The organism is Cupriavidus sp. CuC1, from assembly GCF_044627735.1.
Taxonomy (GTDB): Bacteria; Pseudomonadota; Gammaproteobacteria; order Burkholderiales; family Burkholderiaceae; genus Cupriavidus; species Cupriavidus ulmosensis.
Window position 1 is genome coordinate 1 of sequence record NZ_JBIUHC010000061.1, and the last position, 56,978, is coordinate 56,978.

Sequence of the window (56,978 nt, forward strand, 5' to 3'; positions counted from 1 at the left end):
CCCCGCGCCCCCCGCGCCCGCAGCGGGCGCCAAGCCTGGAAGCCCTGACTAGGCGCACGGTGGGCGCTTCATCCGGCAGACCGATGGCAGGTTCAGGTCTCCCCCAGCCGTGGTGCTGTCGAGGCGGAAGCCGTATTGCGTGCCTTCCACGCCAACCTTGACCGTCTTGCCGTCCACCGGCGCGATGGTCGAGACCACCTGCGGCAGCAGCAACTGGTGATCGCTCTTGCGCATCAGCACGTCGCCCACGGGCGAGCGGTACTGCATGCCCTCGAGGGCAAACGCGATGCTGGTCGGATCGTCGGAGTTGGCGCGGCGGATCGCCTCGCTGAGCATCTGCACGGCGATCAGCACGCGCGGGGCGAAGTACTCGCCCGCCGGGGTTTGCCTGACCCGCGCCGCCAGCGCAGCCAGCACCGGATCGTCGCCGTTGGGCAGGTACTCGGCCACCCAGGTCAGGTGCGCGTTCTTGGCCTGCGACACGGCCAGCACCGTGCCGGGCGCGCCGCCGCCGCTATGGTTCAGGTAGTTCAGCTCATAGCCGGCCTCGCCGCCGGCCTTGATCAGCAGGCTGAGGTCCTGGCCCCAGTTGCCCGTGACCACGGTATCGGCGCCGCTCTCCTTGATCCGGCTCATGTAAGGCGCGAAGTCCTTGACCCTTGCCAGCGGGTGCAGCGCCTCGCCGACGAACTGCACGTCGGGCCGCGCTCCCGCGATCATCTGCCGGCCCAATGCTGCCCAGATGCGGCCCTGGGTGTAATCCTGGTTGAGCAGGTAGACCTTGTGCATGCCCTTTTGCTGGCGCGCGAAGTTGGCCAGCGCGCGCATCTTCATTGCCGTGTTCGCCTCGGTGGCGAAGTGCCAGAAGCTGCAGCGCGCGCCCGTCAGGTCTGGGTCGAGCGAGGCGTAGTTCATGATCAGGACGCGCTGCCCGGGGTTGCGCTCGTTGTGGCGGTTGACGGCCTCCACCAGCGCCGTGACCACCGGCGAGCCAGATGCGCCGGTGAACACCACGCGCACACCCGCGTCGATCGCGCTTTGCAGCGCCGTCAGGCTTTCCTGCGCAGAGAGCTTGTTGTCGTAGCTCACCAGGGCGTAGTCGCGCCCGAGCACGCCACCCTGGGCGTTGGCGTCATCGAGCGCGAACTTCAGGTTGGCCTGGAAGATCTGGCCGACGTTGGCCAGCGGCCCGGACAACTGGTCGATGAATGCCACCTTGATCGGCGCGGCGGCGCTGTCCTGCGTTTTTTCCTGTGCCTGCAGCGGCAGCGCGCTGACCAGCGCAAACGCGGCAACGGCGACGCTGCGCACGAACACGCCACGCGCCAGCGCGGCGATCCTGGCGGCGGCGCGTGGCGCGCGCCTCAAGTCATGGGACATCGATCCTCTCCTTATTCTCGTCACCACGTGTCGATGAAACGGCGCGATCCGGCCGCAGGCATATCGCGCGCGCCCGGTGCCGAGAGCGCCGAGGCCAGGCCGCGCAGCAGCCAGTGGCGTGTGTCGGCCGGGTCGATGACGGCGTCGATTTCCAGGTGGCTAGCCATATTAAGCGCTCGGCCGCGCTGGTAGGCCGCCTCGATCATGCGCGCAAACAAGGCTTCGCGCTCGTCCGGGTCGGCCACGGCTTCCAGCTCCTTGCGAAAGCCTAGCCGGATCGAGCCCTCGATGCCCATCGCGCCGAACTCGCCGCTGGGCCACGCTACCGTAAAGAACGGCGCGCTAAAGCTGCCGCCCGCCATGGCTTGCGCGCCCAGGCCATAGCCCTTGCGCAACACCACGGTGAAGAAGGGCACGCGCAGCGCGCCGGCGGTGACGAACAGGCGCGAGACGTGGCGCACGGTGGCGGTCTTCTCGGCCTGCGGTCCTACCATGAAGCCGGGCGTGTCGCACAGCGAGACGATGGGCAATCCGTGCGCATCGCACAGCTGCATGAAGCGCGCGGCCTTGTCGGCGGCCGCGGCATCGATGGCGCCGCCCAGGTGCCGCGGGTTGTTGGCGATGCAGCCGAAGGCACGGCCTTCGATGCGGATCAGCGCGGTGATGATGCCTGCCCCAAAGGCGGCGCGCAGCTCCAGCACCGAATCGTGATCGGCCAGCGCCGCGAGCACGCCGCGCATGTCATAGCTGCGCAGCCGGTTCTCCGGGATCAGGTGGCGCAGCGCGCGGGCGTCGCCGGCCTGCCAGAGGGCCAGGTCGCCCTGGAAGTAGGACAGGTAGCGGCGCGCGGTTTCCACCGCGGCGATCTCGTCGTCGACCAGCACGTCGATCACGCCGTTGGGTGCCTGCACGCTCACCGGGCCGACCTCCTCCGGGGCGAACACGCCGAGCCCGCCGCCTTCGATCATGGCCGGGCCGCCCATGCCGATGGTGGCGTTGCGCGTGGCGATGATCACGTCGGCGCAGCCCAGCAGCGCGGCATTGCCGGCAAAGCAGCGCCCGGAGACGATCCCCACCAGCGGGACCTGGCCGGACAGCCGTGCGAACTGGATGAAGGAGGTGCAATCCAGCCCGGCCACCACCGGGGTGTCGGTGTCTCCGGGCCGCCCGCCGCCACCTTCGGCGAACAGCACCACCGGCAGGCTCCACTGGCGCGCCAGCGCCAGCATGCGGTCCAGCTTCTTGTGGCCGTAGAAGCCCTGGGTGCCGGCGAGCACCGTGTAGTCGTATGCCAGCACCATGCAGCGCGCATCCGTTGCCGGGAAGCGTTCGGCGTTCACGGTGCCGATGCCGGTGACGATGCCGTCGGCCGGTGTCGCGCGTTCCAGGTCCTCCACGCTGCGGCGCTGGCGTTGCGCGGCGATGGCCAGCGCGCCGTACTCGATGAACGAGTTGGCATCGCACAGCTGGGCGATGTTCTCGCGCGCGGTGCGCCCGCCCCGGGCATGATGCTTGTCCACCGCTTGCGCTCGGGCCGCGTCCAGCGTGAGTGCGTGGCGGGCCAGGGCGTCACGCAGGTCCGCGCGGATATGGGCGGGATCCACGGCGGCGCCGGCCTGCGCCGCATGGTGGCCGCCTGCATCCATCGACAGCACGATCACCGGCGCGCCCGCGCGCAGCACGTCGCCGGGCGCGGCCAGCACGCGCAGGACTTCGCCCGCGCCCGGCGCTTCCAGCGGGTGCTCCATCTTCATGGCTTCGATGATGGCCAGCGGCTGCCCGCGCCGCACGCGGTCGCCGGGTCGCACCTGCACTGCCGCCAGCGCGCCGTCCATGGGCGCGCAGAGCAGCTCGGCATCGTCCGGCAGATCGTCGGGCAGCGTGGATGCGAGCGCTTGCGGGCTGCTGGCCGCGCCCACCGCATGCAGCGCCGGATGGTCTGGCCCGCTATCCTGGGCTTGCGCCGCGAGCGCCGGCAGCGCGGCGTCCAGGTACTGGGTGTGGACCGCGTTGCGCCGTACGTCGTCGCGCAGCAGCAGGTCCTGCAGCAGCCTGCGGTTGGTGTCGATGCCCTCGATGCGGAACTCGCACAGCGCGCGATAGGCCTGGGCCAGCGCGCGCTCGTAGTTGCCGCCGGGCTCGTGCACGATCAGCTTGGCCAGCAGCGAATCGAAGCGCGGGTTGACGGTCATGCCGGCATGACCCGCGCCGTCGACGCGCACGCCGGGGCCGCTGGGCGGCTCGTAGGCGTCGATGCGGCCGCTGGCGGGGCGCAACTGGCCCTGCGCGTCGAGGTGCTCCGCGTTGATGCGCAACTGCACCGCGATGCCGCGCGGCGCTGGTGCTTGCGCCAGCCCGAGGTGGTCGAGATCCTGGCCGCCGGCGATGGCCAGCTGCACCTGGACCAGGTCCACGCCGGTCACCATTTCCGTGACGGTGTGCTCCACCTGCAGGCGCGGGTTGGCCTCCATGAACCAGAACTCGCCATCGGCGCCCAGCAGGAATTCAAAGGTGCCAATGCCGCGATAGGCGCTGGCGCGTGCCAGCGTGATCGCGGCCTGCGCCAAGCGCGCGCGCGTGCCGGCATCAAGCGAAGGGCTGGGCGCCACTTCCACCAGCTTCTGGTGCCTGCGCTGCAGGCTGCATTCGCGCTCGCCCAGGGCGATCACGCCACCGGCCGCATCCGCCACCACCTGGATCTCGATATGGCGCGGCGCGTGGACGATGCGCTCCACGTAGACGGCGCCGTTGCCGAACGCAGCCGTGGCTTCGGAGACGCAGCGGGCATAAGCCTCGTCGATGTCCGCTGCCGCGTGCACCGCGCGCATGCCGCGCCCGCCGCCGCCCGCCAGCGCCTTGATCATCATGCCGGCCGGCTTGCCCGGCGCCTGCAGCGCGGCAAAGAACGCGTGCGTGGCAGCCAGCGTCGTCGGCCCGGTCGAGCCCGGCACCACCGGCACGTTGCACTCGCGCGCCAGTGCGCGCGCCCTCGCCTTGTCGCCGAACAGGCGCAGCACATCGGGCGCGGGGCCGACGAAGGCCAGGCCGGCATCCAGGCAGGCCTGGGCAAACTCGGCGTTCTCGGACAGCAGGCCGTAGCCCGGGTGGACCACGTCGCAGCTACTGCGGCGCGCGGCGTCTACCACCTGCGCGATGTCGAGGTATGCGCGTGGTCCGGTGCCGGGCAGCGCCACCGCGCCATCGGCCTTGCGCACATGGAGGGCGTCGCGATCGTCCTCGCTGTACAGGGCCACGCTTTCCAGGCCCGTGGCCGCGGCGGCGCGGGCGATGCGGATGGCGATTTCACCGCGATTGGCGATCAGTAGCTTGCGCAACGTCATGATGTGGAGGAGGTGAATAGGGCGGAGGTGAGGGAGAGAGGCATCGCGGGTTCAGCCAAGCTGTTCGGCAAGCGGCGCCAGGTCCTGCTTGCGCACCTTGCCCGTGGCGGTCAGCGGCAGGGCGTCGACGATCTGCACCAGCGGCACCTTGTAGACCGCCATATTGGCGCGGCACCATTGCACCAGCACGGCGTTGTCCACCGTGCCGATGGCCTCGGGCTTGAGCATGACAAAGGCCACCGGCAACTGGCCGCGGTCTTCATCCGCGCGGCCCAGCACCGCCGAGCCTAGAATGGCCGGATGCTGGCCCAGCAGCGCCTCGATCTCGGCCGGGAAGACGCTCATGCCGTTGACCTTGAGCATCTCCTTGCGCCGGCCCAGGTAGTGCAGGTAGCCGTGCTCGTCGATCAGGCCGATGTCGCCGGTGTGGAACCAGCCGTTGCGCAGCGATTCGCGCGTGGCGTCGGGTTTGTTCCAGTAGCCTTTGAGCAGGGTCGGCGTGCGCACGCACAGCTCGCCCTCGGCGCCCGGCGGCAGCAGTTCGCCGTCTTCGAAGTCGCAGATCTTGAATTCGGTGCCGGGCACGGGCAGGCCGACAAAGATGGGTTGGGCGCGCAGGTCCAGGTCATCGGCCTGCATGCCGTAGGCAAAGGTGTTGCAGGTCTGGGTCTCGGTCATGCCCCAGGCGGTCTCGGCGATGACCGAGCCGGTCAGCGCCTGCCATGCGCGGCGATAAGGCAGGTTGAGCTTCTTGACGAAGGACGATACGCCCACGTAGCGCAGCGAGCGCAATGCGTATTGCGCCGCGCGCGGGTGCTCCATCACCTCCACCGCGTTGTCCACCAGCATCGAGGCGTTGGTGACGCGGTAGCGCTGCACCGCCGCCATGAAGGTCTCGGGATCCCAACGCGCCAGCAGCACCAGCGGGATGCCGAAGAAGGCGGGGAAGATCAGGCAGAGGTTTTCGCCGGCGATCCAGAACTCGGGGAAGAAGCCCAGCATGACGCTGTCGTTGGCGATATCCAGCGAGACCGCGCCGAACGCGGCCGCCATGTCCACCATATCGCCCTGGGTATGGATGCAGCCCTTGGGCAGGCCGGTGGTGCCGCCGGTGTAGTTGAGCGCGGCCACGGCATCTAGCGATGCCGGCGTGGCGGGCGCCGGGTGCGTGCACGCGGCCATGGCCGGCAGCAGGTCGATGGCGTGGTCCTGCGCTTCGCCGTGGTAGCGCGGTGCCTGCACCATGGGCGGCAGCGGCAGCGTGGGCTCGGCGGGAATCACATCGGCAAAGCTGGTTGTGAACAGCAGCGCTAGCGGATCCTGCGTGCCCAGCGCGGCGCGCGTGTCGCGCACCAGCGGCACCAGCTGGTCGAGCGCGATCAGCGCGCGCGGCGTGCTGTCGGCGAGCGCGTGCTGCAACTCGGCGCGCTGCGACAGCGGGCTGATCGGCACGTACACGGCGCCCAGCTTGAGGATGCCGAAGAACACGATGTGGAATTGCGGGCAATTGGGCGTCAGTACTGCCACGCGGTCGCCGGCGCCGATGCCGTGCGCTGCCAGCAGCGCGGCGCAGCGGTCGCTCTGCGCGTCGAGCCCGGCATAGGTGGTTTGGTGGCCGTAGAAGATCACTGCTGGGCGGTCCGGCCGGGTGCGGCCCCAATGGCGCAGCATGTCCGTGAGCGGCTGGCGCCCCAACGGATATTGCGGCGTGCGCGGGGCGTGCTCGGGCCATGCGCGCTGCCAGCGCGCATGCATGTCGGCCAGGTAGGTCGTCTCGTCCATTGGCGGTGTCTCCTTGCTGGTGGGCCGCCAAGCCGGCTTGGGTTGGCGAAATTTACTCTTTGGTATATTTACTTACCCTTGGGTATGATCGTATTGGCATTGCCGTCATGCGTCAAGCCAGGCGCCGGCTGCGTGAATCAGTGGCAGCCAGGGGTAGCGGGTCAACGCCAAAACGGACTGCCGGGCCTTCCAGGCGCGGCGCCATGCGAGAATCGCGTCATGCCGACTGCACAGAAAACCGCTCCTGCTCCCGCCGCCGAGGCCGCCCCGGAGATCGCTCTGGACGCCGTACCCGCCCGCTCGCATATCGCCGAGCGGCAGGAAGCGCGCCGCCGCCAGATTCTCGATACCGCTGCCCAGCTGTTCTATACCAAGGGCTATCCCGGCATGACGATGAACGACCTGTGCCGCGCGCTGGGCGTGACCAAGCCGGCGGTGTACTACTACTTCACCGACAAGTACGAGATCTTCGACATCCTGTGCCGCGAGTCCGCGCAGACCTGCCTGCCGGTCATCCGCGAGACCGCCGACCCGGCCCTGCCGGTGCGCGAGCGCCTGCATGCCTGCCTGCTGGAAATGGCGCGGCGTTGCATCGCCTGCTACGTGCCCGCCACGCTCAGCTTCCGCGACAACCAGTACCTGCGGCCGGAAACGGTGACTTGGCTGGGCAATATGGCGCGTGCCTTCTACCGCGACCTCTATGCGCTGCTGGAGGAAGGCAAGCGCGCGGGCGTGTTCAGCTATGGCGACGCGCGCGTGACCGCTCATGCGATCGGCAGCGTGGTTGGCTTCATGTACACCTGGCACCAGCCCGAGCGCATGGAGGCGCAGGCGCTGGCGGAAGAACTGGCCACCAACATGATGAAGATGGTGTTGCCGGTGAACGCCTGACTTCGGCAAGGCTTTTCGTGGCGGCCTGGCGAGAAGCCGCTAGGGGAATTCCCGAGGCAGGGTTGAACTGTGCGCTAAACTTCACGTCAGAAGGTGGGGAGAGTCCAGAGGACTTCATCTAACGTGTTGTCTTAACCGGGTCGCGCGTTTAGCATCTGTCGAAAATCGAACGACCATTCAGAAAATCAGGAGACGGTGCATGGAAAGACTGTGGCTGAAGCATTACCCGGCCGGCGTGCCTGCCGAGATCGATAGCAGCCAGTTCCGCTCGCTGGCCGAATTGCTCGAGGCATCCTTCCGCACCTATGCTGATCGCCGTGCCTTTGTGTGCATGGACAAGTCGATCACCTACGGCGAGCTCGACCGCATGTCGCGGCAGTTCGCGGCGTGGCTGCAGTCGCGCGGGCTCAAGGCCGGCGCGCGCGTGGCCATCATGATGCCCAACGTGCTGCAGTACCCGGTGGTGCTGGCCGCCGTGCTGCGTGCCGGCTTTGTCGTGGTCAACGTCAATCCGCTCTACACCCCGCGCGAACTCGAGCACCAGCTCAAGGACAGCGGCGCCGAGGCCATCGTCATCCTCGAGAACTTCGCCACCACGTTGGAGCAAGTGCTGCCCGCCACGCCGGTCAAGCACGTGGTGGTGGCCAGCATGGGCGACCTGCTGGGCGGCCTCAAGGGCGCGATCGTCAATTTCGTGGTGCGCAACGTCAAGAAGATGGTGCCGGCCTGGGAGCTGCCCAACTGCGTGCGCTTCAACGCGGTGCTGGAGGAGGGCCGCGGCATGCAGTTGCAGCCCGCCACCACGGGCCCGGACGACGTTGCCTTCCTGCAATACACCGGTGGCACCACCGGCGTGTCCAAGGGCGCCGTGCTGCTGCACCGGAACATCGTCTCCAACGTGCTGCAGTCTGAAGCCTGGATGCAGCCGGCGCTGGCCAAGGGCGCGCCGATCGACCAGGTGGTCACCATCACGGCGCTGCCGCTGTACCACATCTTCGCGCTGACGGTCTGCTGCCTGCTGGGCATGCGCAGCGGCGGCCTGAGCGTGCTGATCCCCAACCCGCGCGATATCCCCGGCTTCATCAAGGAGCTGCAGAAGTACAAGTTCAACATGTTCCCGGCGGTCAATACGCTGTACAACGCGCTGATCAACAGCCCGGAGTTCGACAAGGTCGACTTCTCCGGCTTGCGCGTGGCCAACGGCGGGGGCATGGCGGTGCAGGAAGCGGTGGCCAAGAAGTGGCTGGCCAGGACGGGCTGCCCGATCATCGAGGGCTACGGCCTGTCGGAGACCTCGCCTTCGGCTACCTGCAACCCGACCGATTCCGACGCGTTCTCCGGCACCATCGGCCTGCCGCTGCCGTCGACCGACATCGCCATTCGCGACGACGACGGCGCGGACGTGCCGCTTGGCCAGCCCGGCGAGATCTGCATCCGCGGCCCGCAGGTGATGGCAGGCTACTGGAACCGCCCGGACGAGACCGCCAAGGTCATGACGGCCGACGGCTTCTTCAAGTCCGGCGACATCGGCGTGATGGACGCGCGCGGCTATACGAAGATCGTCGATCGCAAGAAGGACATGATCCTGGTGTCCGGCTTCAACGTGTATCCGAACGAGGTCGAGGGCGTGGCCGCCGAGTGCCCGGGCGTGCTGGAGGTGGCAGCGGTCGGCGTGCCCGACGAGCATTCGGGCGAAGTGGTCAAGCTGTACGTGGTCCGCAAGGATCCCGCGCTGACCGAGGCCGAGCTGATTGCCTTCTGCAAGGAACGCCTGACCGGCTACAAGCGGCCCAAGTTCGTGGAGTTCCGCAGCGAGTTGCCCAAGACCAATGTGGGCAAGATCCTGCGCCGCGAACTGCGCGACAGCCGCAAGGCGGCCTGAACGAAGCGCGAAATCCAGCTGCGCGCGCCGCAGTAAGAACGGCCTCCCGCAAGGGAGGCTTTTTTCATGCGGGGCGCGTCAGCATTCCCGGGAGGGCACGAGCAGCGGCTCGGGCGCGCCGTCGGGATAGACCATCCGCACGCAGGCGCCGGGTTCCAGGCCCGGCGCCGCGGGGCCGTTGACGATGACGTTGCCGCCGCTGCCATCCAGTGGCGTCACCGTGTATTGGAACAGGTCCATGCGCGGCCGCGGTTGCGGGCGTAACAACTGGTTCAGGTCGACGGAAAAACCAACGCCTCCACCGCTCCAGCCACCACCGTTCCATGCACCGCCGCCAACGCCCACGGCGGTGCCTACCGCGCCGTTGTCCGGCACGTCGACCTGGCCCACCAGCGTCTTCGCGCCGATGCGCCCAAGCTTGATCGTGACGTTCAGCGGCGAGATTTCCGGCCCCGGTGGTGCGCTCTGGCAGGCCGCGAGGAGCAGCACCGGCAGCGTCAGCAGCAATGCGCAGCGCGTGCCCGGTCCGGGGCGGGCCGCGCTCATGCGCTCACCAGCCCGGTCTTGAGCCGGCCCAGCAAGCGAAACAGGGCGCGCCGGTCAGTCTGGGGCAGGCCGCCGAACAACTGCTCGATCCAGTCTTCATGCGCGCGCGCCATCTTGGAAAATGCGGTGCGCCCGGCCGGCGTGAGCCGGATCAGGTAAGCGCGGCGATCGCTGGGCAAGGCCTCGCGCGAGACCAGGCCTTCCTGCTGGAGCTGGTCCGTAATGCCGGTGACGTTGCCGCCGGTGACCATCATGCGGCGCGACAGCTCGCCCATCTTCAGGCCTTCCGGATGGCGGTCGAGCTGGGACATCAGGTCGAAGCGCGGCAGGGTGCAGGCGAAATCCTGGCGCAGCCGCGAGCGGATGTCGGCCTCGACCAGGTTGGTGCAGGTCAAGAGGCGCAGCCACAGGCGCAGGGCATCATGGGCATTATCGTCGGCGCTGGTTTCGAGATCGACCGGCGCTTCTTCGGCGCCGGCCTTGGTGGCGGCCTCGGCGGCAGGTGGGATGGGCATCGCGACACGCTGGTTGTTTGATGCCTCAAGTATATGCGCTCGCACGCCGCCACGGGCCGGCGCACGCCTCAATCCACCTTGGCGCCCGAGTCCTTGACCACCTTGGCCCACTTGGTGAGCTCGGCGCGGATAAAGGCGGCGAACTGCTCCGGCGTGTTGCCGACCGGATCGGCGCCCTGGGCCAGCAGCTTCTCCCGCACGGCCGGCGTGGCCAGCGAGCGCGCGACTTCCTGCTGGACGCGCGCGACGATGTCGTGCGGCGTGCCGGCGGGCGCCAGCAAGCCGAACCAGGAGCTGGCCTCGAAGCCCGGCAGGCGGGCCGCTTCGGCCACCGTCGGCACGCCCGGCAGCGCCGGCGAGGGCTTGGCGCTGGTGACCGCCAGCGCCTTGAGCTTGCCGCCCTTGATCAGCGCCATCGACGAGGGCAGGTTGTCGAACATGAGCTGCATGGTGCCGCCGGCCAGGTCGGTCAGCGCCGGGCCGCTGCCCTTGTAAGGGAAGTGCACCATGAAGGTACGGGTCTGGGTCTTGAACAGCTCGCCTGCCAGGTGGATCGAGGTGCCATTGCCGCTCGAGGCCATATTGAGCTTGCCGGGATTGGCACGTGCATAGGCGATCAGGTCCGTCACGCTGTTGATCCGGTTCTGCTGCGCAAAGGCGGGGTTGACCACCAGCACATTGGGCACCGACGCGACCTCAGTGATGGGTGAGAAGTCCTTGATCGGGTCGAACGGCAGCTTGCCGTACAGCGACTGGTTGATGCCATGCGTGCCCACCGTGCCCATCAACAGCGTGTAGCCATCCGGCGCGGCCTTGGCGACCATGTCGGCGCCGATGTTGCCGCCCGCGCCCGGCCGGTTGTCGACGACTACGTTCCAGCCCTGCAGCTTCGACAGCTCCGCAGCCACCGCGCGCGCCAGGATGTCCGTCGTGCCGCCGGCGGGGAACGGCACCACCAGGCGGATCGGCTTGTTGGGGTAGGGGTCCGCGGCTTGCGCGGGTGCTTGCCAGGCGAGGGTGCCAAGGCAAGCGCTGGCGATGGTGGCAAGCAGCCTTTGGGCCGCGCGGCGGCGGGTGCGGTGCATGGGGTCTCCTTGTGGGTGCCTGCGTTTTGCTGGAGGGCGCGACGACGCGGTGCGTTCGTCGATGCATCCGCAAGGCTGCTGCATTGTAGTGTCGGGATAACAATGTGCCGATGAGGTGATGCCCTAGGACCGGCGCGAGTCCGCCATGAAAAAAGGCACCCGAAGGTGCCTTTGCAGTGCCGCGCGGATGCGCTTAGAACTTGTGGCGGATACCCACGCCGACGCCCAGCATGTTGTCGTTGTTGGAGCCGAGGAAGTAGCCGTTGGCGAAGCTGATTGCCGACGTGTCGAAGTTCAGGCCGGCGTTCTTCGCGTATGCGGCCGTCAGGTAGACGTCGGTACGCTTGGACAGGCTGTAGTCGGCGATGAACGAAACCTGCCAGGGATTGGCGAGGTGGGTGTTGCCGCCGAAGTTCTTGACGTCGTCGTAGTTGTACTGCAGCGTCAGGCCCAGCGGTGCGGTGACCTGGTAGTTGGCGCCGATCCAGTAGTAGTTGTCGCGCAGAATGGGTGCGCCGTTCTGTGCCTTGGCCTGGCCCCAGCGATAGCCGCCCATGATCTTGGCCGGGCCGAAGGCATAGCTGCCCGCCACTGCCGCCTTCTTGAACGTGCCGGTGTCGCCGGTCGCGCTCAGGGTCGGGTTGTACTGGTCGTAGGCGACGGTCGCGCCGAACGGACCGGCGGCGTACGCCACGCCGGCGCCGTAGCCGGTGTCGCGGCGGAACTGGCCCGGGACTTCGCCGTTGCCTGCCACGCCGTTACCGAAGGACCAGTGCGCAATCGCGGTCACCGGGCCGAACACGCCGGTGTACTTGGCGGTGTTGTCGGAGCGGAAGTTCAGGCCGAGCTGGGCGACCACCGGCTCATACTGGGTGGCGTAGCCGCTGGGCGAGAAGTTGGCGAGCAGGTCGAACAGCGTGGTGTACTGGCGACCGAAGGTGAAGCGGCCAGCCTGGGCGCTTTCGATACCCACGTACGCCTGACGACCGAACAGGCGGCCGCCTTGCTGCAGAGAGCCGGTGTCTAGGGCGAAGCCACTTTCGAGCACGAACAGCGCCTTCAAGCCGCCGCCCAGGTCTTCCACGCCGCGCAGGCCCCAACGCGAGCCGGACAGGCCGCCGGAGGACATGCGATAGACGGAGTTGCCGCGGCCGGTACTGAGGCCGTTGGCGGCTGACGGCGCAACGCCGAGGTGATTGACGTATTCGAGGTTCATATCCGCAACGCCGTACAGCGTCACGCTGGACTGGGCCTGAGCGGCACCTGCGAATGCACCCAACGCAGCCAGCGCGAGAAGCGATTTTTTCATGCTCGATGATCTCCGTATAAGAATTATTGGTGGCTAGCGGAGAAACCTCCTGAGTCTCCATTTTCCGCTTACCCAACTTCGTCAGAAGCTGCCAACTACTGTAACAAACCGCCCTCGATTCACAATCGGGTTCACTGCCCTTGTCAGCTTTTCACAACTCAGGGTTTTGGAGTATCCGGCGCTTGCCAGTGCGCGCGCGGCGGGAGAAACCCGGCAACTCGGCCACGGTACAATGCGGGAAATCCCGAGGGCGTATTCACCGGGCCGTCTCCCCCCTTCAGCCAGGGAGTAGGACGCGGAATCGCCCCGAGTAACCATCAGTGCATGCATCCATGGATACCTTGATTCGCGAATTCGATGTGGCCTTGCGCGCGATCGCAGGCGTCACCCGCGCCAGCCGCGCCAATCCTGCCGAGGCGCTTGCGCCCGATGCGCAGGGCCTCGACGAGACGCAACGCCGCCACGTGGCCGGGCTCATGCGCATCAACCACGTGGGCGAGGTCTGCGCGCAGGCCCTTTACCAGGCCCAGAAGCTGAGCGCGCGCACGCCGCAGGTTCGCGCCCAGATGGATGAGGCGGCGCGCGAGGAAGAAGACCACCTTGGCTGGTGCGCCGAACGGCTGCGCGAGCTCGGCTCGCGTCCCAGCCTGCTCAACCCGCTCTGGTACGCGGGCGCGTTTGCCATCGGCTGGGCGGCGGGGCGCGCGGGCGACCGGATCAGCCTGGGCTTCGTCTCCGAGACCGAGTACCAGGTCGAGCAGCACCTGAATGGCCATCTGGAACAGATCCCCATTGCCGACGACCGGTCGCGCGCGATCCTGGAGCAGATGCGCGACGACGAGGCGAGGCACGGCGCTGCCGCGCGCGAGGCGGGCGGCATGCCGCTGCCGTCGCCGGTGCGTGCGATGATGCGGGCGGCCTCCAAGGTGATGACCACCGCCGCTTATCGGATCTGAGGGACGGCGCCGGCGCGCGATGCCCCCGCCAGCGTCGGCGCAGGCCCGCCCCGTGGCACCGTGCCCCGGCAGGCCTGGTACCCTTCGCACGCGGGGTAGACGCCAAAACGTTGTATCCTTCCATCGGTCCGGCTCGGCCGTTTTTCCTGCTGCAGGCAGTTCCTTCCTCAGTTGTTCTCAGGTGGTTTCTCTGCTTTCTTCCATAAGACCTTCATTTCATTGGGAATTCACTTTTTCGGTGCGCGAGGTGTGCGCGCTAAGTCATTGTTCTAATTAAAAAAATCCGGATTGTTGCACTACAACGAGCCTTGACCCGTCAAATCGCTTCCTCTAAAGTGGGAAATAGTGTGAGGAAGTGTGATTTTGTGTGAAAACGCAGTCTGGCTATGGGATCATCGCCCAACGTCGGATTCAAAGGATTCACGCGCCAGCCGGCGGTAAGCATGCCGGCGCGGACCGGGAGCTAGCTTGTTTCAGGGAGCATCGGCGCTGTCACTGGATGCCAAGGGCCGGATGTCGATTCCGGCGCGGCACCGTGAGGCGCTACAACAGCAGGCCGAGGGCCGGGTTACGCTGACCAAGCACCCGGATGGCTGCCTGCTGCTGTTTCCGCGCCCTGAATGGGAAAACTTCCGTAGCCGCATTGCGGCTTTGCCGATGGACGCGCACTGGTGGAAGCGCATCTTCCTGGGCAATGCCGCAGACGTCGACATGGATGGCGCGGGCCGGGTGCTGATCGCACCTGAGCTGCGTGGTGCCGCCTTGCTCGACAAGGAAGTCATGCTGCTCGGTATGGGCAGCCATTTCGAAGTCTGGGATGCCGCAACCTACGCCGCCAAGGAACAGCAGGCGATGGCGCAGGGCATGCCGGAAGCATTGAAGAATTTCTCTTTCTGACGAGGTCATGAGCTCAACCCAAACGCCGGGGACCACCGCCCTGCGCCATCGCACCGTGTTGCTGGACGAGGCTGTCGAAGCCCTGGTCTGGCGGCCCGATGGCGTCTACGTGGACGGCACCTTCGGCAGAGGGGGGCACAGCCGGGCAATTCTGGCCCGGCTGGGCCCGGCCGGGGCACTGGTGGCCTTCGACAAGGATCCGGCAGCAATCGCAGAGGCGGGCACCATCATGGATGCCCGCTTCTCCATTGAGCACACCAGCTTCGCCGAGATGCCGGCGGCGCTGGCGGGCCGGGGGAAGGTCGCCGGGATATTGCTCGACCTGGGCATCAGCTCGCCCCAGATCGACGACGCGGAGCGGGGTTTCTCCTTTCGCTTCGAGGGGCCGCTGGACATGCGCATGGACACGACGCGCGGCATTACCGCCGCGCAGTGGCTGGCGCAAGCGGATGAGCAAGACATCGCAAGGGTGATACGGGACTATGGGGAAGAACGGTTTGCTGTACAGATTGCAAAGGCGGTTGTTGCTCGCCGGAGCGAACCCGGCCATGGCGGACCGCTTACCACTACTGCCGAGCTTGCCGCGCTCGTGGCGAAAGCCGTCAAAACACGCGAGAAGGGTCAGGACCCTGCGACCCGCACCTTTCAGGCTCTACGGATTCACGTCAATCAAGAGCTTGCGGACCTCGAAAGCGGCCTGAGCGCGGCTTACGACCTGTTGCAGGAAGGCGGGCGGCTGGTGGTCATCAGCTTTCATTCGCTTGAGGACCGCATCGTCAAGCGGTTCATGCAGGCGCACGCCCGTCCGCAGCAGAATGCCGATCCCGCCATGCGCCGCGCGCCCCTGCGCGCGGACCAGCTGCCCCAGCCCACGCTGAAGCTGCTCGGCCGGGTCAAGCCGGGCGCCGAAGAGGTTGCCGCCAACCCGCGTGCCCGCTCCGCGGTGATGCGCGTGGCCGAGAAGCTGCCGTCCCTGGCATCCCTTTCGTCCGCCTCCACCCAGAAGGCGGGCCGCCCATGAACCGCCTGACTTTCTTCCTGCTGGCTGCCCTGATGCTGTGCGCGCTCTCGCTGGTGAGCGCGCAGCACCAGGCCCGCACCCTGTTCGTCGCCCACGAGCGCGCGCAGGCGGAAGAAAAGCAGCTCGACATCGACTGGTCCCGCTTGCAGTACCAGCAGAGCTCGCTTGGCAAGAGCGCGCGCATTGCGGACGCGGCGCGGGCACAGCTGAAGATGACGCCGGTGCTTCCCGGCAGGACCCAATACCTGGCCGGCGTAGTGCTGGACGCGCCGCCCGCCAGCGCGCCTGCGGCTGCAGCGCCCGAGGGGAGTAAGCCATGACCATCGCACGGCCCTCGCATAACGCCCAGCGCGGCAACCCTTCGCGTCCGCGCACCGGCCAGTTCGCCGCCAGCCCCGTGCTTGGCCTGCGCTTGCCGATGTGGCGCTCCAAGCTGGTGGTGTTCATGATGTTCGCCGCCTTCGTCGCCCTGGCGGGGCGCGCGCTCTGGATCCAGGGCCCGGGCAACCAGTTCTACGAGGCCGAAGGCAAGAAGCGCTTCCAGCGCACGCTCGAGCTGCCGGCAACGCGCGGCAAGATTCTCGACCGCAATGGCCTGGTGCTGGCGACCAGCCTGCCCGTCAAGGCCATCTGGGCGGTCCCGGAGGACGTGCCCGACGAGATCGACGCGGACAAGATTCGCCAGTTGAGCAAGCTGCTCGACATGAGCGACAAGGAACTGCGCCGCAAGTTTACGGAAGACAAGAGCTTCGTCTACCTGAAGCGCCAGGTGCTGCCGGATGCCGCGGACAAGATCGCCGCGCTCAAGATCGAAGGCATCCACCAGACCCGCGAATACAAGCGCTTCTACCCGGAAGGCGAAGCGATGGCGCACATCGTCGGCTTTACCAATGTGGAAGACCGCGGCCAGGAAGGCGTGGAGCTGGCGCGCGAGGCCGTGCTGGCCGGCAAGTCCGGCGCGCGCCAGGTGATCAAGGACCGCCTTGGCCGCGTGGTGGAGGATGTGGGCATCCTCAAGACCCCGCGCGATGGCGAGGACCAGCAGCTCTCCATCGACGCCAAGATCCAGTACCTGGCCTACAACGAGGTCAAGGCCATCGTCGAGCGCAGCAAGGCCAAGGCGGCCAGCGCCGTGGTGCTTGACGCGCAGACCGGCGAGGTGCTGGCGCTGGCCAACTGGCCGACCTACAACCCGAATGACCGCACCCGGCTGTCTGGCGAGCAACTGCGCAACCGGGTCCTGACCGACACCTTCGAGCCGGGCTCGATGATGAAGCCGATCACGATCGGCCTGGCGCTGCAGCTCAAGCGCGTCACGCCCTCGACGGTATTTGCCACGACCGGCAAGTTCAACTACGAAGGCGCCACCATCAGCGACACCCACAACTACGGGGCGCTGACCGTGGCCGGCATCATCCAGAAGTCCAGCAACATCGGCACGACCAAGATCTCGATGCTGCTCAAGCCGCAGGAAATGTGGGATATGTATATGAGCGTGGGCCTGGGTCAGGCGCCCAAGATCGGTTTCCCCGGCGCCGTGGCCGGACGGGTGCGCCCGTACAAGAGCTGGCGGCCCATCGAGCAGGCGACCATGTCCTATGGCTACGGCCTGTCGGTGTCGCTGTTCCAGATCGCCCACGCCTACACCATCTTCGCCCATGACGGCGAGCTGATTCCGGTCACCATGTTCCGCAACCAGGGCCCGGTCACCGGCGAGCGCGTGCTGTCTCCCGAAGTGGCGCGCCAGGTGCGGGCCATGCTGGAGACGGTGACGGCGCCGGGCGGCACCGCGCCCGAGGCCCAGGTGATGGGCTACCGGGTTGGCGGCAAGACGGGCACGGCGTACAAGCACGTGGGCCGCGGCTACGACCGCAGCAAGTACCGGGCTTCCTTCATCGGCCTGGCGCCGATGTCGAACCCGCGCGTGATCGTGGCCGTGAGCGTGGATGAGCCTACCTCCGGCAGCCACTACGGCGGCGCCGCGGCGGGCCCGGCCTTCTCCGCGATTACCGGCGGCGCGCTGCGCGCGCTCAATGTGCAACCGGATTCGCCGATTCGCCAATTGGTGGTCAGCGACAAGGTGCAGGAAAGCGAACCGTGGAGCGCGACGCAATGAGCCGGACGCTGCTCCCACTCGAAGTGGCCGCGCAGGCCGCCGACGCGCTGGCCTGGCTGCGCCAGCACGCCCCCGCCGGCGCCAAGCTGACCGGCGACACGCGCCGGCTGGCCCAGGGCGACGTGTTCGTTGCTTATGTGCTGGGCAATGCGCGCCTGTCGACCGATGCGCGCCCGCATATCGCCCAGGCCATCGCCCGCGGCGCCAGCGCCGTGGTCTTTGAGGCCGATGGCTTCACCTGGCCGCACGGCGAAGGCGTGCCGCATCTTGGCGTGTCCGGCCTGCATCAGCTCGCCGGGCCGATCGCCGCCGGCTGGTATGAGAACGGCGCGCGCGATCTCGCCGTGACCGGCATCACCGGCACCAATGGCAAGACGTCGTGCAGCCAGTGGCTGGCGCGCGTGCTGCAGGCCGCGGGCAAGCGCTGTGCCACCATCGGCACGCTTGGCACCGGTTTTCCCGATGCGCTCGCGGCGACCGGCTTCACCACGCCCGACGCCGTCCAGCTGCAGGACAGCCTGGCCGCGCTGCATGGCGCCGGCGCGCGCGCGGTGGCGATGGAAGTGTCCTCGCACGGCCTGGAGCAAGGCCGCGTGGCCGGCACGCACTTCGCGGTGGCGGTGCTGACCAACCTGACCCAGGACCATCTCGATTACCACGGCACCATGGCCGAGTACGAGGCGGCCAAGGCCCTGCTGTTCCAATGGCCCGGCCTGCGTGCCGCCGTGATCAATCGTGACGACGCCATGGGCGCGCGCCTGCTGGCCAATCCCGCGCTCGCCTCGCAAGTGATTGAATACGGCATTGACGGCGCGGCCGGCCCGACCCGCAAGGCAGGCCAGTGGCTGCGCGCCACCAACGTGCGCGCCACCGCCGCTGGCACCGCCTTCCATGTGGATGGCAGCTTCGGCAGCGCTGATGTCAGCACGCCGATGATCGGCGCGTTCAATGTCAGCAACCTGCTCGCCGTGCTGGGCGCCACGCTGGCCAACGGCATTGCCTGGGACGCCGCCATCGACGCGCTGCGCACACTCAAGCCGGTCGACGGCCGCATGGAGTTGTTCGGCGGCAGCCACGGCGGCCAGGACGGCCCGCTGGCGGTGGTCGATTACGCCCACACGCCGGACGCGCTGGAAAAGACCCTGGAAGCGCTGCGCCCCGTGGCGCAGGCCCGCAAAGGCCGGCTGTGGTGCGTGTTCGGCTGCGGCGGCGACCGCGACCCGATCAAGCGCCCCCTGATGGGCAAAGTCGCCGAGCGGCTTGCCGACGAGGTCGTGCTGACCAGCGACAACCCGCGCAGCGAAGACCCGCAAGACATCCTGAACGCCATTGCCGACGGCATGGCCGACCGTAGCCGCGCGCACCTGATCGAGGACCGCGCCGCCGCCATCCTGTATGCCATCAAGCACGCCACCGCAGCCGACGTGGTGCTGGTGGCCGGCAAGGGGCACGAAGCCACCCAGGAGGTGCATGGCCGCAAGCGGCCGTTCTCCGACCGCGAGCATGTCCGGCTGACGCTGGGCACGCGTGGGGTGTCCGCATGACGCAATACACCATGACCGATTTGCAGCAAGCCGCCGGCTGGATCGCCGGCGCGCGTATTTCCGGGCCCGACGGCGCCGCCAGCCGGCGTTTCTCGCGCGTGCTGACCGACAGCCGCACGGTCCAGCCGGGCGACCTGTTCGTCGCGCTCAAGGGCGAGCGCTTCGACGCGCACGATTTCCTGGCCGACGTGGTGGCGCGCGGCGCCGCCGCGGTGCTGGTGGAGCGCGAGCCTGACGCCGCGCTTGGCATTCCCGCCATCGTGGTGCCGGGTACCCGCCTGGGGCTGGGCCAGCTGGCCGCCGGCTGGCGCCGCCGTTTCAGCCTGCCCGCGGTCGCGGTGACGGGCAGCAACGGCAAGACCACGGTCAAGGAAATGATCGCCGCGATCTTCGCGGCGGCGGTAGGGGAGGGCGCTCGCCTGGCAACGGGCGGCAACCTGAACAACGATATCGGCCTGCCGCTGACCGTGCTGCGGCTGTCCGCGGCGCACCGGCTCGCCGTGCTCGAGCTTGGCATGAACCACCCGGGCGAGACCGTCTACCTGGCCGGCATCGCCCAGCCCACTGTGGCGGTGGTGACCAATGCGCAGCGCGAGCACCAGGAGTTCATGGTGAACGTCGAGGCCGTGGCGCATGAACACGCGGCGGCGATCGCGGCATTGCCCGCCGACGGCGTGGCCGTGTTCCCGCTCGACGCCGAAGGCGGCGGCGAGCATGCCGGCATCTGGCGCCAGGCAGCCGGCGCGCGCCGCGTGCTGTCGTTCGGCCTGGATGCCCGTGCCGATGTCCGCGCCGACGTGGCGCTCGACGACGGCGTGCAAGTGATGCAGGTCCGCGCGCCTGACGCCGCGTTCGAGGTGCGGCTGTCGGTGCTCGGCACCCACAACGTGCGCAACGCGCTGGCGGCGATCGCCTGCGCGCTGGGCGCGGGCGTTGGCATCGAGGCGATCCAGGCGGGGCTGGCCGGGTTTGCCGCGGTCAAGGGCCGGTTGCAGGTCAAGCACACCACCGGCGGCACGCTGGTGATCGACGACAGCTACAACGCCAACCCTGACTCGGTCCGCGCGGCCATCGACGTGCTGGCCGGGTTTGCCGCGCCACGCCTGCTGGTGCTCGGCGACATGGGGGAAGTGGGCGACCAGGGGCCGGCTTTCCATACGGAAATCGGGGCCTATGCGCACGCGCGCGGCATCGAGGCGCTGTGGGCGACCGGCGAGGCCATGGTGCACACCGTGCAAGCGTTTGGCACGGGAGCCCGGCATTTCGAGCGTGCCGAAGACCTCGCCCAGGCCCTGGTGGAAGACAAGGACGGTACCGTGGCAGGCGCAAGCGCGGTACTGATTAAGGGATCGCGGTTCATGCGGATGGAACGGATGGTGGATGCGCTGGTCGCAGACACGTCCGCGCATTAATTGTCATCGACGGTTAGTTAATCAATCAGATAGCCCGGCACCGCCGGGCGGTTGTCGAAAGGAATACGGAAACACGATGTTATTGGCTCTGGCCCAGTGGCTGCAAAACGACTACAGCTTCCTGCGGGTCTTCAACTACCTGACCTTCCGCGCGGTGATGGCCAACCTCACCGCGCTTTTGATCGGGCTCGGCCTTGGGCCGTGGGTGATCCGCAAGCTGACCGAACTGAAGATCGGCCAGGCGGTGCGCACCATCGGCCCGCAGTCGCACCTGGTCAAGGCCGGCACGCCCACCATGGGCGGCGTGCTGGTGCTGGTGTCGATCGCCATCTCCACGTTGCTCTGGTGCGACTGGGGCAACCGCTTTATCTGGGTCGTGATGCTGGTGACCCTGGGCTACGGCGCGATCGGCTGGGTGGATGACTACCGCAAGGTGGTCTATCGCGATCCGCGCGGCATGTCGAGCCGCGAGAAGTTTTTCTGGCAGACCCTGATCGGCCTGGTGGCCGCGGTCTACCTGGCGTTTTCGGTGTCGGAAAGCAGCAATGTGCGGGTGTGGGACCTGTTCCTGGGCTGGGTCGAAGGCGGTTTGTCGCTCGATATGCCTTACAAGTCCAACCTGATCGTGCCCTTCTTCAAGGAAGTGAGCTATCCGCTGGGCGTGGCCGGCTTCATCGTGCTGACCTACCTGGTGATCGTGGGCTCGAGCAACGCGGTGAACCTGACCGATGGCCTGGACGGCCTGGTGATCATGCCGGTGGTGCTGGTCGGCAGCGGCCTGGGCGTGTTTGCCTACGTGATGGGGAGTTCGGTCTACAGCAAGTACCTGCTGTTCCCGCATATTCCCGGGGCCGGCGAGTTGCTGATCTTCTGTTCGGCGCTGGCGGGGGCGGGCCTGGCCTTCCTCTGGTTCAACGCCCACCCGGCCCAGGTGTTCATGGGCGACGTCGGTGCGCTGGCGCTGGGCGGCGCGCTGGGCACGGTGGCGGTGATCGTGCGCCAGGAGATCGTGCTGTTCGTGATGGGCGGCATCTTCGTGGTGGAAACGCTGTCGGTGATGCTGCAGGTGGGCTGGTTCAAGATCACCAAGCGGCGCTACGGCGAGGGCAGGCGGTTGTTCAAGATGGCGCCGCTGCATCACCACTTTGAATTGTCGGGCTGGAAGGAAACGCAGGTGACGGTGCGCTTCTGGATCATCACCATGCTGCTGGTGCTGATCGGGCTGTCGTCGCTCAAGTTGCGCTGAACCGGCGCATATCTATCAACGCAGTAACGAGAAAGGCGGGAATCGAAGTGTTTGGCGAGTTGCAAAAACCTCATGTGCTGGTGCTGGGCCTCGGTGAATCGGGGCTGGCGATGGCGCGCTGGTGCGGCCTGTATGGTGCCCCCGTGCGCGTTGCCGACACGCGCGAGGCTCCTGCCAACCTGGTCTTCCTGCAAGCCGAGCTGCCTTCGGCAGAATTTCATGGCGGTGTCCTGACTGAAGCACTGCTGGACGGCATCGAACTGGTGACGATCAGCCCCGGCCTGTCGCCGCTGGAGAGCGATACCGCCGCGTTGCTGGCTGCGGCGCGCGAGCGTGGGATTCCAGTATGGGGCGAGATCGAGCTGTTCGCGCGTGCGCTGGCGCACATGCAGGCAGAGTCGGGCTACGCGCCGAAGCTGCTGGCCATCACCGGCACCAACGGCAAGACCACCACCACCGCGCTGACCGGCCGCCTTGTTGAGCGCGCCGGCAAGAGCGTGGCGGTGGCGGGCAATATCAGCCCGTCGGCGCTGGACAAGCTGTCCGCCTGCATCGCCTCGGCCACGCTGCCCGAGGTCTGGGTGCTGGAGCTGTCGAGCTTCCAGCTGGAGACCACGCACACGCTGGCGCCGCATGCCGCCACGGTGCTCAATATCACCCAGGACCACCTGGACTGGCACGGCAGCATGGAAGCCTATGCCGCCGCCAAGGCACGGATCTTCGGCCCGGCGCCGGCGCCCGGCGAAACCGGCTGCGTGCAGATCCTGAACCGCAACGATCGCACGAGCCTTGACATGGCACGGCCGGCCAGCGCGCCGGTGACCTTCGGCACCGATCTGCCCGAGTTCCCGGGCAGCTTCGGCATCCAGCGCGAGGGCGGCATGCCCTGGCTGGTGGTGGCCGAGCCCGATGGCGAAGCCGAGGGCGAGAACAAGCCGCGTCGCCGCAAGGCCGCGGCCTCCGACAGCGTGGAAGCCATGCCGGTACGCCACAAGCGCCTGATGCCGGCCGACGCACTACATATCCGCGGCATGCACAACGCTACCAACGCCATGGCCGCGCTGGCGCTGTGCCGTGCCATCGACCTGCCGCTGAACGCGTTGCTGCACGGCCTGCGCGAGTACCGCGGCGAGCCGCACCGCGTGGAGTGGGTCGCCACGGTGGATGACGTCGAGTTCTTCGATGACAGCAAGGGCACCAATGTGGGCGCCACCGTCGCTGCCTTGTCGGGCCTGGACAAGCGTGTCGTGCTGATTGCCGGCGGGGAAGGCAAGGGCCAGGATTTCTCGCCGCTGGCCGCGCCGGTGGCGCAGTATGCGCGCGCCGTGGTGCTGATCGGCAAGGATGCGGGCGAGCTGCGCCGTGCGTTGCAGGACACCGGCGTCACGCTGGCTGATGCCGCCACGCTGGAGCAGGCCGTGACGCTGGCCGCCAGTGCGGCGCAGGGCGGCGACGCCGTGCTGCTGTCGCCGGCTTGCGCCAGCCTCGACATGTTCCGTAACTATGTGCACCGCGCCGAAGTCTTTTGCGCCGCGGTGGAAGAACTGGCGATGTCCAGGGGGATCGTGCCATGAGCGACGCACAGGTCAAGCGCAGCGGCTTTATCGGGGCCACCATCGGCAACGCCTGGGGCGGCTTGCGCGATGCGGTGTCCGGCGTCAAGCCAACGCGCTCGCGCATGATGGAGTACGACCAGCCGCTGCTGTGGGTGGCGATCGTGCTGCTCGCGCTTGGCCTGGTGATGGTCTATTCGGCCTCGATCGCGCTGCCTGACTCGCCGCGCTACGCCAACTACCGCGAGAGCCACTTCCTCGCGCGGCACGCATTCGCGCTGTTCATCGGGCTGTCCATGGGCCTGCTGGCCTTCCAGATCCCGGTCAAGTTCTGGGACAAGTACGCGCCCAAGCTGTTCGTGATCGCGCTGGTGATGCTGATCATCGTGCTGGTGCCGTTCGTGGGCAAGGGCGTGAATGGCGCGCGGCGCTGGATTCCGCTGGGCATCATGAACTTCCAGCCGTCCGAGTTCATGAAGCTGGCGGTGGTGCTGTACACCGCCAACTACACCGTGCGCAAGCAGGAGTGGATGCAGAACGTGGGCAAGGGCTTCCTGCCGATGGGCGTGGCGGTGGTGGTGGTGGGCATGCTGCTGCTGCTGGAGCCCGACATGGGCGCCTTCCTGGTGGTGGCCACTGTCGCCATGGGCATCCTCTTCCTCGGCGGCATCAACGGCAAGCTGTTCGCCGGCCTGGTCGGCGTGGCGGTGGGCGCCTTCGCGCTGCTGATCACGGCGTCGCCCTGGCGGCGCGAGCGGATCTTCGCGTATCTCAACCCGTGGGAAGAAGCCAACGCGCTCGGCAAGGCCTACCAGCTCACCCACTCGCTGATCGCCTTCGGTCGCGGCGAGTGGACCGGGGTGGGGCTGGGCGGCAGCATCGAGAAGCTGCACTACCTGCCGGAGGCGCACACCGACTTCATCCTCGCCGTGATTGGCGAGGAATTCGGCTTTGTGGGCGTACTGGTGGTGATCGTCCTGTTCTACTGGATGGTGCGCCGCGCCTTTGGCATCGGCCGCACCGCGCTGCAGCTCGACCGTACCTTTGCCGGCTTGGTGGCCAAGGGCATCGGCATCTGGGTAGGCTGGCAGACCTTTATCAATATGGGCGTGAACCTGGGCCTGCTGCCCACCAAGGGGCTGACCTTGCCGCTGGTGAGCTACGGCGGCTCGGGCATCCTGATGAACTGCGTGGCGCTGGCGATCCTGCTGCGGATTGACTATGAGAACCGGGTGATGATGCGCGGAGGGAAGGTATGACCGTAGCGCAGCATCACCTGGTTCCGGCGGAGGCTAACTTCCTGCGTAAGCAGGAAGTTAAGCGCAGCGGCCGTAGCCAGAACCATCCAATGATGCGCGGAGGGAAGGTATGACCGCACCGCGCACCTTGCTCGTGATGGCTGGCGGCACCGGGGGGCATGTCTTCCCCGGGCTGGCGGTCGCGCGTGCGCTGCGTGAGCAGGGCTGGCGGGTGGTATGGCTGGGCAACCGCACCGGCATGGAAGCCACGCTGGTGCCCAAGTACGACATCCCGATGGAGTTCATCCAGTTTGGCGGACTGCGTGGCAAAGGCCCGCTGACCATGCTGCTGCTGCCGCTGAACCTGCTGCGCGCCTTCTGGCAAAGCCTGCAGGCGCTGCGCCGGGTGCGGCCTGACGTGGTGCTGGGCATGGGCGGCTATATTACGTTCCCCGCCGGCATGATGGCCTCGCTGCTGGGGCGGCCGCTGGTGCTGCACGAGCAGAATTCGATTGCCGGGCTGGCCAACAAGGTGCTGGCCAAGGTCGCGGACCGGGTGCTGTGCGCCTTCCCCAATGCCCTGCCGGACAGTGAGTGGACCGGCAACCCGGTGCGCGACGAAGTGGCGCACATGCCGGCGCCCGAGGCGCGCTACGACAGCCGCACCGGCCCGTTGCGGCTGCTGGTGGTGGGCGGCAGCCTGGGCGCGGCGGCGCTCAATGAAGTCGTGCCGAAGGCGCTGGCGCTGCTGCCGCAAGACGAGCGCCCGCTGGTCAAGCACCAGGCCGGCGCGAAGCAGATCGACGCGCTGCGCGCCAACTACCAGGCCGCCGGCGTGGCGGCGGAAACATTGCCTTTTATCGACGACATGGCGGCGGCATACGCGCAGGCGGATCTGGTGATCTGCCGCGCGGGCGCAATGACCGTGTCGGAGGTGGCGGCGGCAGGCGTGGCGGCACTATTCGTGCCGTTCCCGCATGCGGTCGATGACCACCAGACCACCAATGCGCAATTCCTCTCGGCCCAGGATGCCGCCTTGCTGGTCCAACAGAACGAACTGACCGCGAGCGGGCTGGCGCAGACGCTGGCCTCGCTGTCGCGGCCCCGACTCAGAGAGATGGCGCATCAGGCGCGCGGTCTTGCCAAGCCGGATGCGACCCGGCGCGTGGCGGAGATCTGCAGCCAGATGGCCAGGGATTGAACCAACGGATTCATGAAGCACATCGTCAAGAACATCCATTTCGTAGGCATCGGCGGCGCCGGCATGAGCGGCATCGCGGAGGTCCTGTTGAACCTGGGATACAAGGTCTCGGGTTCCGACGTGGGCAGCAATGCCGCCACGCGGCGCCTCGCGTCGCTGGGCGCGACCGTGATGCACGGGCATGATGCTGCCAATGTCAACGGCGCCAATGCCGTGGTGGTGTCCACTGCCGTCACCAACGACAACCCCGAGGTGCTGACCGCGCGCGCCAAGCGCATCCCGGTGGTGCCGCGCGCGGTGATGCTGGCCGAGTTGATGCGCCTGAAGCAGGGCGTGGCCATCGCCGGCACGCACGGCAAGACCACCACCACCAGCCTGGTGGCCTCGGTGCTGGCCGAAGGCGGGCTCGATCCCACCTTCGTGATCGGCGGCCGGCTCAACTCGGCGGGCGCCAACGCGCGCCTCGGCACGGGCGACTTCATCGTGGCCGAGGCCGACGAGTCGGATGCCTCGTTCCTGAACCTGTTCCCGGTGATCGAGGTCATCACCAACATCGACGCCGACCACATGGACACCTACGGGCATGACTTTGCCCGGCTCAAGCAGGCGTTCGTGGAGTTCACCCAGCGCCTGCCGTTCTACGGCATCGCCGTGCTGTGCGTGGACGACCCCAATGTGCGCGAGATCATGCCGTTCGTGTCCAAGCCGATCGTGCGCTACGGCTTTGCTGAGGATGCACAGATTCGCGCGGTCAATGCGCGCGCCGTTGACGGCCAGATGCATTTCACCGTGCTGCGCCAGTTGAACGGCCATGCCGAGGCACCGCTGGACGTGGTGCTGAACCTGCCGGGCATGCACAACATCCAGAACGCGCTGGCGGCGATTGCCATCGCCACCGAGCTGGAAGTACCGGACGCCGCCATCGTCAAGGCGCTGCGCGAGTTCCACGGGGTGGGACGCCGCTTCCAGCGCTATGGCGAAGTGGCATGCGTTGGCACCGACGCGCGGGGCGAGGCCAAGAGCGAAGGCACGTTCACGCTGGTGGACGACTACGGCCACCATCCGGTCGAGATGGCCGCGACGCTGGCCGCCGCGCGCGGTGCGTTCCCGGGGCGCCGGCTGGTGCTGGCGTTCCAGCCGCACCGCTATACCCGCACGCGCGATTGCTTCGAGGACTTCGTCAAGGTGCTGGGCACCGTGGATGCGCTGCTGCTGGCCGAGGTCTATGCCGCCGGCGAAGCGCCGATTGTGGCCGCCGACGGCCGCGCGCTGACGCGCGCGTTGCGCGTGGCAGGCAAGGTTGAACCCGTTTTTGTGGAGCAGATCGACGAAATGCCGCAGGCTATCCTGAACGCCGTGCGTCCCGGCGATGTGGTGGTGACGATGGGCGCGGGCACGATCGGTACCGTGCCCGGACAACTGGTTTCGCAGCAAGCTGGGGGGCAGGCATGAGCTTCGTCGCCCATCCCAATATCGATCCCAAAGCGCTGGGCAAGGTTGGCGTGCTGCTCGGCGGCCGCTCGGCCGAACGCGAGATCTCGCTGCTCTCGGGCAACGGCGTGCTGGCCGCGCTGCGCTCGGGCGGCGTCGATGCCCATGCCTTCGATCCCGGCCTGCAGTCGGTGGCCGAGCTGGCCACGGCTGGCTTCGATCGCGTCTTCATTGCCCTGCATGGCCGCTACGGCGAGGATGGCACCATCCAGGGCCTGCTCGAGCAACTCGGCGTGCCCTATACCGGCAGCGGCGTGCTGGCCTCGGCGCTGGCCATGGACAAGCAGGCCACCAAGCGCCTGTGGACCACGCACGGGCTGCCCACGCCGCGCTTCGCCATGCTGCACGCCGATACCGATTTCGACGCCGTGGTGGCCGACCTGGGCCTGCCGCTGATCGTCAAGCCGGCGCGCGAGGGCTCGTCCATCGGCCTGACCAAGGTGACCGAAGCCGGCCAGATGCGCGCCGCCTTCGAAAAGGCCGCGGCGCTGGACAACGACGTGATCGCCGAAACCTTCATCGACGGCGCGGAGCTGACCTGCCCGATCGTAGGGGAGGGCGCCACCGCCGAAGCACTGCCGGTGATCCGCATCGTCGCGCCCGGCGCGAACTACGACTATCAAAATAAGTACTTTACTGACGATACCCAGTATCTGTGCCCGTCGGGCCTGCCGGACGACGTGGAAGCCGAAGTCCGGCGCCTGGCGGTGCAATCCTTCCGCGTGCTCGGTTGCCGCGGCTGGGCGCGCGCCGATGTGATGCTCGGCGCCGACAACAAGCCTTACCTGCTCGAGATGAATACCTCGCCCGGCATGACCGGCCATTCGCTGGTGCCGATGGCGGCGCGCGCGGTGGGCATCAGCTACGAGGACTTCGTCATGCAGGTGATTGCCGCGGCCACGCTGGACCTGCATCCCAGCGCGGCCTGGAAGCCCGACTGAGCATAGACCGAGCCAACACTGAACCCTGACTGACCGGAACCGGAACAACCCAAAGCCATGTGGCACAACACTCGCCTGCTTAACCTGATCGCCTCCACGCTCTACGCGCTGGTGGCGGTGATGGCGTTCGCGGCCGGCCTGCTATGGCTGGCGCAGCGGCCGGTGTTTGCCATTACCCACGTCGAGCTGGCGTCGATGGAAGGCGGCTCCCTGCGCCATGTCAATGCGCCGAGCGTGCGTGCCAACGCGCTGGGCAAGCTGTCCGGGAGCTTTTTCACGCTCGACCTGAACGAGGCGCGCCAGATCTTCGAGTCGGTGCCTTGGGTACGCCGTGCCAGCGTGCGGCGCGAATGGCCCAACGGGTTGGCGGTCGAAGTCGAGGAGCACGAAGCCCTCGGTACGTGGGGCAATGCCGACAGTGGGCGCCTGATCAACACTTATGGCGAAGTTTTCGTCGCCAATCCGGCTGAAGCCGAGGAAGATGCCCAGTTGCTCGCGCTCGATGGCCCGCCGGACAGCGAGGGCGACGTGGTGGGCAAGCTCGAAGTCATGCGCGAGTGGTTCAAGCCGCTGAAGGTGGAGCCGCTGGCGGTCACGCTGTCGTCCCGCTATGCCTGGCGCGCCAAGCTTTCCAACGGCATGGTGGTGGAGCTTGGCCGTGAACAGAATGACGAGGAGCGCGACGCCATGGACCAGCGCGTCAAGCGATTCGTGGTGGCCTGGCCCCAGGTCACGGAGCAGTGGGGCAAGCAGATCGAGTATGCGGACCTGCGATACTCCAACGGGTTCGCGATTCGCGCGGCTAACGTGCGATTCCTGACCGATGCCCAGGCAACGGCGGCAGCCAAGGCGAAAGCCGCTGGCTCCAGCACAAGCACGAGCACCAACGCGAGTACGAACGCCCGCACCAATCCGAACAACAACCCGACGCGACTCAAGAGCAAGAACGCGGAGAAAAACCGATGAGCAAGGAATACAAGGACCTACTGGTCGGTCTCGATATCGGCACTTCCAAAGTGGCCGCGGTGGTGGCGGAGTTGCGCCCCGACGGCAGCTACGAAGTGATCGGGATGGGCCAGTCTGAGTCCAAGGGTCTGAAAAAAGGGGTCGTGGTCAATATCGAGGCCACCGTGCAGTCCATCCAGCGTGCGCTGGAGGAGGCTGAGCTGATGGCCGACTGCAAGATCTCCGAGGTGTTCACCGGCATTGCCGGCAGCCATATCCGCAGCTTCAATTCCAGCGGCATGGTGGCGATCAAGGACAAGGAGGTCACCCAGACCGACGTGGCCCGGGTGATCGAGACCGCCAAGGCGGTCAATATCCCGACCGATCAGCAAATCCTGCACATCCTGACGCAGGAATTCATCATCGACGGCCAGGAAGACGTGCGCGAGCCGATCGGCATGAGCGGCATCCGCCTGGAAGTGAAGGTGCATATCGTCACCGGCGCGGTCAGCGCGGCGCAGAACATCGTCAAATGCGTGCGCCGCTGCGGCCTGGAAGTGCACGACCTGATCCTGCAGCCGCTGGCTTCCAGCCTGGCAGTGCTGACCGAGGACGAGAAGGAACTCGGCGTGGTGCTGGTCGACATTGGCGGCGGCACTACCGATATCGCCATCTTCAGCGAAGGCGCGATCCGGCATACGGCCGTGATCCCCATCGCCGGCGACCAGATCACCAACGACATCGCCATGGCGCTGCGCACGCCCACGCCCGATGCCGAGGACGTCAAGATCCAGTACGGCATCGCCAAGCAGGCCATCGCCGATCCGGAAGACATGATCGAGGTCCCCGGCGTTGGCGACCGCGGCACGCGCTCGCTGTCGCGCCAGGCGCTGGCGGCGGTGATCGAGCCGCGTATCGAGGAGTTGTACTCGCTGGTGCACCAGGTGGTGCGCGAATCGGGCTATGAGGAACTGCTGTCGTCGGGGGTGGTGATCACCGGCGGCACGGCGATGATGCCGGGCATGGTGGAACTGGGCGAGGACATATTCCTCAAACCGGTTCGGGTCGGCGTGCCTGAATATCGCGGAAATTTGCACGAAGTCGTTAAGAGTCCGCGCTATTCGACCGTAATGGGACTACTGCTCGAAGGCCGCGTGCAGCGCATGCGTGGCCGCAAGGTGGCGGTGCAGAGCGGCTCGGTCAAGCAGGTGTGGACCCGCATGAAGGAATGGTTCGTCGGCAACTTCTGAACGTTGCAGGCGATCGGATTGCACTGGATTGAATGGCGGGCCTGTCCACCGAATGGCGGGCAGGCCGTTGAACACGCAGTTTTTTGATGGTTTCTTGTTCAGTAACCAAGGGTTGCGGCGGGGAGGCTGCAGCGTTTGGCGGCTGATTCTTCTTGGAGGCAGTGATGGACTTTGACATGATCGAAACGGAATTGCAGGACGGCACCATCATCAAGGTGATTGGCGTGGGCGGCGCGGGCGGCAACGCTGTGCAGCACATGATCAGCCGTGGCGTGCAAGGCGTCGAATTTATCTGCATGAACACCGATGCGCAGGCGCTCAAGCGCTCCAGCGCTTCGCGCGTGCTGCAGCTCGGCAACACCGGCCTGGGGGCCGGCGCCAAGCCGGAGGTCGGCCGCAACTGCGCAGATCAGGCGCGCGAGCAGATCGCCGACTCGCTGCGCGGCGCGCACATGGTCTTCATCACTGCCGGCATGGGCGGCGGCACCGGTACCGGCGCTGCCCCGGTCGTGGCCCAGGTTGCCAAGGAAATGGGCATCCTGACCGTGGGCGTGGTCAGCAAGCCCTTCGAGTTCGAAGGCGCGCGCCGCGCCAAGGTGGCGGAAGCCGGTTCCGGCGAGCTGGAGTCCTGCGTCGATTCGCTGATCGTTGTGCTCAACGAAAAGCTGTTCGAAGTGATGGGCGACGACGCCGAGATGGACAAGTGCTTCCAGTGCGCCGACGACGTGCTGCACAACGCGGTTGCCGGCATCGCCGAGATCATCAATGTCGATGGCCTGGTGAACGTCGACTTCGAAGACGTGAAGACGGTCATGGGCGAGCAGGGCAAGGCCATGATGGGCACGGCCACCGTGTCGGGCGTTGACCGCGCCCGCCTGGCTGCCGAGCAGGCTGTCGCCAGCCCGCTGCTGGAAGGCGTGGACCTGTCGGGCGCGCGCGGGGTGCTGGTCAACATCACCGCCAGCCGCTCGCTCAAGCTGTCGGAAACCAAGGAAGTCATGAACACCATCCGCAGCTACGCCGCGGAAGATGCCACCGTGATCTTCGGTACGGTGTATGACGACGCCATGGGCGACGCACTGCGCGTGACGGTGGTGGCAACGGGCCTGGGCCGTTCGGCCAAGAAGCAACAGCCGATGACCCTGCTCAAGACCGGTACCGACAACATGCCGGTGCAGATGATGGGCAACATGACCAACAACGTGGGCGCAAGCCACAGCAGCGCGCCGGACTACAGCAACCTGGACACGCCGGCGGTATGGCGCAGCTCGCGCGAGTCTGCATCCGCCCACGTGGCCGCGCTGCAGGAAAAGGGCGTGGATACGTACGACATCCCGGCCTTCCTGCGCAAGCAGGCGGACTGAGATGCCTCGGCAAGGTGCCGGCAGGGCCGGTTGCCATCAGGCCGTGACCCCGGACCAGCGAAACACGCAAGCGCTCCCTACGCTCGTGTTCCGCCCGGTGGTTTCGGACTGAGCGGCAGCCAGCCCCGCCGCACTTTCGCTGACGCGCTCAGGCTGCATCCCGTCGCCGGGACAGGCGTGCCTCCGGCCGCCTCCCCGGACTGGTCTCCCGCCCCTCCCGGCCGGGATGTGCCGTCGTCCGCGCGTCGATCGCAAGATCGGCGCGCAGATTTATTTCAAGAACAGTGCGGCCCGCAGCAGGAAAGGTCGCCCTGAAGTGATGTAAGCATCGTGCGTCCATCGTGCGCACATGGCGCGAGTCGCCTGATGCTCCCTGCTCAAGAACCCGGGCGCCGCCTTGTCGGAGGATTCCGACGACGTAACGGGCGGTGAACCGCCTTGGGCACCCGCGGCGGGCGCACTATGATGCTAAACAGGGTTTTTACCGAGACAGGAAGACACAGCATGATCGCTATTGGAGCGCGTGTGCCGGACGCCACGCTGAACGAGTTCTTTGAGGTCGAAACCGGCGGCTGCGCCCTCGGGCCCAATTCCTTCTCGGCGGCGGAACTCGCGCGTGGCCGCAAGATCGTGGTGTTCGGCCTGCCCGGCGCCTTTACGCCGACCTGCTCCGCCAAGCATGTGCCGGGTTTTGTCGCGCAGGCAGACGCGCTGCGCGCGGCCGGCGTGGACGAGATCTGGTGCGTATCGGTCAACGACGCCTTTGTCATGGGCGCCTGGGGCCGCGAGCAGAACACCGGCGGCCGTGTGCGCATGATGGCCGACGGCAGCGCCGAATGGACGCGCCGGCTGGGCCTGGAACAAGACCTTACCGCGCGCGGCATGGGCGTACGCTCCAAGCGCTACGCCATGGTGCTCGACGATGGCGTGGTGTCTCACCTGTGGCTTGAAGCGCCCGGCGAGTTCAAGGTCAGCAGCGCCGAAGCCGTGCTGGCTGCGTTGCGCGCGTAATACGGGAATGTGTCAGCACACGCCACATAAGTGACGTTTGGATCATTTATAGTGATTTATTTCTTCTGTGCTAACACACCGAAACAAAGTGACGCAGCGCAGCAAACGAAGCAATGGTAAAATCGCTATATTAGAAAGTGTACTTGATAGATTTTAATAATAGCTGAGACTGTCATGCTCAAACAGCGCACCATCAAATCCCTGGTCAAGACCGTTGGCATTGGTTTGCACTCGGGCCGTAAAGTGACGCTGACGCTGCGCCCGGCCCCGGTGGATACCGGCATCGTATTCACCCGCGTCGACCTGCCAGAAGCGGTCGAGATCCCCGCGAGCGCGTCAGCCATTGGCGACACGCGCCTGGCGTCGGTCCTGCAGAAGGATGGCGCGCGCGTCTCGACCGTGGAGCATTTGATGTCCGCCTGCGCGGGCCTTGGCATCGACAACCTGTATGTGGATGTCGACGCCGAAGAAATCCCCATCATGGATGGTAGCGCCGCGTCTTTCGTCTTCCTGCTGCAGTCGGCCGAGATCGAGCAGCAATCGGCGCCCAAGCGATTCATCCGCGTGAAGAAAGCCGTGGAAGTGCGTGAAGGCGACAAGCTGGCGCGCCTGGAGCCCTTCTTTGGCTTCAAGCTGGCTTTCACCATCGATTTCCGCCATCCCGCGGTCGACAAGACCGGCCAGACCTTCGCTATCGATTTCGCCGACACCAGCTATGTGCGCGAAATCGCCCGCGCCCGCACCTTCGGCTTTGCCCATGAAGTGGAGGCCTTGCGCGAGATGGGCCTGGCCCGCGGCGGCAGCCTGGACAACGCGATCGTGCTCGACGAGCACCGCATGCTGAACAACGAAGAACTGCGCTACGGCGACGAGTTCGTGCGCCACAAGATCCTGGATGCGATCGGTGACCTGTACGTGGTCGGGCATCCGCTGATTGGCGCGTATATCGCCAACAAATCAGGGCACGGGCTCAACAACCAGCTGTTGCGGGCGTTGCTGGCCGACCAGGAAGCCTACGAGATGGTGACGTTCGACCGCGTCGAGGATGCGCCGCCGGCTTTCCTGCCGCAGTTGGTGCCGGCGTTTGCCTAACGCCTGTAACGCCTGGCAGGAGTCGGGGCCAGTCTTCCGGCCTTGCATGAAGAGCCGGCCTCAGGGCCGGTTTTTTTACGCCCGGCGGCTGCCTGGCAGCCTTACCGATGGTGCGACAACAGCGTATTCAACGCATCCCGCAGCGGCGAATCCGGCAAGCCCTTCGCCAACTCGTCCAGGCTGGACAGCCCCGTCGCGGACATCCGCGCCACCTTGGGCTTCACCACCGGCCCGGTGTCCCAATCGCTCTGCCGCCCGACCTCCGGTTGTACCCTCACCCGGATTGCGGTAATCTGCGACCCCCGCTGTTGCAGTCTCGAAAGTAGCGTAGGAACCACCTGCCGAACTCGTGCCGCTGCGGCCCCATGGGCTGCAAGCAACAGTAAAGTTCGCTCTGACTGGCCTTGCCCGATGCCGCGGGCGTCTTGCTTGACGCCGGCAACAGCGATGCCATCCTGCAGTCCGCGTGGCAGGAGCGACAGCACCTCAGCCTCCAGTGCCGCCAGTTCCCGTGCCGTCTGCATCAGGGCCGAGACCGGGCCGGCCTTGTCCAGCCAGTCGTTAAGCGGCTTGGCGGCGGGCGTCTGGAGGGCGTAATGGGTAAACATGCGCATGCGCGCATTCTAGCGTGCCGTTTGCGTCAGTGCGGCGGCTTATGCGCCGCGGCTGCCTGGCCGGCGCCGGCCTCGCATGAGAAGGAGTTGCGCCTTGCAGATCATCGTGCTTCACCCCCGCCTGCCGCGTGTTCACCATTTCACCCTGTCGCGGGGCAAGGTCTTTGCCGTCGTCGTGTTGCTGTGCCTGGTCGTTGCGCTGGTGTCGTCGGCCCTGACCTGGATCGTGGCGCGCTCGGGCATCACAACGCCGGCCCGTGCGCCGGGCGACGACGCTTACCTGCGGGCCAACCTCAATGTGCTTGCCACCCGCGTGGGCGAGATCCAGGCCCGGATGGTGCGGCTGGATGCGCTGGGCGAGCGGGTCTCGGGGCTGGCCGGCATCGCGCCCAAGGAATTCAACTTCCAGCAGCCGCCCGGGCGGGGCGGCCTGGCCGCGTCCGCGCAGTCGCGCACGTCGAGCCTGCCGGAACTGCAGCTTGCGCTGGCGCGCCTGTCGGACCAGGCCGAGCAGCACGCGGACTATTTCGACGTGGTGGCGAGCACGTTGCTGGATCGCCAGAGCGAGAGTCGCCGTGTCCCGCGCGTGCTGCCGGTGGCGAGCGGCTACGACGCGTCCGGCTTTGGCTGGCGCTTCGACCCCTTCACCGGGCGCCGCACCCCGCATGACGGAGTGGATTTTTCGGCACCCGCGGGTACCCCGATCATGGCGGCGGCCGGCGGCGTGGTGGTCGCGGCGCAATGGCATCCCGAGTACGGCAACCTGATCGACATCGATCACGGCAACGGCCTCAAGACCCGCTATGCGCACGCCTCCAAGCTGCAGGTGAAGGCCGGCGACCTGGTCAAGCCTGGCCAGCAGGTCGCCCTGGTAGGCTCCACCGGGCGCGCCACCGGCGCGCACCTGCATTTCGAGGTGCATGTGGACGGTGTGCCGCAAAACCCGAATCGCTTCCTGGCCATCGCCAAGCCTGCGCCGGCCCAGGTTGCGCAGGCGCCGGTGCCCACCGATCGCAATCTCATCCGTTGAAGAACCAGGGCGCTGCCCCGATGTCGGAAGCATTGGATGCGCGGGTTGTGTCCGGGCCGTCAAGTGGTGGGGGACGCGCGGTGTGGTTTGCACAGCGTTTCGCCTGCCGCCAGGTTCCGGTCGTGACCCGCGCGCGTGATAAACTCGGCGTTTTGCGCCAATCTTCCTATTTCCTCGCGCGGTCCGCCCTGGGCAGCCGGCCAAGCCGGCGGCTAGGCCGCCCTAGTGCGTACCACGGCGGCGTACCACTCGCGTAGGTGAAAGCAATCGATGATCACGGGCCTTCTCAAGAAAGTCTTCGGCAGCCGTAATGAACGGCTGATCAAACAATATGGCAGGACCGTCGCGCAGATCAATGCGCTGGAACCGAAGTTCGAGGCACTTTCGGATGACGACCTGCGCGGCATGACCGAGATTTTCCGGCAGCGCCACGCCGCCGGGGAGTCGCTCGAGGCGTTGCTGCCCGAGGCCTTCGCGGTGTGCCGCGAGGCCAGCAAGCGGATCATGAAGATGCGCCACTTCGACGTCCAGCTGATCGGCGGCATGGTGCTCAACGACAACAAGATCGCTGAAATGCGCACCGGCGAGGGCAAGACCCTTACCGCGACGCTGCCGGTGTACCTCAATGCCATCACCGGCCGCGGCGTGCACGTTGTCACGGTCAACGACTACCTGGCCCAGCGTGACGCCGAGTGGATGGGGCGCCTGTACAACTTCCTCGGCCTGTCGGTCGGCGTGAACCTGTCGCAGATGCCACATGACCAGAAGGCAGCGGCCTATGCGTCCGACATCACGTACGGCACCAACAACGAGTTCGGCTTCGACTACCTGCGCGACAACATGGTCTACGACCCTGGCCAGCGCGTGCAACGTCCGCTGAACTACGCCATCGTCGACGAGGTGGACTCGATCCTGATCGACGAAGCGCGCACCCCGCTGATCATCTCGGGCCAGGCGGAGAACCAGACCGACCTGTACCAGCGCATGAACGGCGTGCCCAAGCTGCTCGAGCGCCAGATCGGCGAGGAAAAGGCCGACGGCACGGGCGTCGAGAAGCCGGGCGACTACTTCGTCGACGAAAAGGGCCATCAGGTCTACCTGACCGAAGCTGGCCACGAGAAGGCGGAAGAGATCCTGGCGCAGCAAGGCCTGATCGGCGAGGGCGAATCGCTCTACGCGCCGCAGAACATCACGCTGATGCATCACCTCTACGCCGCGCTGCGCGCGCAGAGCCTGTTCCATCGCGACCAGCACTATGTGGTGCAGAACGACGAAGTCGTCATCGTCGACGAGTTCACCGGCCGCCTGATGACCGGACGGCGCTGGTCCGACGGCCTGCACCAGGCAGTGGAAGCCAAGGAAGGCGTGACAGTCCAGCAGGAAAACCAGACGCTGGCGACGATCACTTTCCAGAACTACTTCCGCATGTACGAGAAGCTGTCCGGCATGACCGGCACGGCCGATACGGAAGCCTACGAGTTCCAGGAGATCTACGGCCTGGAAGTGGTGGTCATCCCCACCAACCGTGGCGCCCAGCGCAAGGACTTCCAGGACCAGATCTACAAGACCTCGAACGAACGCTACGATGCCGTGGTGCGCGATATCCGCGATTGCTACGAGCGCAGCCAGCCCGTGCTGGTGGGCACCACCTCGATCGAGACCTCGGAATACCTATCCGGCCTGCTCGGCAAGGCCCAGCTGCCGCACCAGGTGCTCAACGCCAAGCAGCACGCGCGCGAAGCCGAGATCGTGGCGCAGGCCGGCCGCCCCAAGATGATCACCATCGCCACCAACATGGCGGGCCGGGGCACCGACATCGTGCTGGGTGGCAACGTGGAGAAGCAGGCTGGCTTCATCGAAGCCGACGAGAGCCTGTCCGAGGCCGACAAGGCCGCGCGCATCGCCCATCTGGAAGGCGAGTGGCAGTCGCTGCACGAGCAGGTCAAGGCCGCCGGCGGCCTGCATATCGTGGGCACCGAGCGCCATGAGTCGCGCCGTATCGACAACCAGCTGCGCGGCCGTGCCGGCCGCCAGGGCGATCCGGGCTCGTCCCGCTTCTACCTGTCGCTGGACGACCAGTTGCTGCGCATCTTTGCCGGCGACCGCGTGCGCGCCATCATGGAACGCCTGAAGATGCCGGAAGGCGAGCCGATCGAAGCGGGCATCGTCACGCGCTCGATCGAATCCGCCCAGCGCAAGGTGGAAGGCCGCAACTTCGATATCCGCAAGCAACTGCTGCAGTACGACGATGTTGCCAACGACCAGCGCAAGGAAATCTACAAGCTGCGCAACGAAGTGCTCGAGTCGCACGACGTTGGCGAGATGGTGAAGAACCTGCGCCAGAGCGTGTTGGTCGAGATGTTCCGCGACCACGTGCCGGCCGACACCATGGAAGAGCAGTGGGACATCAAGGGCCTGGAGACCAAGCTGCGCGAGGAATGGTCCCTGGAAGTGCCGCTCGCCGCGACCATCGAAGCCGCCCAGAGCATCGAGGACGAGGTGCTGTTGGACAAGATCATGCGCGCGGCCGACGAGCGTTACGACGCCAAGGTCAACCAGGTCGGCCGCGAATCCTTTGCCGGCTTCGAGCGCTCGGTGATGCTGCAAAGCATCGACACGCACTGGCGTGAACACCTGGCAGCGCTGGATCACCTGCGCCAGGGCATCCACCTGCGCGGCTATGCGCAGAAGGATCCCAAGCAGGAATACAAGCGCGAGTCGTTCGAGCTGTTCGCCCGCCTGCTGGACGTGATCAAGGTGGAAGTCACGCGCGTGATCTTCAACGTGCAGATCCAGTCGCCGGAAGAACTCGAGCAAGCCTCGGAGCAGATCGAGGAAGGCCTGTCGCACCTCGCCAACGTGCAGTACAAGCATGATGAGTTCGAGGAGGCCACCCAGGGTGCGGAAAGCGTGGGCAGCACCGCGCCCGAGCGCGCCGGCATTGCCTACGCCGCCGCGGCGGAAGCCGCGGGCATGGCCAAAGTGGGGCGCAACGATCCCTGCCCATGCGGCTCCGGCAAGAAGTTCAAGCAGTGCCACGGCAAGCTCAGCTAAGCCGCGCACCGTGAAGTCAGCAAACATGCCCGCGCAAGCGGGCATGTTCGTCAGGGGCGGTGCATTACGTTGCATCAAGAGGAACCCGCGGCCCCTGGCATGAGCAAAACGAGCAAAACCAGCAACGTCGAACGCATAGAGGAACGCACATGGCCGTCAACCTGCCCCTGCCGCTGGCAGAAAACCTGAAACCCGTCGCCGGCGTTGAGCTTGGCTGGGCCGAAGCGGGTGTCCGCAAGGCCAACCGCAAGGACGTGCTGGTGGTGCGCATTGCCCAAGGCAGCACCGTGGCGGGCGTGTTCACCCGCAACCGCTTCTGCGCCGCGCCGGTGCAGGTCTGCCGCGAGCACCTGGCCGCGGGCAAGGGCATCCGCGCAATCGTGGTCAACACCGGCAACGCCAACGCCGGCACCGGCGAGCCCGGCCTGGCCAATGCGCGCGCCACCTGCGATGCGCTGGCCGCGCAGCTCGGCATTGCACCTGAGCAAGTCCTGCCGTTCTCGACCGGCGTGATCCTCGAGCCGCTGCCGGTGGACCGCATCACCGCCGCGCTGCCCGCCGCCATCGCCAATGCCAGGCCCGACAACTGGCTGGCCGCGGCGGAGTCGATCATGACCACCGACACCCAGCCCAAGGCCGCCTCGCGCACCGTGCTGATTGGCGGCAAGACCGTGACGCTGTCCGGCATCAGCAAGGGCGCGGGCATGATCCGCCCCAATATGGCGACCATGCTCGGCTTTGTCGCCACCGATGCCACCGTGTCGCAGGATGTGCTGCAAGCACTGGTGTCGTTTGCCGCGGACCGGTCCTTCAACAGCATCACCATCGACGGCGATACCTCCACCAACGACTCCTTTGTGCTGATCGCGAGCGGCCAGGCTGGCGCGCCGGCCATCGAGCGTGCCGAGGGGGCGGATTTCGAGGCGCTGCGCGCCGCGCTGACCGACCTGTCGCAGGAACTCGCGCAGATGATCGTGCGCGATGGCGAAGGCGCCACCAAGCTGATGACCATCCAGGTCGAGGGCGGCAAGGACGTGGCCGAATGCCGCCTGATCGCCTATGCGGTGGCGCATTCGCCGCTGGTCAAGACCGCCTTCTACGCCTCGGACCCCAACCTGGGCCGCATCCTGGCCGCGGTGGGTTATGCCGGTGTGGACGATCTCGAAGTGGAGCGTGTCAATCTGTGGCTGGACAATGTCCTGGTCGCGCGCGACGGCGGCCGCAACCCCGAGTATCGTGAGGAAGACGGCCAGCGCGTGATGAAGCAGGCGGAAATCACCGTGCGCATCGCGCTCGGCCGTGGCGACGCCACCGCCACGGTCTGGACCTGCGACCTGTCGCACGACTACGTTTCGATCAACGCGGACTATCGCTCGTAAGCACCATCGCGTTTGTGCCGCTCCCACCAGCGCGGGCGCGGCACGCCATCCGCTCGCATTCCTGCCAACGATCCGCCTTCGCCCAAGCCGCCATGTCAGACCTTGCTGCCCGCCTCGATAGTTTCCTCGCCCGCCTTGAACAATGGTTGCCGCCCCAGCTGACCGACGCTGACTGGGAGCAGGCCGTCGCATTCCGCTGGCGCAAGCGGCAGAGCCTGTTCGGCAACATCGGCTACCTGCAGGCGATCCGCCAGTTGCCGCCGATCCATCTCGACGACCTGAAGAACATCGAGCGGCAGAAGGACGCCATCGTCGCCAATACGCGCCAGTTCGTGCAGCACCTGCCGGCCAACAACGTGTTGCTGACGGGCGCGCGCGGCACCGGCAAGTCCTCGCTGATCAAGGCCTGCCTCAATGCTTTCGTCAAGGATGGCCTGCGGCTGGTGGAAGTGGACAAGGATGACCTGGGCGACCTCGGCGATATCGTCGAACAGCTGTCGGGGCGTCCCGAGCGCTTTGCCATCTTCTGCGACGACCTGTCGTTCGAAGAGGGCGAGTCGGGCTACAAGTCGCTGAAGTCGGCGCTGGACGGCTCGGTGGCCGCGCAGTCGGACAATGTGCTGATCTACGCCACCTCCAACCGCCGCCATTTGCTGCCCGAGTACATGAAGGACAACGAGACCTATCGCCATACCGACGATGGCGAGATCCATCCCGGCGAAGTGGTGGAGGAAAAGATCTCGCTGTCCGAGCGCTTCGGGCTGTGGCTGTCGTTCTACCCGCCCAAGCAGGACGAGTACCTGACCATCGTCGGCCACTGGCTCGGGCACTTTGGCTGCAGCACCGAAGACATCGCCGCCGCGCGCGGCGATGCGCTGGTGTGGGCGCTGGAGCGCGGCTCGCGCTCGGGCCGGGTGGCGTGGCAGTTCGCCCGCGACTGGGGCGGCAAGCATGGCAAGCCGTTCGTTGCCTCGGCGCAGGACGGCCAGGCATGAGCGAGGCATCGCAAGTGGCCGACGCAGCGGCGCCGGCGCGCAAGGTGACCGAGGTTGCCGTCGGCGTGCTGGTGCAGCCCGACGGGCGCTTCCTGCTGGCCCAGCGGCCGGCGGGCAAGCCCTACGAAGGCTACTGGGAATTCCCGGGCGGCAAGCTGGAGCCGGGTGAATCAGTGGAACAAGCGCTGGCGCGCGAGCTGCACGAGGAGCTCGGCATCGAGGTGGGCGCGAGCGTGCGCTGGCACGTGCTGGAGCATGACTACCCGCATGCTTACGTGCGCCTGCATTTCTGCAAGGTCACGGCGTGGACGGGCGAGCTGGTCGGCCGCGAGGGGCAGGCCTTCTCGTGGCAATCGGCGCCGGTGGACGTGGGACCCTTGCTGCCCGCAACGATCCCCGTGGTGGACTGGCTGGCTGCCGAGAGCGGCGCCGCCTGAACCGTCGGGGCCGCAACGGCCCCGCGGTGCTTAATCCCCGTCTTCCTCGTCCGGCGAGGGTTCCTCGCCGGGTTTGCCGCCGATCACATATTTCTCGGACGCCCACGCGCCCAGGTCGATCTGCTTGCAGCGATTCGAGCAGAAGGGACGGAATTTATTCTCGGGTACCCAGGCCACGTCCGTGCCGCAGGTGGGGCATTTGACTACGGTTGTCATTGCTTCAGAAATTGCAGAGCTTGAGCAGGAAGGGGATGTCGGCGTCGACCGAACGGGGACGCAAGTCCCCATCCTGCTGCGTGAAACGGACCCACAGCATGTACTTGTTGGCGCTCATCTCGGGGATGAAGGCCAGCAGCGATTCGTCCAGCAGCACCTGCATCAGCTGGTAGCTGCGCCCGGACAGCATCTGCTGGTAGCTGCCACCGGTGGCGATGACCTTGCCGCTCTGGCCGGACTCGCGCAAGAGGCGCAACACGGTGTTGGTGCCAAAGCGCAGCGGCACCAGCGGGCGCGCCCACTTGAGTATGTCCGCGCGTCGCTCTTCGGGGGGACGGTGCTGCCACGCGTAATAGGCCGGCAGGTCGAACTCGCAGGTGCCGCCCGGGATAATGGCGCGGCTGCGGATACTGGTGAGCCACTCATTGTCGGTCAGCAGCTGGCCGGCCTTGCCAACCAACTGGTTGAGCTGGGCGATCGCTTGCTCGATCTCGCTGATGACGCTATCCAGCGCGCCCTGGTCGATCTGCGGATTGGCGCGCAGCGCGGCAAGCGCCTGGCGCTGGCGTTCCAGTTCCTTGAGCAGGTCGGTCTTCAGGTCAGCGCGGCCGGCGACGTCGATGATCTCGAACAGCGTCGTCAACGCCACGTGATGCTGCAGGGCGTGATCCTGGCCGAGAAAATAATCCAGCCGATCGAACAGGTCTTCCAGGCGCAGGAGAGTCCTGATGCGTTCGTTAAAAGGATATTCGTACAGAATCAATGGGTGTATCCGTGCAACAGGGCGGGTTGGCGGGTGGGCAATCTGACCCGGGCGGCATTGCCGGAGCGGTGAGGCTTCCGGTGCATCCGAGCCTGCGCGATGTGAATCGGCCTGGGCCCTCGATATCGGCAGTATGCGGCCATTTCCCGCCTGATTCCAGCGCATTCTATGCGAGACCGCCAATCAGGACAATGAAACAGCCGACTTGAGGTGTCGCATGCAGCACCGCACAAGGATGGTGCCGGATGCTGCCAGCCACTCTGCCTATGGCTCCCCATGGCTGCCTAGGCGCCGGCCAGGCTGCGGTACAGCTGGTCGAGCCGGTCGACTTGCGCGGGCAGGGCTTCCGGCGGGCCTTCGTTGTCGACCACATCGTCGGCGGCGGCCAGGCGTTCGCTGCGCTTGGCCTGCCTGGCCATGATGGCCTCGACCTGGCCCTGGGAAAAGCCGTTGCGCGCCATGACCCGGGAAACCTGCGTGGCCTCGCTGCAATCCACCACCAGCACCCGGTCCACCCGCGCGCGCCATGATCCCGATTCGACCAGCAGCGGAACCACGTAGATCAGGTAGGGGTGCAGCCCGGAGGCACGGACCGCCGCCGCGCGCGCCTCGGTCAGCTGGCGGATCAGGGGGTGGGTGATGCCCTCCAGCCGGGCCTTGGCCGCCGGGTCCGAGAACACCAGTTCGCGCATGGCATTGCGGTCCATGGCGCCGTCGGCGCGCAGGCAGGCGGGGCCAAAGGCTTCCAGCAGGGCAGGGATGGCCAGCCCGCCCGGCGCGGTGATCTCGTGCGCGAGCAGGTCGGTATCGATCAGGGCGGCGCCGCGCGCGGCGAACAGGTCCGCCACGCGGGTCTTGCCGGAGCCGATGCCTCCGGTCAGTCCGATTTGCAGCATGTAGGTCTCGAAGCTTGCGGTGGGTTTGACAAGGGCCGCCTTCAGGCAGCCGGCGCCGGTTCAGCCAGCAATGATGCCCAGCGGCAGCACATTGGGCCCAAAGAACAGCACAAGCAGCCCGGCTCCGGCGATATAAGGGCCGAAGGCGAAGTGCGTATCGCGATCCTGACGGCGCAGCGCGATATTGGCAAGCGCGAATACCAGCCCTACCACGGAGGAGAGCAGCACCAGCGCGGGCAGGGCCTGCCAGCCGAACCAGGCGCCCAGCGCGCCCATCAGCTTGAAGTCGCCATAGCCCATGCCTTCCTTGCCCCGCACCAGCTTGAAGATCCAGTACACCGTCCACAGCAGCAGGTAACCGGCGGCCGCGCCGATCACGGCATCGGCCAGCGGGGCGAACAGCCCGCCGAGATTGAGCAGCAGGCCCAGCCACACCAGCGGCAGCGTGATCTGGTCTGGCAGCAGCTGCGTGTCCGCGTCGATCAGGGTGAGGGCGATCAGGGCCCAGATCAGGGCGATGGCCGCGAGAGCCTGCCAGGTAGGGCCGAAGTGCGCCGCGGCCAGCGCGGTGAGCAGCGCGGTGCCCGCTTCCACCAGCGGATAGCGCGCACCGATGGGCGCGGCGCACGACGAGCAGCGCCCGCGCAGGAACAGGTAGCTCAGTACCGGGATATTCTCCAGCGCGCCAATGGCGTGTCCGCAGTGCGGGCAGGCCGAGCGCGGCACCATCAGGTTGTAGGGCTCGGGGTGGGGGAGCGGGTCGTCGCGCAGCGACGCGATGTAGTTGGCTTCATCATGCTCCATCATGCGCGGCAGGCGGTGCACCACCACGTTGAGGAAGCTGCCGACCAGCAAGCCGATCAGCGCGGCGGCGGCCACCAGGAACCAGGGCGGCAGCGCCGCCAGCTCGGCAATGGTCTGCGCGGGGGCAGCCAGTGAAGAAATCGCGCCACTGGCGCCGTCCGCGGAAAACAGCCACATGGCTTACACCACCTGTCCCAGTTTGAAGATCGGAAGATACATCGCCACCACCATGCCGCCAATCAGCACGCCCAGCACCACGATGATCAGCGGCTCGATCAGGCTGGAGATGGCGGCAACAGCGTCATCGACCTCGCGCTCGTAGAACTCCGCCACCTTCAGCAGCATGTTGTCCAGCGCGCCGGATTCCTCGCCGATCTGCGTCATCTGCAGCACCATGCTGTCGAACACATGGGTGGCCTGCATGGCGTTGGTCAGGCTGGTGCCGATGCGCACCGATTGCTCGATCTCCTTGGTAGCGTCGTAGTACACCCAGTTGCCGGCGGCGCCGGCGACCGAATCCATCGACTCCACCAGCGGCGTGCCGGCGGCGAACATGGTGGCAAGCGTGCGGGTCCAGCGGGCGATCACCGCCTTGCGGAACAGCGAGCCGAAGATCGGCAGCCTGAGCAGCAGGCGGTCGCTGGCTCGCTGGACCTTCTCCGAGCGTTTTAGCCCGCGTATATACATCGTGATGGCGATGACCGGCGCGCCGATGATCAGGTACCAGTGGTCGACGAAGAAGTCCGACATGGCAATCACGACCAGGGTCGGCGCCGGCAGGTTGGCGCCGAAGCTGGAGAACACGCCCTTGAACGCCGGGATCACGAAGATCATCAGGATCACCGTCACCGCGAAGGCCACGGTCAGCACGGCGATCGGGTAGATCATGGCCGACTTGATCTGGCTCTTCAGCGCGATGGTCTTTTCCATGTAGAGCGACAAGCGCTCCAGCAGGGCGTCCAGGATACCGCCCTGCTCGCCGGCGTCGATCAGGTTGCAGTAGAGCGTGTCGAAGTAGCGCGGATGGCGGCGGAAGGCCTGCGCCATGCTGCTGCCGGATTCGATGTCGAAGCGGATCTCGGACAGCAGCTGGGTGAAGTTGGGGTTGGCATGCCCGCGCGCGATGATGTCGATCGATTGCAGCAGCGGGATGCCCGCCTTGAGCATGGTCGAGAGCTGGCGCGTGAAGTACGCGATGTCCTTCTGGGTGATCTTTTTCCCGCGCGCGGCCCGCCGCTTTTTCAGCTTGACGACCGTCAGCCCCTGCTTTCGCAGCGTGGCATTGACCTCGGCCTGGCTCTCGGCGCGCAGCTCGCCCGAGAACGCCTTGCCCTTGCGGTCCTTGCCTTCCCACTCGAAGAGGTACTGCGTGGGCGCTTTACGCCCTGGTTTCCCCTTGGGCGCAGCCGCCTTGCGAGCGGCGGCGGCTGGTGCGCGTGTCGCCATGATTGACCCCTAATGACATCTCTTGTTGTTTTACATATTTGTTGTGGCCAGCACTTCTTCAAGCGAGGTGAGACCTTGCTTCACCTTGGCCAGGCCAGCTTCGCGCAACGATAGCACGCCATCTTTACGCGCTTGTTCGGCGATTTCCAGCGCCGTGCCATGCGCGAGGATGATCTGTTGCATCGGCTCGGTGATCGGCATCACCTGGTAGATGCCGCAGCGGCCCTTGTAGCCGCTGCCGTTGCAGCGCTCGCACCCGACCGGGTGGTAAGGCTGCCAGCTGCCGTCGAGATCCTGGTCCTGGAAGCCGGCGTCGGCCAGCACCTCGCGCGCCAACTCTCCGGGCCGCTTGCAGGTGCATAGCCGCCGCGCCAGCCGCTGCGCGGTGATCATCAGCACGCTGGACGCAATATTGAAGGGCGCGACACCCATGTTCATCAGGCGCGTGAGCGTGGTCGGCGCGTCGTTGGTATGCAGCGTCGAGAACACCAGGTGGCCCGTCTGGGCCGCCTTGATGGAAATGTCGGCGGTCTCCAGGTCGCGGATTTCGCCGACCATGATGATGTCGGGATCCTGGCGCAGGAAAGAGCGCAGCGCGGCGGAGAAAGTCAGGCCGGCTTTTTCGTTGACGTTGACCTGGTTGATGCCGGGCAACTGGATTTCCGCCGGATCCTCGGCGGTCGAGATATTGATGTCGCCCTGGTTCAGCCGGTTCAGGAAGGTGTACAGCGACACCGTCTTGCCGCTGCCGGTGGGGCCGGTCACCAGCACCATGCCGTAGGGGCGCTTGATCACGTCCAGCAGCAGCGCCTTTTGCGCCGGCTCGTAGCCGAGCTGGTCGATGTCGAGCTTGTCGGACGACGACTCCAGGATCCGGATCACGATCTTCTCGCCGAACAGCGTCGGCAGCGTGGAGACGCGGAAGTCGATCGCCTTCTCCACGGTTTCCTTCGGCTCCTTGCTGTCTTTGCTGTCCTTGCCGTCCTTGTCGCCGCCTTTTTCCTTGGGCAGCGCAATCAGCAGCTTCATGCGGCCGTCTTGCGGCACGCGCTTTTCCGAGATGTCCAGGCGCGACAGCACCTTGATCCGGGTGGAGATCTTGTCGCGGATATCCACCGGCGGCCGTGCCACTTCCTGCAGCACGCCATCGACCCGGAAGCGGATGCGGTAGAAGGTCTCGAACGGCTCGAAGTGGAGATCGGAGGCGCCGCGATGGAAGGCTTCGGTCAGCAGCTTGTGCAGGAAGCGAACCACCGGTGCGTCGTCGATGTCGGCCGCGGTCTTGTTGCGCAGCGCGCCGGCGGACGCCACCGGGTCGTAGTCGATCAGCTTGTGCTCGACGTGCCCCGGGCCGATCGACTTGATCGTGCCGCCGCTGTCGTCGGAAGCCGAGCGCACGTATTGCATCAGCTTGTCGTGCTCGACCACGACGGGTTCCACCGGCAGGTTGTATTTCTGCTTGATGGCATCGAGCCCGGCCTGGTTGCCCGGGTCGGACAATGCCAGCACCAGGCGGTTCTCGCGCCGGCCCAGCGGCAGCAGGCGGTGCGCGTGGAACTCGCGATTGCCCGCCAGCGCCGGCGGCACCTTGTTGAGGTTGTACTGATTCAGATCGATCAGCGGCAGCTGATATTTATCAGCCGCGAAGATCGCCACATCATGTGCAGTCATGGTGCCGCTGGCGATGATCTCGTCGATCAGCTGCGACTTTTTTTCTCGTGCCGACTGTTCAAGCTGGGCGAGCAGGGCCGGCGCGATACGCCGGCTCTGTGCAAGAGCTAGACCAAGTGTCATGGCAAAAAACGATTGGCCGCAAGCGGCCGAGGACCCCGAATCGGGGCAGTTTGCCGCCGGGGTCACTTTTTGTAAAGGCGAGCCGGAAAGGGTGTTGGCGTTTGCGCGACACGGGCGCAACCCTACTTGCGCGGGGGGATGCGCAAGGGGTGGGAATCAGGATCGGCGAGCCGGGTGCGCCAATGAAAAAAGGCCGCACATTGCTGTGCGGCCTTTTTTGTACGGTCTTGTCGACCGTGAAACTGGTCGGGGTGAGAGGATTCGAACCTCCGGCCTCTACGTCCCGAACGTAGCGCTCTACCAGGCTAAGCTACACCCCGTTTGTTTTTCTCTGCGCTGCCTGCCTAATACTAGCTGCTTAATTACTGCTGCAGCGCGAAAGCACACAAGTGTAGCAGCCTTTTTTCCGGAATGGAAGAGGACGCCCGCACGAGGCGCTTTGGCATCAGGACTGCCGTTGCAGCGAGAACGCGCACAGGTCGATCAGCGTTTGCTTTAATGGGGAGTCAGGGAACTGCTGGGCGGCTTTCTCCGCGGCTTCGGCTTCGCGCTGGGCAGCCTGGAAGGTGACCTCGAGCGCGCCGCAGGCGTGGATTGCGGTGAACACCGCATCGAAATGCTCGGTGCCACCTTGCACGATGGCTTCGCGGGCCAGCGTGCGTTGTTCCGCGGTGCCGTGCTCGAGCAGGTGCAGCAGCGGCAGGGTGGGCTTGCCTTCACGCAGGTCGTCGCCGGCATTCTTGCCCATCTGCTCGGCGCTGGCGGTGTAGTCCAGCATGTCGTCGATCAGCTGGAACGCGGTGCCGATGCGCCGTCCGTATTCCGCGGCGGCTTCTTCAGTGGCCGCGTCCGCGCCGGCCAGCACGGCGCCGAGCTGGGCCGAGGCTTCGAAGAGCTTGGCGGTCTTGTACCGGATCACCTGCAGGTAGCGCTCCACCGTGACGTCGGGGTCGTGCATGTTCAGCAGCTGCAGCACCTCGCCTTCGGCAATCACATTGGTGGCATTGGAGAGGATCTCCATGATGCGCATGCTGCCGGCGTCCACCATCATCTGGAAGGCACGGGAATAGAGGAAATCGCCTACCAGCACGCTGGCGGCGTTGCCGAAGACCGCATTCGCGGTCTGGCGGCCGCGGCGCAGCTCCGACTCGTCGACGACGTCGTCGTGCAGCAGCGTGGCGGTGTGGATGAACTCGACCACGGCGGCCAGTTCGTGGTGCCGGTTGCCGTCGTAACCGAAGGCCCGCGCGGACAGCAGCAGGATCACCGGGCGCAGGCGCTTGCCGCCCGCACTGATGATGTACTCGCCGATCTGCTCGATCAGGGGCACCTCCGAGGCGAGGCGATGGCGGATAACCGAATCAACGGCGCGCATGTCGGCAGCGACCGGGGCAAGCAAGGCAGTGGCGGAAGACTGGGACAAGATGTTCACCGTTACGCAAAACCCGCCGATTATAAGCCATGCGGGTGTATGTATGTCCCCTGAACGGGGGGTGCGACAAGGCGCGCAGTCGGCGCGCAGTCGCGCTGCGCGTAAAGCGGGGGCGGCGATGCCGGGGACCTATAATGCCGCCATGACCCAGCCACATTCCTCCTCGCGCCGCAAGCTGCGGCGAACCGCATTGTGGGCAGCTTTCGCCGCCCTGGCCGGTTTCCTGCTCGCGGACCTGATCTGACCAGAGCGGGCGGGGAAGTGCTTCAGGCGGCGCCACGCGACGCCGGACAGGCTATGTGTCTGTTTTCTTTGTACTTTTCTCGGCTTTGGTATAGAATCGTGGGTTTCCTCCGGCCGCTTTGTGTTGTCTGCAGATGCGCTGGTGGGAGATAACCGGGCCAATTGGGCCGTCCGGCTTGTCTGTTTTCCTTGCCTTTTGCTGATTGGAGCAGCGGGATGAAACGGACGCAAGGGCGCGCCGGCGTTGGCTTTCGGCGTTTTATTTCACATCGAGAGGTTCGACAATGTACGCGGTCGTAAAAACCGGCGGCAAGCAATATAAGGTTGCTGCTGGCGAAAAACTTAAAGTAGAACAGATACCGGCAGACATTGGCGCAGAAATCACGCTCGACCAGGTGCTCGCAGTGGGCGCAGGCGACCAACTCAAGTTTGGTACGCCGCTGGTTAGCGGGGCTTCCGTCAAGGCTACCGTTATCTCCCAAGGTCGTCACGATAAGGTGAAGATCTTCAAGATGCGCCGTCGCAAGCACTATCAAAAGCGTCAAGGCCATCGTCAAAATTACACCGAGCTGCGCATCGAAGAGATCATTGGCTGAGCCGGTGCTCAGTCATCGTCGACATCGAATTCAAGCGTAACTAGGTAAAGTAAAGCGACAGGAGTTAGTCATGGCACAGAAAAAGGGCGGCGGTTCCACACGGAACGGCCGCGATTCCGAATCGAAGCGTCTGGGCGTCAAGGTGTTTGGTGGTCAAGCCATCAACGCCGGCAGCATCATCGTGCGCCAGCGCGGTACCCGCGTGCACCCGGGCGATAACGTTGGCATTGGCAAGGATCACACCCTCTTTGCTCTCGTCGACGGCCACGTGCAGTTCGCCGTCAAGGGCGCTGCCAAGAAGCAGCAGGTCAGCGTCGTTCCGGCAGTCTGATCACAGCCTTTGCAGCGTGAAGGCCCCGCAGTACTTGCGGGGCTTTTTCTTTTCTGGCGACAATGTCATTGTCGCCATTCGCCGCGCCCGCGGCCCTGCCATCCCGGCCGGGCGCGCGCTTTGCGGTCGCTACACCACGGAAGGTCATCATGAAGTTCATCGACGAAGCCAGAATTGAAGTCATCGCCGGCAACGGCGGCAATGGCAGCGCATCGATGCGGCGCGAGAAATTTGTGCCCTTCGGTGGCCCCGACGGTGGCGACGGCGGTAGCGGCGGCAGCGTCTACGCGGTGGCCGACCGCAACATCAACACGCTCATCGACTTCCGCTACGCCAAGAAGCACGTGGCGCGCAACGGCGAGAATGGCCGGGGCGCCGATTGCTATGGCGCGGGCGGCGAAGATGTGAACCTGCGCATGCCGGTCGGCACGCAGATCCTGGACATGGATTCCGGCGAACTGATCGCCGACCTGACCGAGCATGGCCAGACCGTTTGCCTGGCCGAGGGTGGCCTGGGCGGCTGGGGCAACCTGCACTTCAAGTCCAGTACCAACCGCGCGCCCCGCCAGCAGGTGGACGGCAAGCCGGGTGAGCGCCGCATGATCAAGCTGGAGCTGAAGGTGCTGGCCGACGTGGGCCTGCTGGGCATGCCGAACGCCGGCAAGTCGACCTTTATCTCGCACATCTCCAATGCGCGCCCGAAGGTGGCCGACTATCCCTTCACCACGCTGCATCCCAACCTGGGCGTGGTGCGGGTCGATCACGAGCAGTCCTTCGTGGTGGCCGACATCCCCGGCCTGATCGAGGGCGCTGCGGAAGGCGCCGGGCTGGGCCATCAGTTCCTGCGCCACTTGCAGCGCACGGGGCTGTTGCTGCACATCGTCGACCTGGCGCCGTTCGACGAAGCCGTGGATCCGGTGGCCGAGGCCCGCGCCATCGTCAACGAGCTGAAGAAGTACGATGAAAGCCTGTACGAAAAGCCGCGCTGGCTGGTGCTCAACAAGCTGGACGTGGTGCCCGAGGAAGAGCGCGATGCGCGCGTCAAGGACTTCGTCAAACGCTACAAGTGGAAGGGCCCGGTGTTCCGCATCTCCGCCCTGACCGGCGAAGGCTGCCGCGAACTGATCTACGCGATCAAGGACCACCTGGCCGCGATCAAGGCCGAGGAAGTCGCCGCACTGGCCGAGCCGGACATCCGCCTGGATGACCGCCTGCACAACGTCGACCAGTCCGGCGCCGAGCAGAACTAACTACAAAAACAAAACAGCAGTACCCAGCAGACAGGATTCCCGCCATGCAATCGGTCATCGCCCAGGCAAAACGTATCGTCGTCAAGGTTGGGTCCAGCCTGGTGACCAACGACGGCAAGGGCCTCGATCACGAGGCCATCGCCCGTTGGGCGGCACAGATCGCCAAGCTGCGCATGGCCGGCAAGGAAGTCGTGCTGGTCAGCTCCGGCGCCATCGCCGAAGGCATGCAGCGGCTGGGCTGGGTCCGGCGCCCCAAGGAAATCCATGAACTGCAGGCCGCCGCGGCAGTGGGCCAGATGGGTCTCGCCCAGGTCTACGAAAGCCAGTTTGGCCGCTACGGCATCCGCACCGCCCAGGTGTTGCTGACCCACGCCGACCTGGCCGACCGCGAGCGCTACCTCAATGCGCGCTCGACCTTGCTGACGCTGCTGTCGCTGGGTGTCGTGCCCATCATCAACGAGAACGACACCGTGGTCACCGACGAAATCAAGTTCGGCGACAACGACACCTTGGGCGCGCTCGTCACTAACCTGATCGAAGGCGATGCGCTGGTGATCCTGACCGACCAGCGCGGACTCTATACCGCCGACCCCCGCAGCAACCCGCAGGCCGAGTTCGTGGACGAGGCGCTGGCCGGCGCGGTAGAGCTCGAGGCCATGGCCGGCGGCGCCGGCACGTCGATTGGCCGCGGCGGCATGCTGACCAAGATCCTGGCCGCCAAGCGCGCCGCCAAATCGGGCGCGCATACCGTGATCGCTTCCGGGCGCGAAGCCAATGTGCTGGAGCGGCTTGCCGGTGGCGAAGGCATCGGCACGCAACTGCTAGCCCCAACAGGCCGCCTGACCGCGCGCAAGCAATGGATGGCCGACCACCTGCAATTGCGTGGGCGGGTGGTGATCGATGCCGGCGCGGTGGATAAGCTGACCAGCGGCGGCAAGTCGCTGCTGCCGATCGGCGTGGTGGAGGTGCAGGGCGAGTTCGCGCGTGGCGAGGTCATTGCCTGCATCGACGCGGCAGGCCATGAGGTGGCGCGCGGCATCACCAACTACTCCAGTTCGGAAGCCAAGCTGATCGCGCGCAAGCCCTCGTCCGAGATCGAGCGGGTGCTTGGCCACCAGAACGAGCACGAGTTGATCCACCGGGACAACCTGGTACTGGTCTGAGCGGACTGATTGTTCCGAGGTACCATGCAAAAAAGCCCGCGAGCGATCGCGGGCTTTTTTGCATGGAGCGGCGCCGCCGTACTACGGCGCCGTTGCCGCCATCAACGTGCGATCGCGCTCTTGCGCGGTGCTTCGCCACGCAGATCCTTGACGATGTCCTGCGCCTTGCCGGCCGCGGAGCGGCCCTCGCACAGGAAATCCTTGGCCAGCGTCGCGCCATAGTTATTGCGCGCGATACCGGCCAGCTGGACCCAGCCACTGCGGTCATCAGTGCGGTTGCGTACCCACTCGGTCGCGCCCCTGGGCAGGGTGGCGTACATCTTGCGCTCGAAGGTGTCGCAGCGCACGGCTTCAAAGCTCACGTTGCGCATGCCGCCGGCACCGGTGATGACCACCGTATAACGCACCGCGCCGTCCGCACCCACGGCCACCGACTTGCCGTCGACGGCGAAGGTAAAGTTGCCGGCGGGGCTGACTTCGAACGGGATCAGGTCCGCGTCCCTCGGCGGCGCTGGCAGCGGGGTCTCCACTTCCCTGAATTCCTTCGCGGCGAACGGGTCGAGGATGCTGAACTCCTTCTTCGGCGTGTAATCCTCGGACTCGTCGGGCATCGGCAGGTGTTGCGGCTTGGACGTGCTGCCGCAGCCGGCCAGGCCAAGGCAAAGGGTTGCCGCCAGCAAGCAGGCGGCGGGCAGGCTCGGGCGCAAGCCGCGGCCGGCAAAATCAATCATCGGTACTCCGTTCTGTGGACGCCGGCTGGGCCGGCGAAATTGGGCCCGGATCGTGGGCCAGGTCCTGATGCACCAGGTCCGGAACGCTGTCGGGATGCTCGTCCAGCCCCGCGCGAGCATAACCTGCGCGCACCGAACCATGCCGGCCATGGGTGCCGTAGGGGCTCAGCGGCGCGCGGGTATTGCGCTGCAGGAAGCGGGACAGCTCGGTCAGCGCAAGCTGATAGACATCGCGCTTGAACTCGATGACAGCGTCCAGCGGGACCCAGTAATGGCTCCAGCGCCAGGCATCGAACTCCGGGTGGTCGGTGGCGCGCAGGCGGATGTCGCAATCGCGGCCCGCCATGCGCAACAGGAACCAAATCTGCTTCTGTCCCCTGTAATGGCCGCGGATTTCGCGGCGGATGAACTTGTCCGGCACCTCATAACGCAGCCAGTCGCGTGTGCGACCGACAATCCTGACATGCTCGGGCAGCAGACCGACTTCTTCATGTAGCTCGCGGTACATCGCCTGCTCCGGCGTTTCGCCGTATTTGATGCCGCCTTGCGGAAACTGCCACGAATGTTCGCCTATGCGCTTGCCCCAGAACACCTCGTTCCGTGCGTTGATGAGGATGATGCCGACGTTCGGGCGAAAGCCTTCACGATCGAGCATGACTGCACCTCGAATCCTTTAGAATTAGGTTGATTATAAAGGAAGCGCGTAATGGGGCTTTGTGCAACGGGGTGCTGGTTTTCCCCGAGCAAAAAGCGCTGCATAATGCACGCGCGCACCACGGATTCGCGCCATCTCGCCCACGGAACCTGCCAGGGCGGGCATGGCCTCACGAGAAAGTAACGGATGAAAGCCTCGCAATTCTTCATTTCCACCCAAAAGGAAGCCCCTTCCGACGCGGAAATCGTGTCGCACAAGTTGATGATGCGAGCCGGCATGATCAAGAAGCTCGGCGCTGGCATCTATAGCTACATGCCGGTCGGCCTGCGGGTGATCCGCAAGGTGGAAGCCATCGTGCGCGAGGAAATGAACCGCGCCGGCGCGGTCGAGCTGTCGATGCCGGTGATCCAGCCTGCCGAGCTGTGGCAGGAAACCGGCCGCTGGGACAAGATGGGCCCCGAGCTGCTGCGCCTGAAGGACCGCCACGAGCGCGACTTTGCCGTCCAGCCTACCTCCGAAGAGGTGGTGACGGACATCGCCCGCAGCGAAATCCGCAGCTACAAGCAACTGCCGATCAACTTCTACCAGATCCAGACCAAGTTCCGCGACGAGCGCCGGCCGCGCTTCGGCATCATGCGCGGACGCGAGTTCACCATGAAGGATGCCTACTCCTTCGACCGTGACACTGCTGGCCTGAAGGCGTCCTACGACAAGATGTTCGACGCCTACGTGCGCATCTTCCAGCGCTTCGGCCTGGAATTCCGTGCCGTGGCGGCCGACAACGGCGCCATCGGCGGCTCCGGCTCGCACGAGTTCCACGTGATCGCCGAGACCGGCGAAGACGCCATCGTCTACTGCCCCGACTCGGACTACGCCGCCAACATGGAAGCGGCCGAGGCCCTGCCGCTGCTGGCCCAGCGCGCCGCGCCGGCTGAAGCCATGGTCAACACGCCCACGCCGGGCAAGGCCAAGTGCGAGCACGTGGCCGAGCTGCTTGGCATCCCGCTGGCACGCACGGTCAAGTCGATCGTGCTGGCCACCGAAGGCGAGGCCGGCACGCAGATCTGGCTGCTGCTGCTGCGCGGCGACCATGAGCTCAACGAGGTCAAGGCGTCCAAGGTGGCCGGCCTGGCCGAGTTCCGCTTCGCGACCGAGTCCGAGATCGCCGAGACCTTCGGCACGCCCCCGGGCTACCTGGGCCCCATCGGCGCCAAGAAGCCTGTCAACGTGGTGGCGGACCGCACGGTCGCCAACATGAGCGACTTCGTTTGCGGCGCCAACGAGCGCGACTACCACCTGACCGGCGTGAACTGGGGCCGCGACCTGCCCGAGCCCGTGGTGGCGGACCTGCGCAACGTGGTGGAAGGCGACGTTTCACCGGACGGCAAGGGCACGCTCGCGATCTGCCGCGGCATCGAAGTCGGCCATGTGTTCATGCTCGGTACGCGCTATTCGGAATCGATGGGCGCCACCTTCCTGGACGAGAACGGCAAGACCCAGCCCATGCAGATGGGTTGCTACGGCATTGGCGTGACCCGTATCCTGGGGGCCGCCATCGAGCAGAACTTCGACGAGCGCGGCATTGTCTGGCCCGCATCGATCGCCCCGTTCGCGGTGGTGGTCTGCCCGGTTGGCTACGACCGCTCCGAGGCCGTCAAGGCCGAGGCCGACCGTATCCACGCCGAGCTGCTGGCCGCCGGCGTCGACGTGATCCTGGACAACCGCGGCGAGCGCCCCGGCGCCATGTTTGCCGACTGGGAGCTGATCGGCGTGCCGCACCGCGTGGTGGTGGGCGACCGTGGCCTGAAGGAAGGCCGCGTGGAGTACCAGGGACGGCGCGACGCCGAAGCCACCCAGCTGCCGGTCGCCGACGTGGTTGCCCACGTGCGCGGGCTGTTGTCCGCCTGAGCGCCATGCGCCTACTGCACCCGCTGCGTTTGCCTGACCTGAGCCTGAGCCGCCTGCGCGTGGCGCGTGCCAGTGCCGGCATGCTGCTGGTGCTGAGCGCTGCCGCCCACGCCGGGGCCCAGAAGGAAGAGGACCTGGCCGACTCGGTGCGCGGCGCGCTGGCCGCGGCGATTGCCGACAGCCGCCCGCTGCGCCCCGCTTTCGCCACCGGCGGCGAGCAACTGGCCTATCTCAAGTGGCTGGAAGAAATGTCGCACCGGCTCGCGGGGCGCATCCCTGAACCGCAGGTGCGCATCGAGCTGATCGAGACCGCCTACTATGAAGCCAAGCGCGCCGGGCTGGAACCCGCGCTGGTGCTAGGCCTGGTGCAGGTCGAGAGCAATTTCCGCAAGTACGCGATCAGCTCGGCCGGCGCCCGCGGGTTGATGCAGGTGATGCCGTTCTGGGTGCGCAGCATCGGCGACAGCGACAGCCGCAAGCTGTTCCACCTGCAGAGCAACCTGCGTTACGGCTGCACCATCCTGCGCTACTACCTGGACCGCGAGCAGGGCGACCTGTTCCTGGCGCTGGGCCGGTATAACGGCAGCCGCGGCCGTCCCGAGTATCCCAATGCGGTACTGGCAGCCTGGAAGCGCTGGCAGTATTCCGAAGCCACGGTCACCGTCGCCGGCGACCCCGAAACCGGCACGGCCACCCGCAGCCGCGTGCTGCCGCCCGAAGCGCCGGCGCGCAACCCGTTCTCGCCGCAGCGGCTGGCCAATCCCTCATGAGCAACACCCGCGGCACCAGCGTCACTGGCGACACCGCCGGCAAGGCGGGCTACACCAGTTCCTCGGCGGACCTGGAGCGCTGGCTGCGGCGCCATATCGGGCAGGGCTTTGGCGCTGAGGCACTGGTGCAGTCGATGTGCCAGTCCGGCTACGAGCAGGCCTTCGCGCAAGCCACGGTGGCCGCGGCGTTGTCCGCCGCGGCACGGGCAGAGGTGCGGGGGACGCCGCCGGACAACGCCGCGGAGATGGCCGCGGAGCTGGGCATCGGCAAGCCGGCCGAGCGCGCGGCCGATCACGCCGGTGGCCGTGACCATCGCGGCGTGCAAGGCAAGCGCAACGCGGCGCATTTCGCCGGCCGCGAGATTCCCATCCTGTTCACGCTCGCGGCGCCGCGCGTGACCCTGTTCCAGCAACTGCTGACGGATGCCGAGTGCGACGCCCTGGTGGAGCTGGCGCGCGGCC

Annotated in this window: 49 protein-coding genes and 1 tRNA gene (1 of these 50 running past the window's edge); 32 read left to right on the top strand and 18 right to left on the bottom strand. The window is 66.3% G+C overall.

The features are described 5' to 3' along the window. Positions 1-48 precede the first annotated feature (48 nt). Genes ACGLHR_RS24650 through ACGLHR_RS24660 form a run of 3 tightly spaced genes read right to left on the bottom strand, consistent with a single transcriptional unit; the run spans position 49 to position 6,503 of the window. Entirely contained in the window at positions 49-1,380 is a 1,332-nt protein-coding gene (locus tag ACGLHR_RS24650) for a branched-chain amino acid ABC transporter substrate-binding protein (RefSeq protein WP_400096734.1), read from the bottom strand. Between the two features lie 20 nt (positions 1,381-1,400). After that, positions 1,401-4,721, bottom strand: coding sequence for a carboxyl transferase domain-containing protein (locus tag ACGLHR_RS24655; RefSeq protein ID WP_400096735.1), 3,321 nt, complete (start codon positions 4,719-4,721; stop codon positions 1,401-1,403). 51 nt (positions 4,722-4,772) lie between these two features. Next, the gene (locus ACGLHR_RS24660; protein WP_400096736.1) at positions 4,773-6,503 is read right to left on the bottom strand and encodes an AMP-binding protein; all 1,731 of its coding nucleotides are present in this window, start codon (positions 6,501-6,503) and stop codon (positions 4,773-4,775) included. Between the two features lie 219 nt (positions 6,504-6,722). On the opposite strand from ACGLHR_RS24660, the gene ACGLHR_RS24665 reads away from it, so the two are divergent. Next, positions 6,723-7,394 (top strand): TetR/AcrR family transcriptional regulator, encoded by a 672-nt coding sequence (locus ACGLHR_RS24665; RefSeq protein ID WP_400096737.1) that lies wholly within the window; start codon positions 6,723-6,725, stop codon positions 7,392-7,394. 199 nt (positions 7,395-7,593) lie between these two features. Beyond that, positions 7,594-9,276: a long-chain fatty acid--CoA ligase gene (locus ACGLHR_RS24670; protein ID WP_400096738.1), complete on the top strand. Its 1,683-nt coding sequence runs from the start codon at positions 7,594-7,596 to the stop codon at positions 9,274-9,276. A gap of 78 nt (positions 9,277-9,354) precedes the next feature. On the opposite strand, the gene ACGLHR_RS24675 is transcribed toward ACGLHR_RS24670, so the two are convergent. From ACGLHR_RS24675 to ACGLHR_RS24690, 4 genes are all read right to left on the bottom strand, one after another. Continuing rightward, positions 9,355-9,822 (bottom strand): hypothetical protein, encoded by a 468-nt coding sequence (locus ACGLHR_RS24675; protein WP_400096739.1) that lies wholly within the window; start codon positions 9,820-9,822, stop codon positions 9,355-9,357. Then, positions 9,819-10,337, bottom strand: a complete 519-nt coding sequence (locus tag ACGLHR_RS24680) for a MarR family winged helix-turn-helix transcriptional regulator (protein ID WP_267604524.1) — start codon at positions 10,335-10,337, stop codon at positions 9,819-9,821. The genes ACGLHR_RS24675 and ACGLHR_RS24680 overlap by 4 nt, the downstream gene beginning before the upstream one ends. A gap of 68 nt (positions 10,338-10,405) precedes the next feature. Next, the gene (locus tag ACGLHR_RS24685) at positions 10,406-11,422 is read right to left on the bottom strand and encodes a tripartite tricarboxylate transporter substrate binding protein (protein ID WP_318230782.1); all 1,017 of its coding nucleotides are present in this window, start codon (positions 11,420-11,422) and stop codon (positions 10,406-10,408) included. A 193-nt stretch (positions 11,423-11,615) separates the two neighbouring features. Beyond that, a complete protein-coding gene (locus tag ACGLHR_RS24690) occupies positions 11,616-12,731 on the bottom strand; it encodes a porin (protein WP_318230783.1) in 1,116 nt (371 codons plus the stop codon). 332 nt (positions 12,732-13,063) lie between these two features. On the opposite strand from ACGLHR_RS24690, the gene coq7 reads away from it, so the two are divergent. The 18 genes from coq7 (at position 13,064) to lpxC (ending at position 34,009) form a co-directional block, all read left to right on the top strand. Continuing rightward, positions 13,064-13,687 carry a 2-polyprenyl-3-methyl-6-methoxy-1,4-benzoquinone monooxygenase gene (coq7, locus tag ACGLHR_RS24695; protein ID WP_400096740.1) on the top strand — a complete coding sequence of 208 codons (624 nt, stop codon included), beginning with the start codon at positions 13,064-13,066 and terminating at the stop codon, positions 13,685-13,687. 468 nt (positions 13,688-14,155) lie between these two features. Next, positions 14,156-14,584: a division/cell wall cluster transcriptional repressor MraZ gene (gene mraZ, locus ACGLHR_RS24700; RefSeq protein WP_318230785.1), complete on the top strand. Its 429-nt coding sequence runs from the start codon at positions 14,156-14,158 to the stop codon at positions 14,582-14,584. Positions 14,585-14,591: 7 nt separating this feature from the next. Next, on the top strand, positions 14,592-15,605 hold the full coding sequence (gene rsmH / locus ACGLHR_RS24705) for a 16S rRNA (cytosine(1402)-N(4))-methyltransferase RsmH (protein WP_318230786.1): 1,014 nt from the start codon (positions 14,592-14,594) through the stop codon (positions 15,603-15,605). Then, complete coding sequence (gene ftsL, locus ACGLHR_RS24710; protein WP_267604519.1) at positions 15,602-15,925, top strand: cell division protein FtsL; 324 nt, start codon at positions 15,602-15,604, stop codon at positions 15,923-15,925. The genes rsmH and ftsL overlap by 4 nt, the downstream gene beginning before the upstream one ends. Then, positions 15,922-17,721: a peptidoglycan D,D-transpeptidase FtsI family protein gene (locus tag ACGLHR_RS24715; RefSeq protein ID WP_400096741.1), complete on the top strand. Its 1,800-nt coding sequence runs from the start codon at positions 15,922-15,924 to the stop codon at positions 17,719-17,721. The genes ftsL and ACGLHR_RS24715 overlap by 4 nt, the downstream gene beginning before the upstream one ends. Beyond that, on the top strand, positions 17,718-19,265 hold the full coding sequence (locus ACGLHR_RS24720) for a UDP-N-acetylmuramoyl-L-alanyl-D-glutamate--2,6-diaminopimelate ligase (RefSeq protein ID WP_400096758.1): 1,548 nt from the start codon (positions 17,718-17,720) through the stop codon (positions 19,263-19,265). The genes ACGLHR_RS24715 and ACGLHR_RS24720 overlap by 4 nt, the downstream gene beginning before the upstream one ends. Beyond that, entirely contained in the window at positions 19,262-20,677 is a 1,416-nt protein-coding gene (murF, locus tag ACGLHR_RS24725; protein WP_400096742.1) for a UDP-N-acetylmuramoyl-tripeptide--D-alanyl-D-alanine ligase, read from the top strand. The genes ACGLHR_RS24720 and murF overlap by 4 nt, the downstream gene beginning before the upstream one ends. Before the next feature lie 76 nt (positions 20,678-20,753). Next, positions 20,754-21,923: a phospho-N-acetylmuramoyl-pentapeptide-transferase gene (mraY, locus tag ACGLHR_RS24730; protein WP_017227540.1), complete on the top strand. Its 1,170-nt coding sequence runs from the start codon at positions 20,754-20,756 to the stop codon at positions 21,921-21,923. A 47-nt stretch (positions 21,924-21,970) separates the two neighbouring features. Continuing rightward, entirely contained in the window at positions 21,971-23,497 is a 1,527-nt protein-coding gene (gene murD, locus ACGLHR_RS24735) for a UDP-N-acetylmuramoyl-L-alanine--D-glutamate ligase (protein ID WP_400096743.1), read from the top strand. Beyond that, complete coding sequence (gene ftsW, locus ACGLHR_RS24740; RefSeq protein WP_267604514.1) at positions 23,494-24,735, top strand: putative lipid II flippase FtsW; 1,242 nt, start codon at positions 23,494-23,496, stop codon at positions 24,733-24,735. The genes murD and ftsW overlap by 4 nt, the downstream gene beginning before the upstream one ends. Before the next feature lie 109 nt (positions 24,736-24,844). Then, positions 24,845-25,915, top strand: a complete 1,071-nt coding sequence (murG, locus tag ACGLHR_RS24745; RefSeq protein WP_400096744.1) for an undecaprenyldiphospho-muramoylpentapeptide beta-N-acetylglucosaminyltransferase — start codon at positions 24,845-24,847, stop codon at positions 25,913-25,915. A 12-nt stretch (positions 25,916-25,927) separates the two neighbouring features. Beyond that, positions 25,928-27,367, top strand: coding sequence for a UDP-N-acetylmuramate--L-alanine ligase (murC, locus tag ACGLHR_RS24750; protein WP_400096745.1), 1,440 nt, complete (start codon positions 25,928-25,930; stop codon positions 27,365-27,367). After that, positions 27,364-28,347 carry a D-alanine--D-alanine ligase gene (locus ACGLHR_RS24755; protein WP_400096746.1) on the top strand — a complete coding sequence of 328 codons (984 nt, stop codon included), beginning with the start codon at positions 27,364-27,366 and terminating at the stop codon, positions 28,345-28,347. The genes murC and ACGLHR_RS24755 overlap by 4 nt, the downstream gene beginning before the upstream one ends. Positions 28,348-28,404: 57 nt before the next feature. Then, positions 28,405-29,313, top strand: a complete 909-nt coding sequence (locus tag ACGLHR_RS24760; protein ID WP_400096747.1) for a cell division protein FtsQ/DivIB — start codon at positions 28,405-28,407, stop codon at positions 29,311-29,313. Then, positions 29,310-30,542 (top strand): cell division protein FtsA, encoded by a 1,233-nt coding sequence (gene ftsA, locus ACGLHR_RS24765; protein ID WP_035875601.1) that lies wholly within the window; start codon positions 29,310-29,312, stop codon positions 30,540-30,542. Before ACGLHR_RS24760 ends, ftsA begins: the two co-directional genes overlap by 4 nt. 164 nt (positions 30,543-30,706) lie before the next feature. Continuing rightward, entirely contained in the window at positions 30,707-31,906 is a 1,200-nt protein-coding gene (ftsZ, locus tag ACGLHR_RS24770; RefSeq protein WP_267604510.1) for a cell division protein FtsZ, read from the top strand. Positions 31,907-32,410: 504 nt separating this feature from the next. Further along, the gene (locus ACGLHR_RS24775; protein ID WP_006162526.1) at positions 32,411-32,917 is read left to right on the top strand and encodes a peroxiredoxin; all 507 of its coding nucleotides are present in this window, start codon (positions 32,411-32,413) and stop codon (positions 32,915-32,917) included. A gap of 174 nt (positions 32,918-33,091) precedes the next feature. Then, complete coding sequence (gene lpxC / locus ACGLHR_RS24780) at positions 33,092-34,009, top strand: UDP-3-O-acyl-N-acetylglucosamine deacetylase (protein ID WP_267604509.1); 918 nt, start codon at positions 33,092-33,094, stop codon at positions 34,007-34,009. A 101-nt stretch (positions 34,010-34,110) separates the two neighbouring features. Here the strand turns inward: lpxC and ACGLHR_RS24785 are convergent, their stop codons facing one another. After that, a complete protein-coding gene (locus ACGLHR_RS24785; protein WP_267604508.1) occupies positions 34,111-34,623 on the bottom strand; it encodes a DciA family protein in 513 nt (170 codons plus the stop codon). Positions 34,624-34,717: 94 nt separating this feature from the next. Here ACGLHR_RS24785 and ACGLHR_RS24790 point away from each other — a divergent pair, with 94 nt between their 5' ends. From ACGLHR_RS24790 to ACGLHR_RS24810, 5 genes are all read left to right on the top strand, one after another. Then, on the top strand, positions 34,718-35,653 hold the full coding sequence (locus ACGLHR_RS24790) for a M23 family metallopeptidase (protein ID WP_400096748.1): 936 nt from the start codon (positions 34,718-34,720) through the stop codon (positions 35,651-35,653). A gap of 270 nt (positions 35,654-35,923) precedes the next feature. After that, the gene (gene secA / locus ACGLHR_RS24795) at positions 35,924-38,707 is read left to right on the top strand and encodes a preprotein translocase subunit SecA (protein WP_400096749.1); all 2,784 of its coding nucleotides are present in this window, start codon (positions 35,924-35,926) and stop codon (positions 38,705-38,707) included. Positions 38,708-38,856: 149 nt separating this feature from the next. Next, positions 38,857-40,086, top strand: a complete 1,230-nt coding sequence (gene argJ, locus ACGLHR_RS24800; protein ID WP_400096750.1) for a bifunctional glutamate N-acetyltransferase/amino-acid acetyltransferase ArgJ — start codon at positions 38,857-38,859, stop codon at positions 40,084-40,086. A gap of 92 nt (positions 40,087-40,178) precedes the next feature. Continuing rightward, complete coding sequence (locus tag ACGLHR_RS24805; RefSeq protein ID WP_267604505.1) at positions 40,179-41,081, top strand: ATP-binding protein; 903 nt, start codon at positions 40,179-40,181, stop codon at positions 41,079-41,081. Beyond that, positions 41,078-41,518, top strand: a complete 441-nt coding sequence (locus tag ACGLHR_RS24810) for an NUDIX domain-containing protein (protein ID WP_267604504.1) — start codon at positions 41,078-41,080, stop codon at positions 41,516-41,518. Before ACGLHR_RS24805 ends, ACGLHR_RS24810 begins: the two co-directional genes overlap by 4 nt. Positions 41,519-41,548: 30 nt before the next feature. Here the strand turns inward: ACGLHR_RS24810 and ACGLHR_RS24815 are convergent, their stop codons facing one another. The 8 genes from ACGLHR_RS24815 to ispB form a co-directional block, all read right to left on the bottom strand. Next, entirely contained in the window at positions 41,549-41,734 is a 186-nt protein-coding gene (locus ACGLHR_RS24815; protein ID WP_400096751.1) for a DNA gyrase inhibitor YacG, read from the bottom strand. Between the two features lie 4 nt (positions 41,735-41,738). Next, positions 41,739-42,497 carry a cell division protein ZapD gene (gene zapD / locus ACGLHR_RS24820; protein ID WP_267604502.1) on the bottom strand — a complete coding sequence of 253 codons (759 nt, stop codon included), beginning with the start codon at positions 42,495-42,497 and terminating at the stop codon, positions 41,739-41,741. Positions 42,498-42,781: 284 nt separating this feature from the next. Further along, positions 42,782-43,393 carry a dephospho-CoA kinase gene (gene coaE, locus ACGLHR_RS24825; protein ID WP_400096752.1) on the bottom strand — a complete coding sequence of 204 codons (612 nt, stop codon included), beginning with the start codon at positions 43,391-43,393 and terminating at the stop codon, positions 42,782-42,784. 60 nt (positions 43,394-43,453) lie between these two features. Next, positions 43,454-44,374 (bottom strand): A24 family peptidase, encoded by a 921-nt coding sequence (locus tag ACGLHR_RS24830; RefSeq protein ID WP_318230802.1) that lies wholly within the window; start codon positions 44,372-44,374, stop codon positions 43,454-43,456. Between the two features lie 3 nt (positions 44,375-44,377). Continuing rightward, positions 44,378-45,643 (bottom strand): type II secretion system F family protein, encoded by a 1,266-nt coding sequence (locus ACGLHR_RS24835; RefSeq protein ID WP_318230803.1) that lies wholly within the window; start codon positions 45,641-45,643, stop codon positions 44,378-44,380. Between the two features lie 30 nt (positions 45,644-45,673). Beyond that, complete coding sequence (locus tag ACGLHR_RS24840) at positions 45,674-47,437, bottom strand: ATPase, T2SS/T4P/T4SS family (protein ID WP_318230804.1); 1,764 nt, start codon at positions 47,435-47,437, stop codon at positions 45,674-45,676. Between the two features lie 243 nt (positions 47,438-47,680). After that, positions 47,681-47,757: transfer RNA gene (locus ACGLHR_RS24845), tRNA-Pro, on the bottom strand. Positions 47,758-47,882: 125 nt separating this feature from the next. Next, positions 47,883-48,812: an octaprenyl diphosphate synthase gene (ispB, locus tag ACGLHR_RS24850; RefSeq protein ID WP_318230908.1), complete on the bottom strand. Its 930-nt coding sequence runs from the start codon at positions 48,810-48,812 to the stop codon at positions 47,883-47,885. 584 nt (positions 48,813-49,396) lie between these two features. On the opposite strand from ispB, the gene rplU reads away from it, so the two are divergent. The 4 genes from rplU to proB all read left to right on the top strand — a co-directional run bounded on the left by rplU (position 49,397) and on the right by proB (position 52,452). Next, a complete protein-coding gene (gene rplU, locus ACGLHR_RS24855) occupies positions 49,397-49,708 on the top strand; it encodes a 50S ribosomal protein L21 (RefSeq protein WP_006162510.1) in 312 nt (103 codons plus the stop codon). A 70-nt stretch (positions 49,709-49,778) separates the two neighbouring features. Then, a complete protein-coding gene (gene rpmA / locus ACGLHR_RS24860; protein WP_006162509.1) occupies positions 49,779-50,039 on the top strand; it encodes a 50S ribosomal protein L27 in 261 nt (86 codons plus the stop codon). A gap of 149 nt (positions 50,040-50,188) precedes the next feature. Next, positions 50,189-51,289, top strand: coding sequence for a GTPase ObgE (gene obgE / locus ACGLHR_RS24865; protein WP_400096753.1), 1,101 nt, complete (start codon positions 50,189-50,191; stop codon positions 51,287-51,289). A gap of 44 nt (positions 51,290-51,333) precedes the next feature. Next, a complete protein-coding gene (gene proB, locus ACGLHR_RS24870; protein ID WP_267604497.1) occupies positions 51,334-52,452 on the top strand; it encodes a glutamate 5-kinase in 1,119 nt (372 codons plus the stop codon). 101 nt (positions 52,453-52,553) lie between these two features. Here proB and ACGLHR_RS24875 read toward each other — a convergent pair whose 3' ends face one another. Together ACGLHR_RS24875 and ACGLHR_RS24880 are read right to left on the bottom strand one after the other, a co-directional pair. After that, complete coding sequence (locus tag ACGLHR_RS24875) at positions 52,554-53,183, bottom strand: CNP1-like family protein (protein ID WP_400096754.1); 630 nt, start codon at positions 53,181-53,183, stop codon at positions 52,554-52,556. Next, a complete protein-coding gene (locus tag ACGLHR_RS24880; RefSeq protein ID WP_043349734.1) occupies positions 53,176-53,838 on the bottom strand; it encodes an RNA pyrophosphohydrolase in 663 nt (220 codons plus the stop codon). The genes ACGLHR_RS24875 and ACGLHR_RS24880 overlap by 8 nt, the downstream gene beginning before the upstream one ends. 186 nt (positions 53,839-54,024) lie before the next feature. Here ACGLHR_RS24880 and ACGLHR_RS24885 point away from each other — a divergent pair, with 186 nt between their 5' ends. The 3 genes from ACGLHR_RS24885 to ACGLHR_RS24895 form a co-directional block, all read left to right on the top strand. Beyond that, entirely contained in the window at positions 54,025-55,746 is a 1,722-nt protein-coding gene (locus tag ACGLHR_RS24885) for a proline--tRNA ligase (protein WP_400096755.1), read from the top strand. Positions 55,747-55,826: 80 nt separating this feature from the next. Further along, the gene (locus ACGLHR_RS24890) at positions 55,827-56,516 is read left to right on the top strand and encodes a lytic transglycosylase domain-containing protein (protein ID WP_318230909.1); all 690 of its coding nucleotides are present in this window, start codon (positions 55,827-55,829) and stop codon (positions 56,514-56,516) included. Beyond that, positions 56,513-56,978: the 5' portion of a 2OG-Fe(II) oxygenase gene (locus tag ACGLHR_RS24895; protein WP_400096756.1), read on the top strand. Its footprint extends 506 nt past the window's final position; 466 of the gene's 972 nt are visible here — the first part of the coding sequence; its start codon is at positions 56,513-56,515; the stop codon falls past the right edge of the window. The genes ACGLHR_RS24890 and ACGLHR_RS24895 overlap by 4 nt, the downstream gene beginning before the upstream one ends.

Bases quoted from the DNA above. Each gene is read 5' to 3' on its own strand.
- ACGLHR_RS24755 (WP_400096746.1), top strand. From the start codon at position 27,364: ATGAGCTTCGTCGCCCATCCCAATATCGATCCCAAAGCGCTGGGCAAG.
- ACGLHR_RS24835 (WP_318230803.1), bottom strand. From the start codon at position 45,643: ATGGCGACACGCGCACCAGCCGCCGCCGCTCGCAAGGCGGCTGCGCCC.
- rplU (WP_006162510.1), top strand. From the start codon at position 49,397: ATGTACGCGGTCGTAAAAACCGGCGGCAAGCAATATAAGGTTGCTGCT.
- ACGLHR_RS24715 (WP_400096741.1), top strand. From the start codon at position 15,922: ATGACCATCGCACGGCCCTCGCATAACGCCCAGCGCGGCAACCCTTCG.
- ACGLHR_RS24650 (WP_400096734.1), bottom strand. From the start codon at position 1,380: ATGTCCCATGACTTGAGGCGCGCGCCACGCGCCGCCGCCAGGATCGCC.
- ispB (WP_318230908.1), bottom strand. From the start codon at position 48,812: ATGCGCGCCGTTGATTCGGTTATCCGCCATCGCCTCGCCTCGGAGGTG.
- mraY (WP_017227540.1), top strand. From the start codon at position 20,754: ATGTTATTGGCTCTGGCCCAGTGGCTGCAAAACGACTACAGCTTCCTG.
- ftsW (WP_267604514.1), top strand. From the start codon at position 23,494: ATGAGCGACGCACAGGTCAAGCGCAGCGGCTTTATCGGGGCCACCATC.
- ACGLHR_RS24680 (WP_267604524.1), bottom strand. From the start codon at position 10,337: ATGCCCATCCCACCTGCCGCCGAGGCCGCCACCAAGGCCGGCGCCGAA.
- ACGLHR_RS24660 (WP_400096736.1), bottom strand. From the start codon at position 6,503: ATGGACGAGACGACCTACCTGGCCGACATGCATGCGCGCTGGCAGCGC.
- murG (WP_400096744.1), top strand. From the start codon at position 24,845: ATGACCGCACCGCGCACCTTGCTCGTGATGGCTGGCGGCACCGGGGGG.
- ACGLHR_RS24675 (WP_400096739.1), bottom strand. From the start codon at position 9,822: ATGAGCGCGGCCCGCCCCGGACCGGGCACGCGCTGCGCATTGCTGCTG.
- ACGLHR_RS24775 (WP_006162526.1), top strand. From the start codon at position 32,411: ATGATCGCTATTGGAGCGCGTGTGCCGGACGCCACGCTGAACGAGTTC.
- ACGLHR_RS24685 (WP_318230782.1), bottom strand. From the start codon at position 11,422: ATGCACCGCACCCGCCGCCGCGCGGCCCAAAGGCTGCTTGCCACCATC.
- murC (WP_400096745.1), top strand. From the start codon at position 25,928: ATGAAGCACATCGTCAAGAACATCCATTTCGTAGGCATCGGCGGCGCC.
- ACGLHR_RS24655 (WP_400096735.1), bottom strand. From the start codon at position 4,721: ATGACGTTGCGCAAGCTACTGATCGCCAATCGCGGTGAAATCGCCATC.
- lpxC (WP_267604509.1), top strand. From the start codon at position 33,092: ATGCTCAAACAGCGCACCATCAAATCCCTGGTCAAGACCGTTGGCATT.
- coq7 (WP_400096740.1), top strand. From the start codon at position 13,064: ATGGATACCTTGATTCGCGAATTCGATGTGGCCTTGCGCGCGATCGCA.
- ACGLHR_RS24665 (WP_400096737.1), top strand. From the start codon at position 6,723: ATGCCGACTGCACAGAAAACCGCTCCTGCTCCCGCCGCCGAGGCCGCC.
- ACGLHR_RS24785 (WP_267604508.1), bottom strand. From the start codon at position 34,623: ATGCGCATGTTTACCCATTACGCCCTCCAGACGCCCGCCGCCAAGCCG.
- proB (WP_267604497.1), top strand. From the start codon at position 51,334: ATGCAATCGGTCATCGCCCAGGCAAAACGTATCGTCGTCAAGGTTGGG.
- rsmH (WP_318230786.1), top strand. From the start codon at position 14,592: ATGAGCTCAACCCAAACGCCGGGGACCACCGCCCTGCGCCATCGCACC.
- ftsL (WP_267604519.1), top strand. From the start codon at position 15,602: ATGAACCGCCTGACTTTCTTCCTGCTGGCTGCCCTGATGCTGTGCGCG.
- ftsZ (WP_267604510.1), top strand. From the start codon at position 30,707: ATGGACTTTGACATGATCGAAACGGAATTGCAGGACGGCACCATCATC.
- rpmA (WP_006162509.1), top strand. From the start codon at position 49,779: ATGGCACAGAAAAAGGGCGGCGGTTCCACACGGAACGGCCGCGATTCC.
- ACGLHR_RS24760 (WP_400096747.1), top strand. From the start codon at position 28,405: ATGTGGCACAACACTCGCCTGCTTAACCTGATCGCCTCCACGCTCTAC.
- obgE (WP_400096753.1), top strand. From the start codon at position 50,189: ATGAAGTTCATCGACGAAGCCAGAATTGAAGTCATCGCCGGCAACGGC.
- ACGLHR_RS24830 (WP_318230802.1), bottom strand. From the start codon at position 44,374: ATGTGGCTGTTTTCCGCGGACGGCGCCAGTGGCGCGATTTCTTCACTG.
- ACGLHR_RS24815 (WP_400096751.1), bottom strand. From the start codon at position 41,734: ATGACAACCGTAGTCAAATGCCCCACCTGCGGCACGGACGTGGCCTGG.
- ACGLHR_RS24810 (WP_267604504.1), top strand. From the start codon at position 41,078: ATGAGCGAGGCATCGCAAGTGGCCGACGCAGCGGCGCCGGCGCGCAAG.
- ACGLHR_RS24670 (WP_400096738.1), top strand. From the start codon at position 7,594: ATGGAAAGACTGTGGCTGAAGCATTACCCGGCCGGCGTGCCTGCCGAG.
- ACGLHR_RS24805 (WP_267604505.1), top strand. From the start codon at position 40,179: ATGTCAGACCTTGCTGCCCGCCTCGATAGTTTCCTCGCCCGCCTTGAA.
- ACGLHR_RS24885 (WP_400096755.1), top strand. From the start codon at position 54,025: ATGAAAGCCTCGCAATTCTTCATTTCCACCCAAAAGGAAGCCCCTTCC.
- ACGLHR_RS24720 (WP_400096758.1), top strand. From the start codon at position 17,718: ATGAGCCGGACGCTGCTCCCACTCGAAGTGGCCGCGCAGGCCGCCGAC.
- murF (WP_400096742.1), top strand. From the start codon at position 19,262: ATGACGCAATACACCATGACCGATTTGCAGCAAGCCGCCGGCTGGATC.
- ACGLHR_RS24890 (WP_318230909.1), top strand. From the start codon at position 55,827: ATGCTGCTGGTGCTGAGCGCTGCCGCCCACGCCGGGGCCCAGAAGGAA.
- ACGLHR_RS24875 (WP_400096754.1), bottom strand. From the start codon at position 53,183: ATGATTGATTTTGCCGGCCGCGGCTTGCGCCCGAGCCTGCCCGCCGCC.
- ACGLHR_RS24690 (WP_318230783.1), bottom strand. From the start codon at position 12,731: ATGAAAAAATCGCTTCTCGCGCTGGCTGCGTTGGGTGCATTCGCAGGT.
- ftsA (WP_035875601.1), top strand. From the start codon at position 29,310: ATGAGCAAGGAATACAAGGACCTACTGGTCGGTCTCGATATCGGCACT.
- argJ (WP_400096750.1), top strand. From the start codon at position 38,857: ATGGCCGTCAACCTGCCCCTGCCGCTGGCAGAAAACCTGAAACCCGTC.
- ACGLHR_RS24880 (WP_043349734.1), bottom strand. From the start codon at position 53,838: ATGCTCGATCGTGAAGGCTTTCGCCCGAACGTCGGCATCATCCTCATC.
- secA (WP_400096749.1), top strand. From the start codon at position 35,924: ATGATCACGGGCCTTCTCAAGAAAGTCTTCGGCAGCCGTAATGAACGG.
- coaE (WP_400096752.1), bottom strand. From the start codon at position 43,393: ATGCTGCAAATCGGACTGACCGGAGGCATCGGCTCCGGCAAGACCCGC.
- ACGLHR_RS24840 (WP_318230804.1), bottom strand. From the start codon at position 47,437: ATGACACTTGGTCTAGCTCTTGCACAGAGCCGGCGTATCGCGCCGGCC.